The 56,799-nt window shown below is 64.5% G+C and carries 50 protein-coding genes and 1 pseudogene (1 of these 51 only partly in view); 14 read left to right on the forward strand and 37 right to left on the reverse strand.

Annotated features, from left to right (window positions below; genetic code table 11):
- Positions 1-242: RHS repeat domain-containing protein (locus P3T42_RS23735; RefSeq protein ID WP_429307418.1), on the reverse strand; the 242-nt coding region annotated here is incomplete at its 3' end.
- Between the two features lie 286 nt (positions 243-528).
- On the opposite strand from P3T42_RS23735, the gene glyQ reads away from it, so the two are divergent.
- Genes glyQ through P3T42_RS23760 form a run of 5 tightly spaced genes read left to right on the forward strand, consistent with a single transcriptional unit; the run spans position 529 to position 5,992 of the window.
- The gene (gene glyQ / locus P3T42_RS23740) at positions 529-1,536 is read left to right on the forward strand and encodes a glycine--tRNA ligase subunit alpha (RefSeq protein ID WP_074300756.1); all 1,008 of its coding nucleotides are present in this window, start codon (positions 529-531) and stop codon (positions 1,534-1,536) included.
- Between the two features lie 15 nt (positions 1,537-1,551).
- Positions 1,552-3,657 (forward strand): glycine--tRNA ligase subunit beta, encoded by a 2,106-nt coding sequence (glyS, locus tag P3T42_RS23745; RefSeq protein WP_429307419.1) that lies wholly within the window; start codon positions 1,552-1,554, stop codon positions 3,655-3,657.
- 51 nt (positions 3,658-3,708) lie between these two features.
- Positions 3,709-4,269: a D-glycero-beta-D-manno-heptose 1,7-bisphosphate 7-phosphatase gene (gene gmhB, locus P3T42_RS23750; RefSeq protein ID WP_074300758.1), complete on the forward strand. Its 561-nt coding sequence runs from the start codon at positions 3,709-3,711 to the stop codon at positions 4,267-4,269.
- 40 nt (positions 4,270-4,309) lie between these two features.
- Positions 4,310-5,068: a lysophospholipid acyltransferase family protein gene (locus P3T42_RS23755; protein ID WP_074300759.1), complete on the forward strand. Its 759-nt coding sequence runs from the start codon at positions 4,310-4,312 to the stop codon at positions 5,066-5,068.
- Positions 5,069-5,128: 60 nt separating this feature from the next.
- Complete coding sequence (locus P3T42_RS23760; protein ID WP_074300760.1) at positions 5,129-5,992, forward strand: M48 family metallopeptidase; 864 nt, start codon at positions 5,129-5,131, stop codon at positions 5,990-5,992.
- A gap of 65 nt (positions 5,993-6,057) precedes the next feature.
- Here P3T42_RS23760 and P3T42_RS23765 read toward each other — a convergent pair whose 3' ends face one another.
- From P3T42_RS23765 to P3T42_RS23790, 6 genes are all read right to left on the reverse strand, one after another.
- A complete protein-coding gene (locus tag P3T42_RS23765; RefSeq protein ID WP_074300761.1) occupies positions 6,058-6,456 on the reverse strand; it encodes a DUF4440 domain-containing protein in 399 nt (132 codons plus the stop codon).
- Between the two features lie 61 nt (positions 6,457-6,517).
- Positions 6,518-6,904, reverse strand: a complete 387-nt coding sequence (gene gloA / locus P3T42_RS23770; protein WP_074300762.1) for a lactoylglutathione lyase — start codon at positions 6,902-6,904, stop codon at positions 6,518-6,520.
- A gap of 112 nt (positions 6,905-7,016) precedes the next feature.
- Positions 7,017-8,693 (reverse strand): long-chain-fatty-acid--CoA ligase, encoded by a 1,677-nt coding sequence (locus P3T42_RS23775; protein WP_429307420.1) that lies wholly within the window; start codon positions 8,691-8,693, stop codon positions 7,017-7,019.
- Between the two features lie 34 nt (positions 8,694-8,727).
- Positions 8,728-10,548, reverse strand: a complete 1,821-nt coding sequence (locus P3T42_RS23780; RefSeq protein WP_429307421.1) for an alkyl sulfatase dimerization domain-containing protein — start codon at positions 10,546-10,548, stop codon at positions 8,728-8,730.
- A gap of 95 nt (positions 10,549-10,643) precedes the next feature.
- Complete coding sequence (locus tag P3T42_RS23785; RefSeq protein WP_429307422.1) at positions 10,644-11,324, reverse strand: TetR/AcrR family transcriptional regulator; 681 nt, start codon at positions 11,322-11,324, stop codon at positions 10,644-10,646.
- A gap of 195 nt (positions 11,325-11,519) precedes the next feature.
- Positions 11,520-12,485, reverse strand: a complete 966-nt coding sequence (locus P3T42_RS23790; RefSeq protein WP_429307423.1) for a LysR family transcriptional regulator — start codon at positions 12,483-12,485, stop codon at positions 11,520-11,522.
- Between the two features lie 206 nt (positions 12,486-12,691).
- On the opposite strand from P3T42_RS23790, the gene P3T42_RS23795 reads away from it, so the two are divergent.
- From P3T42_RS23795 to P3T42_RS23805, 3 genes are all read left to right on the forward strand, one after another.
- Complete coding sequence (locus P3T42_RS23795; protein ID WP_429307424.1) at positions 12,692-14,014, forward strand: MFS transporter; 1,323 nt, start codon at positions 12,692-12,694, stop codon at positions 14,012-14,014.
- Between the two features lie 275 nt (positions 14,015-14,289).
- Positions 14,290-17,226, forward strand: a complete 2,937-nt coding sequence (locus P3T42_RS23800) for an autotransporter outer membrane beta-barrel domain-containing protein (RefSeq protein WP_429307425.1) — start codon at positions 14,290-14,292, stop codon at positions 17,224-17,226.
- A 129-nt stretch (positions 17,227-17,355) separates the two neighbouring features.
- Positions 17,356-18,297, forward strand: coding sequence for a DMT family transporter (locus P3T42_RS23805; protein ID WP_074300766.1), 942 nt, complete (start codon positions 17,356-17,358; stop codon positions 18,295-18,297).
- 24 nt (positions 18,298-18,321) lie between these two features.
- Here the strand turns inward: P3T42_RS23805 and rsmA are convergent, their stop codons facing one another.
- From rsmA to P3T42_RS23825, 4 genes are all read right to left on the reverse strand, one after another.
- Positions 18,322-19,191: a 16S rRNA (adenine(1518)-N(6)/adenine(1519)-N(6))-dimethyltransferase RsmA gene (rsmA, locus tag P3T42_RS23810; protein WP_074300767.1), complete on the reverse strand. Its 870-nt coding sequence runs from the start codon at positions 19,189-19,191 to the stop codon at positions 18,322-18,324.
- A gap of 32 nt (positions 19,192-19,223) precedes the next feature.
- Positions 19,224-20,237: a 4-hydroxythreonine-4-phosphate dehydrogenase PdxA gene (pdxA, locus tag P3T42_RS23815; RefSeq protein WP_074300768.1), complete on the reverse strand. Its 1,014-nt coding sequence runs from the start codon at positions 20,235-20,237 to the stop codon at positions 19,224-19,226.
- Between the two features lie 5 nt (positions 20,238-20,242).
- Positions 20,243-21,640 (reverse strand): peptidylprolyl isomerase, encoded by a 1,398-nt coding sequence (locus P3T42_RS23820; RefSeq protein ID WP_074300769.1) that lies wholly within the window; start codon positions 21,638-21,640, stop codon positions 20,243-20,245.
- Positions 21,641-21,707: 67 nt separating this feature from the next.
- A complete protein-coding gene (locus P3T42_RS23825; protein WP_429307426.1) occupies positions 21,708-24,074 on the reverse strand; it encodes an LPS-assembly protein LptD in 2,367 nt (788 codons plus the stop codon).
- A 228-nt stretch (positions 24,075-24,302) separates the two neighbouring features.
- Here P3T42_RS23825 and P3T42_RS23830 point away from each other — a divergent pair, with 228 nt between their 5' ends.
- Together P3T42_RS23830 and murU are read left to right on the forward strand one after the other, a co-directional pair.
- Positions 24,303-25,361, forward strand: coding sequence for an aminoglycoside phosphotransferase family protein (locus P3T42_RS23830; protein ID WP_429307427.1), 1,059 nt, complete (start codon positions 24,303-24,305; stop codon positions 25,359-25,361).
- Between the two features lie 12 nt (positions 25,362-25,373).
- Positions 25,374-26,105, forward strand: coding sequence for an N-acetylmuramate alpha-1-phosphate uridylyltransferase MurU (gene murU / locus P3T42_RS23835; RefSeq protein WP_074300772.1), 732 nt, complete (start codon positions 25,374-25,376; stop codon positions 26,103-26,105).
- A gap of 9 nt (positions 26,106-26,114) precedes the next feature.
- On the opposite strand, the gene P3T42_RS23840 is transcribed toward murU, so the two are convergent.
- Complete coding sequence (locus P3T42_RS23840) at positions 26,115-28,007, reverse strand: ABCB family ABC transporter ATP-binding protein/permease (RefSeq protein WP_429307428.1); 1,893 nt, start codon at positions 28,005-28,007, stop codon at positions 26,115-26,117.
- Positions 28,008-28,269: 262 nt separating this feature from the next.
- Between P3T42_RS23840 and P3T42_RS23845 the strand changes: the two genes are divergently transcribed.
- Positions 28,270-28,665, forward strand: coding sequence for an acyl-CoA thioesterase (locus tag P3T42_RS23845; RefSeq protein WP_074301766.1), 396 nt, complete (start codon positions 28,270-28,272; stop codon positions 28,663-28,665).
- A gap of 5 nt (positions 28,666-28,670) precedes the next feature.
- Here P3T42_RS23845 and P3T42_RS23850 read toward each other — a convergent pair whose 3' ends face one another.
- Positions 28,671-29,222, reverse strand: a complete 552-nt coding sequence (locus P3T42_RS23850) for a GNAT family N-acetyltransferase (protein WP_429307429.1) — start codon at positions 29,220-29,222, stop codon at positions 28,671-28,673.
- 186 nt (positions 29,223-29,408) lie between these two features.
- On the opposite strand from P3T42_RS23850, the gene P3T42_RS23855 reads away from it, so the two are divergent.
- On the forward strand, positions 29,409-29,915 hold the full coding sequence (locus P3T42_RS23855; RefSeq protein ID WP_074301767.1) for a cupin domain-containing protein: 507 nt from the start codon (positions 29,409-29,411) through the stop codon (positions 29,913-29,915).
- Between the two features lie 34 nt (positions 29,916-29,949).
- On the opposite strand, the gene P3T42_RS23860 is transcribed toward P3T42_RS23855, so the two are convergent.
- The 3 genes from P3T42_RS23860 to P3T42_RS23870 form a co-directional block, all read right to left on the reverse strand.
- A complete protein-coding gene (locus P3T42_RS23860) occupies positions 29,950-30,516 on the reverse strand; it encodes a GNAT family N-acetyltransferase (RefSeq protein WP_429307430.1) in 567 nt (188 codons plus the stop codon).
- Entirely contained in the window at positions 30,513-31,067 is a 555-nt protein-coding gene (locus P3T42_RS23865; RefSeq protein ID WP_429307431.1) for a GNAT family N-acetyltransferase, read from the reverse strand. Before P3T42_RS23865 ends, P3T42_RS23860 begins: the two co-directional genes overlap by 4 nt.
- A gap of 65 nt (positions 31,068-31,132) precedes the next feature.
- Positions 31,133-31,357 carry a hypothetical protein gene (locus tag P3T42_RS23870; protein ID WP_429307432.1) on the reverse strand — a complete coding sequence of 75 codons (225 nt, stop codon included), beginning with the start codon at positions 31,355-31,357 and terminating at the stop codon, positions 31,133-31,135.
- A gap of 350 nt (positions 31,358-31,707) precedes the next feature.
- On the opposite strand from P3T42_RS23870, the gene P3T42_RS23875 reads away from it, so the two are divergent.
- Entirely contained in the window at positions 31,708-32,607 is a 900-nt protein-coding gene (locus P3T42_RS23875; protein WP_429307433.1) for a class I SAM-dependent methyltransferase, read from the forward strand.
- Between the two features lie 73 nt (positions 32,608-32,680).
- Here P3T42_RS23875 and P3T42_RS23880 read toward each other — a convergent pair whose 3' ends face one another.
- The 4 genes from P3T42_RS23880 to P3T42_RS23895 form a co-directional block, all read right to left on the reverse strand.
- Positions 32,681-33,208: an N-acetyltransferase family protein gene (locus tag P3T42_RS23880; protein WP_429307434.1), complete on the reverse strand. Its 528-nt coding sequence runs from the start codon at positions 33,206-33,208 to the stop codon at positions 32,681-32,683.
- Positions 33,205-33,795: a helix-turn-helix domain-containing protein gene (locus tag P3T42_RS23885; RefSeq protein WP_429307435.1), complete on the reverse strand. Its 591-nt coding sequence runs from the start codon at positions 33,793-33,795 to the stop codon at positions 33,205-33,207. The genes P3T42_RS23880 and P3T42_RS23885 overlap by 4 nt, the downstream gene beginning before the upstream one ends.
- Positions 33,796-33,899: 104 nt before the next feature.
- Positions 33,900-37,010 (reverse strand): sensor domain-containing protein, encoded by a 3,111-nt coding sequence (locus tag P3T42_RS23890; RefSeq protein WP_074300781.1) that lies wholly within the window; start codon positions 37,008-37,010, stop codon positions 33,900-33,902.
- 185 nt (positions 37,011-37,195) lie between these two features.
- Entirely contained in the window at positions 37,196-37,672 is a 477-nt protein-coding gene (locus P3T42_RS23895) for a nitrate reductase associated protein (RefSeq protein ID WP_074300782.1), read from the reverse strand.
- A gap of 155 nt (positions 37,673-37,827) precedes the next feature.
- Here P3T42_RS23895 and fdhD point away from each other — a divergent pair, with 155 nt between their 5' ends.
- Positions 37,828-38,649: a formate dehydrogenase accessory sulfurtransferase FdhD gene (gene fdhD / locus P3T42_RS23900; protein WP_074300783.1), complete on the forward strand. Its 822-nt coding sequence runs from the start codon at positions 37,828-37,830 to the stop codon at positions 38,647-38,649.
- A gap of 15 nt (positions 38,650-38,664) precedes the next feature.
- On the opposite strand, the gene P3T42_RS23905 is transcribed toward fdhD, so the two are convergent.
- The 17 genes and pseudogenes from P3T42_RS23905 to P3T42_RS23985 all read right to left on the reverse strand — a co-directional run.
- On the reverse strand, positions 38,665-39,435 hold the full coding sequence (locus tag P3T42_RS23905; protein WP_074301768.1) for an enoyl-CoA hydratase: 771 nt from the start codon (positions 39,433-39,435) through the stop codon (positions 38,665-38,667).
- A gap of 137 nt (positions 39,436-39,572) precedes the next feature.
- Positions 39,573-40,772, reverse strand: a complete 1,200-nt coding sequence (locus P3T42_RS23910; RefSeq protein ID WP_074300784.1) for an acetyl-CoA C-acyltransferase — start codon at positions 40,770-40,772, stop codon at positions 39,573-39,575.
- Positions 40,773-40,801: 29 nt separating this feature from the next.
- The gene (locus tag P3T42_RS23915; protein WP_429307436.1) at positions 40,802-43,237 is read right to left on the reverse strand and encodes a 3-hydroxyacyl-CoA dehydrogenase/enoyl-CoA hydratase family protein; all 2,436 of its coding nucleotides are present in this window, start codon (positions 43,235-43,237) and stop codon (positions 40,802-40,804) included.
- 143 nt (positions 43,238-43,380) lie between these two features.
- The gene (locus P3T42_RS23920; RefSeq protein ID WP_074300786.1) at positions 43,381-45,168 is read right to left on the reverse strand and encodes an acyl-CoA dehydrogenase C-terminal domain-containing protein; all 1,788 of its coding nucleotides are present in this window, start codon (positions 45,166-45,168) and stop codon (positions 43,381-43,383) included.
- 98 nt (positions 45,169-45,266) lie between these two features.
- Complete coding sequence (locus P3T42_RS23925) at positions 45,267-45,866, reverse strand: TetR/AcrR family transcriptional regulator (RefSeq protein ID WP_074300787.1); 600 nt, start codon at positions 45,864-45,866, stop codon at positions 45,267-45,269.
- A 257-nt stretch (positions 45,867-46,123) separates the two neighbouring features.
- Positions 46,124-47,308: pseudogene (gene clsB / locus P3T42_RS23930) on the reverse strand (cardiolipin synthase ClsB); the annotation flags it as partial.
- Between the two features lie 68 nt (positions 47,309-47,376).
- On the reverse strand, positions 47,377-47,853 hold the full coding sequence (nudB, locus tag P3T42_RS23935; RefSeq protein ID WP_074300789.1) for a dihydroneopterin triphosphate diphosphatase: 477 nt from the start codon (positions 47,851-47,853) through the stop codon (positions 47,377-47,379).
- Between the two features lie 203 nt (positions 47,854-48,056).
- A complete protein-coding gene (aspS, locus tag P3T42_RS23940) occupies positions 48,057-49,856 on the reverse strand; it encodes an aspartate--tRNA ligase (protein ID WP_074300790.1) in 1,800 nt (599 codons plus the stop codon).
- 71 nt (positions 49,857-49,927) lie between these two features.
- The gene (locus P3T42_RS23945; protein WP_074300791.1) at positions 49,928-50,581 is read right to left on the reverse strand and encodes a DUF502 domain-containing protein; all 654 of its coding nucleotides are present in this window, start codon (positions 50,579-50,581) and stop codon (positions 49,928-49,930) included.
- 73 nt (positions 50,582-50,654) lie between these two features.
- On the reverse strand, positions 50,655-51,020 hold the full coding sequence (locus P3T42_RS23950) for an FmdB family zinc ribbon protein (protein ID WP_074300792.1): 366 nt from the start codon (positions 51,018-51,020) through the stop codon (positions 50,655-50,657).
- Positions 51,021-51,157: 137 nt separating this feature from the next.
- Entirely contained in the window at positions 51,158-51,808 is a 651-nt protein-coding gene (locus P3T42_RS23955; protein WP_074300793.1) for a methyltransferase domain-containing protein, read from the reverse strand.
- A gap of 12 nt (positions 51,809-51,820) precedes the next feature.
- On the reverse strand, positions 51,821-53,398 hold the full coding sequence (gene ubiB, locus P3T42_RS23960; protein WP_074300794.1) for a ubiquinone biosynthesis regulatory protein kinase UbiB: 1,578 nt from the start codon (positions 53,396-53,398) through the stop codon (positions 51,821-51,823).
- Positions 53,399-53,413: 15 nt separating this feature from the next.
- Positions 53,414-54,058, reverse strand: coding sequence for a ubiquinone biosynthesis accessory factor UbiJ (locus P3T42_RS23965; RefSeq protein WP_429307437.1), 645 nt, complete (start codon positions 54,056-54,058; stop codon positions 53,414-53,416).
- A 113-nt stretch (positions 54,059-54,171) separates the two neighbouring features.
- Positions 54,172-55,197 carry a Tim44 domain-containing protein gene (locus tag P3T42_RS23970; RefSeq protein ID WP_429307438.1) on the reverse strand — a complete coding sequence of 342 codons (1,026 nt, stop codon included), beginning with the start codon at positions 55,195-55,197 and terminating at the stop codon, positions 54,172-54,174.
- Positions 55,198-55,234: 37 nt separating this feature from the next.
- Entirely contained in the window at positions 55,235-55,966 is a 732-nt protein-coding gene (ubiE, locus tag P3T42_RS23975) for a bifunctional demethylmenaquinone methyltransferase/2-methoxy-6-polyprenyl-1,4-benzoquinol methylase UbiE (protein ID WP_074300797.1), read from the reverse strand.
- Positions 55,967-56,033: 67 nt separating this feature from the next.
- Positions 56,034-56,447 carry a gamma-butyrobetaine hydroxylase-like domain-containing protein gene (locus P3T42_RS23980; RefSeq protein ID WP_429307439.1) on the reverse strand — a complete coding sequence of 138 codons (414 nt, stop codon included), beginning with the start codon at positions 56,445-56,447 and terminating at the stop codon, positions 56,034-56,036.
- A 4-nt stretch (positions 56,448-56,451) separates the two neighbouring features.
- Positions 56,452-56,799, reverse strand: partial view of an HIT family protein gene (locus P3T42_RS23985; RefSeq protein WP_074300799.1) — the 3' portion only. The gene runs 87 nt beyond the window's last position; 348 of the gene's 435 nt are visible here — the last part of the coding sequence; the start codon falls outside the window, past its right edge; its stop codon occupies positions 56,452-56,454.

Here is a 56,799-nt window from a genome sequence, read left to right on the forward strand (position 1 = left end):
CGAATCGCGGTGATATTGCCGGCCGCGTCGTAGTCGTAATACGCGGTGTTGCCCGACACCGTCACCAAGGTCAGACGCCCCACGGCGTCGTAGCCGTAAGTGATGTCGTCAGCATGGGAGAGCGAAGAAAACAGCAGCACGCACACCGCAGCGAATCCACCGGCCACGCGCCCGATAACGGCCACAGGCTCACCGAGCGACCCAGCAACATCAACCCGCTTCCGGGCGTAAAGAACGGCCATCGACATCATCCCCAACAAAAAACAGTAAGGTTTACTGAATGTTTTAGAAAGATATCGACTATCGAAACGGGGCGCTATCGGTCTGCGCTGAGATTGCGTAGGAGATTCCCGACCGCCGCCAGAAGGCCGCAAGCCCAACAAGCCAAGCCGTCCCCAACCCACCCGGCCCCCAAAAATCCTCCTCTCGCCCCCTTTCCGTTAAAATCCAAGGTTTAGCACTTTGCTCCACGGCCACCTCGCGCGCCCCGGCGCCCGCGGCGCGGCCTCCATGCCCGAAAGGCACTTCATGCTCACGTTTCAGCAAATCATCCTGACGCTGCAATCCTATTGGGACAAGCAGGGTTGCGCGCTGCTCCAGCCTATCGATATGGAAGTCGGCGCAGGGACCTCCCACGTCCACACGTTCCTGCGCGCGATCGGCCCCGAGCCGTGGCGCGCCGCCTACGTGCAGCCGTCGCGCCGCCCCAAGGACGGCCGCTACGGCGAGAACCCGAACCGTCTGCAGCACTACTACCAGTACCAGGTGGTGTTGAAGCCGGCGCCGGAAAACATCCTCGACCTGTACCTCGGCTCGCTCGAAGCGCTCGGTTTCGACCTGAAGCAGAACGACGTGCGCTTCGTGGAAGACGACTGGGAAAACCCCACGCTCGGCGCCTGGGGTCTCGGCTGGGAAGTCTGGCTGAACGGCATGGAAGTCACCCAGTTCACCTACTTCCAGCAAGTGGGCGGTCTGGACTGCAAGCCCGTGCTCGGCGAAATCACCTACGGGCTCGAGCGTCTCGCCATGTACCTGCAGAAGGTCGAGAACGTCTACGACCTGGTCTGGACGGAGTGGGAAGAGCAAGGCCCGAACGGTCCTGAACTGCGCCGCCTGTCGTACGGCGACGTGTATCACCAGAACGAAGTCGAGCAGTCCACCTACAACTTCGAGTACGCCAACACCGAACTGCTGTTCTCAATGTTCAACAGCTACGAAGCCGAAGCGAAGCGCATGATGGAAGTGCCGCTCGCGCTGCCGGCCTACGAACTGGTGCTGAAGGCCGGCCACACGTTCAACCTGCTGGACGCGCGCGGCGCGATCTCGGTGACGGAACGTGCGGCGTATATCGGCCGCATTCGTAACCTGTCGCGCCAGGTGGCGCAGGCTTACTACGAATCGCGCGAGAAGCTCGGCTTCCCGATGCTCGGCAATCCGGTCCACGGTGTGCCCGGCCTCACGACCGACGAACAGGACGCCGCGATGCCCGCCTGGGCTCCGCCGCTCAAAGTCGAACGCAAGATCGACCCGGACTGACGAGAACACGAACAGATGACTCATCCCCAACACGCCACCCTCCTCGTCGAACTGCTGACCGAGGAATTGCCGCCCAAGGCGCTCGCGCGTCTCGGCGACGCTTTCGCCGAAGGTATCGCCCAGCACCTCGCGGCGCGCGACCTGATCGAAGGCGAGCTGTCGTTCGAACGCTACGCCACGCCACGCCGTCTCGCGGTCACCATCAAGAATGTGCGCAGCGTCGCGCCGGAAAAGCACGTGCGCGAAAAAGTGCTGCCGGTTTCGGTCGCGCTGGACAAAGACGGCCAGCCCACCGCGCCGCTCGCCAAGAAACTCGCCGCGCTCGGCTTTCCTGACTTCCAGGTGAGCGATCTCGAACGTGCCTCCGACGGCAAGGCCGACGCCTTCTTCCTGCGCTACGCCGCACCGGGCGCGACGCTCGTCGAAGGCCTGCAAGCCGCGCTCGACGAAACGCTGAAAGTCGCGAAGCTGCCCATTCCGAAGGTCATGACGTACCAGCGTCCGGACGGCACCAACATCCAGTTCGTGCGTCCGGCGCAGCGCCTGACCGCCTTGCACGGCGAACAGATCGTGCCGGTCTCCGCGCTCGGCATCGACGCGGACGACACCACGCTCGGCCATCGCTTCCTCTCCGAAGGCTTCGTGCAGATCCAGCACGCCGACAGCTACGCTGAGACGCTGCGTCACAAGGGCCGTGTGGTGGCGAGCTTCGCGGACCGCAAGGAAACCATTCGCTCGCATCTGCTCGCGCAGGCTGAGGGCGACCAGGTGGTGATGCCTGAAGCGCTGCTCGACGAGGTGACTTCGCTGGTCGAATGGCCGGTGGTCTACACCTGCCGCTTCGAGGACGAGTTCCTGCAGGTACCGCAGGAATGTCTGATCCTGACGATGCAGACCAACCAGAAATACTTCGCGCTGACCGACGCCGCCGGCAAGCTGCGCTCGCGCTTCCTGATCGTCTCGAACATCGAGACGGCAACGCCGGGCGATATCGTCGAAGGCAACGAGCGTGTGGTGCGCCCACGTCTGGCCGACGCAAAGTTCTTCTTCGAGCAGGACAAGAAGAAGCCGCTCGCCGAACGCGTGCCGCTGCTCGCGAACGTCGTGTATCACAACAAGCTCGGCTCGGCGCTGCAACGCGTCGAACGTGTCGAAGCGCTGGCCGGGGCGATTGCCGCGCTGCTGGGCGCAGATGCCGCGCTCGCCAGGCGCGCCGCGCTGCTGGCCAAGGCCGACCTGATCACCGACATGGTCGGCGAATTCCCCGAGCTGCAAGGCACGATGGGCACGTACTACGCGCGCCACGACGGCGAGCCGGAAGAAGTTGCGCTGGCGTGCACGGAACACTATCAGCCGCGCTTCTCCGGCGATGCCTTGCCGGTCACGGCAACCGGCACCGTCGTCGCACTGGCCGACAAGCTCGAAACGCTGGTCGGCATCTGGGGCATCGGTCTGCAACCAACCGGCGAGAAAGATCCGTTCGCACTGCGGCGTCATGCGCTCGGCGTGCTGCGGATCCTCGTGGAAAAGCAGTTGCCGGTCGACCTCGTCGAACTGCTGCGCACCGCTTACGCGCAATTCGCTGCGGTACCGAACGTCGCCGATTCAACCCAGGCCATCTACGAATTCTGCATGGACCGCCTGCGCGGTCTGCTGCGCGAGCGCGGCTATTCCGCAGGTGAAATCGACGCCGTGCTGGCGCTGAATCCCACGCGCCTGAACGACATCGTCGCGCGTCTCGATGCCGTGCGCGAATTCTCGGCGCTCAGCGAAGCGGCCTCGCTCGCCGCGGCGAACAAGCGCATTTCGAACATCCTGAAGAAATCGGATGGCGCACCGGTGGGCGGCGTGCAACCCGCCTTGCTGATCGAAGCGGCAGAAAAAGCGCTTTACGCGCAGCTCGAACAGGTGGCGCCGCGCGTCCAGTCGCAACTGTCCGCGCACGACTACACAGGCGCGCTGACCGCGCTGGCTGCGTTGCGCGAACCGGTCGACACGTTCTTCAACGACGTGATGGTCAACGCCGAAGATCCGGCGTTGCGCGCGAACCGTCTGGCCTTGCTCGGCGCACTGCATCAGCAGATGAACTGCGTCGCGGACATCTCCAGACTAGCCGCGTAAGCTCATCCAGAATCAGCGACTCAAACAAGCGCCCCACCAAACCGACGAACCATGCCGACACCTCCCAAAAAAGTCGTTGTCCTCGACCGCGACGGCGTGATCAACGTCGACTCCGACGCGTTCATCAAGTCGCCGGACGAGTGGGTCGCGCTGCCCGGCAGTCTCGAGGCGATCGCGCGGCTGAATCAGGCCGGCTATCGCGTCGCGATCGCGACGAACCAGTCGGGCATCGGGCGTGGTCTGTTCGACATGAACGCGCTCAACGCGATGCATCTGAAGATGCACCGCATGGTCGCGGCAGTCGGCGGCCGCATCGACGCCGTGTTCTTCTGCCCGCACACGGCCGAAGATCACTGCGAGTGTCGCAAGCCGAAGCCCGGCATGCTGAAAATGATCGTCGAGCGTTTCGAAGCGGATCCGTACAAGACACCGCTGGTGGGCGACTCGCTGCGCGACCTGCAGGCAGGAGCGGCGCTCGGCTTCCCGGCGCATCTGGTGTTGACCGGCAAGGGCCGCAAGACGCTCGCCGCGGGCGGCCTGCCTGAAGGCACCAAGGTCCACGACGACCTGCGCGCCTTCGCGCTCGACTTTCTCTCCACAGAACAAGATTGACGCGGCCCGCGCGCGTCCTTAACCCTGACCTCCCCCGCCGATGCGCTTCCTCCGTTCGCTGTTGCTGCTGATCTACCTGGTGGTCTACACGATCCCCTACGCGATCGCCTGCTTCCTCGCCTTCCCCTTCATGCGCGCCGAACGCCGCTACTGGATGGCGGCCGGCTGGTGTTCATCGACACTCGCGGTGGTGCGCCGGCTCAACGGCATCGACTACCGCATCGAAGGTTTCGAGAATCTGCCTGACGGCCCGGCCGTGCTGCTCTCCAAACACCAGTCGGCCTGGGAGACGCTCGCGTTCCCCGCCCTGATGCCGCGGCCGCTGTGCTACGTGTTCAAGCGCGAACTGCTGTACGTGCCGTTTTTCGGCTGGGCGCTCGGCTTGCTGAAGATGGTCCACATCAACCGCAAGGACGGCAAGTACGCGTTCGAATCCGTCATCAAGCAAGGCAAGGCGCGCATGGAAGAAGGCGCCTGGGTCATCATGTTTCCGGAAGGTACCCGCACACGCACCGGCACGCAGGGCAAGTACAAAACCGGCGGCGCGCGCTTCGCCGTGGCCACCGGTGCGCCCGTGGTGCCGATCGCGCACAACGCAGGGCGCGTATGGCCGCGCAACTCGTTTCTCAAATATGCGGGTATAGTCACAGTGTCGATCGGCAAGCCGATCGACACGAAGGGGCTCACACCCGATGAAGTGAACACGCGCGTCGAAACGTGGATCGAAGCCGAGATGCGTCGCATTGATCCTGCCGCCTATCGTGCTGCGGATAGCACGCCCGCCGCCGCCCGAATCTGACGCGCCCACGACCTCGCTGGCGTTGTTACGCCAGCGCGTATTGCGCGAAGCCGAAAACCGATGCAGAAGTCTCCTACGCCGCAGCCCGCTGCGGCGCTCGATAGCCGGCAACTCGATCTGCCGCTCTTCGCCGAGCCGGCAATCCCGCCGTCCACGCCGCCTTCATCGCAGAAGCCGGACGCGGCCCGCGCGCCCGACGGCTCGAAATTGCGCAGCCTGACGCTCGGCACGCAAACCCTTCATTACCAGCTCAAACGTTCTTCACGCCGCTCGATCGGTTTTGCGATCGACAGCAGCGGGCTGATGATCACCGCACCACGTTGGGTCACGCTGGCGGACATCGAGACCGCCATCAGCGAGAAGCAGCGCTGGATCTTCACGAAGCTGATCGAATGGCAAACCCGTGTCGAGCAGCGCGCGCTGCCGCGCGTCGACTGGAAGGACGGCGCCCAGGTGCCGTATCTCGGCCAGCCGGTCCGCGTCACACTGGGTGCGCCGCGCGGCACGCTCGCGTTCGATGCCGCACAAGCCGCGCTCGCCCTGCCGTTGCCGCTGCAAGCCGATCCGCAGCAGATCAAGGATCGCGTGCAGGGTTGGCTGCAAGGCGAAGCCAAGCGCCTGTTCGGTGAGCGCCTCGCGATTTACGCGGAGAAGCTGGGGGTGAATTATCGCGCCTATGCGCTGTCGTCAGCGGCCACGCGTTGGGGCAGTTGTTCGAGCGACGGCAAGATCCGCCTCAACTGGCGGCTGATTCACTTCCCGCTGTCGATCATCGATTACGTCGTCGCGCACGAACTCGCACATCTGCGCGAGATGAATCACAGCCCGCGTTTCTGGCAGACGGTCGAATCGATCTTTCCGGAATTCCGCGAAGCGCGGCAGACGCTCAAGCATCATCCGCCCGAGTTGTTGCCGACCTTGTGAGGCCAAAGCGGTGCATGAAGCAAAAAAAGCGTCTTGTGAAAAGACGCTTTTTTTCGCCATGCCGCTCACTCCGTGCAGAAGGTTTCCTGCAGATGCCGCCACTGCACCTTGCCGTGCGCGTCCATTTCCAGCACCGCAGTGGAGCGCCGCAGATTGCGACGCGCCTCACCGTCCGACTGCCGTTCGTGATACGTCACGACCGCGCCGCCCGGATACTGCGTAACGATTGTGCTGTCGGTGATCTGGATGGCGAAGTCCGGCCGCTGCCCGCCATGCTGCGCGAAAATCTCGCGCAGCGTCGGCCAGTCCAGCGTTCCACCGTTCGGCAGGATCATCGAGAAATGCGGCGCAAAATGCGCCATCAAACGATCGAGCGCACCCGCTTGCGCCGCGCCGCTGTACCACGCCTCAACCTCGGCGTTGACGGCCTGGATTTCTTCGAAGTAGGGATTTGCGTCACTCATCGCTCATGTCCGTGATTGCCGCCGGCGAAAACCATCGCAGCGCGCACCGCGCTCGCGAAGGTTATTTTTTCTTCTGGATGAATTCGATCTTGTAGCCGTCCGGATCGGTCACGAACGCGATCACGGTGGTGCCGTGCTTCATCGGACCTGCCTCGCGTACAACCGTACCGCCTTGCGCCTTGATCTTGTCGCAGGCGGCGTAGGCGTCTTCGACCTCCACGGCAAGGTGGCCGAAGCCGGTGCCGAGATCGTACGATTCGGTGTCCCAGTTGTGCGTGAGTTCGAGGACGGTGCCGTCGCTCTCGTCCTCATAGCCGACGAAGGCCAGCGTGAACTTGCCTTCCGGATAGTCGTGGCGGCGCAGCAATTTCATGCCGAGCAATTCGGTGTAGAACTTGATGGAACGGTCCAGGTTGCCCACCCGGAGCATGGTGTGTAGAAGGCGCATCGTGTACTCCCCGTTGCTTGATGTCGAGGACGTAAATGTACCCGGAATCGCTCAACATTGCTGGCGGCCCGACGGGTTCACCGGCCCGTCGGGCGCCTGCGCAACCGCGCTGTCAGGTGGGTTTGCGCGCCTCGTCGCGCAACATGCGCCGCAAGATCTTGCCGACGTTGGTCTTCGGCAACTCCGTGCGAAACGCAATGAACCTGGGCCGCTTGTAACCGGTGAGCTGTTCCTTGCAGAAAGCGAAAATGTCCATTTCAGTCAGATCTGGATCGCGCTTGACGATGAAGAGCTTGACCACTTCGCCCGCCAGTTCGTCCGGCACGCCGACCGCAACCACTTCGAACACGCCCGGATGTCTGGCCACCACGTCCTCGATCTCATTCGGGTAGACGTTGAAGCCCGACACCAGAATCATGTCCTTCTTGCGATCGACGATCTTCACGAAGCCGGCTTCGTCCATCACCCCGACGTCGCCCGATTTGAAGAAACCATCCGGCGTCATGGCGCGCGCGGTTTCGTCGGGGCGATTCCAGTAGCCGGCCATCACCTGCGGACCGCGAATGCAGATTTCGCCGGGCTGGCCGAGCGGCAGCTCGTTGCCGGCGTCGTCGCGAATCGATATCTCCGTGGACGGCAGCGGCAAGCCGACCGTGCCGCTGAACGACGTGGCCGTGGGCAGGTTGGTGGTGGCGCATGGCGAGGTCTCCGACAGCCCGTACCCTTCGACAATCGGCACACCCGTCGCCGCTTGCCAGCGTTGCGCGACCGCTTGCTGCACCGCCATGCCACCACCCGTGCTCTGCACCAGCTTCGAGAAGTCGAGGGTGGCAAACGCCGGGTCGTTGAGCAGCGCGTTGTACATCGTGTTCACGCCGGGAAACGAATTGATCGCGTAGCCGCGCAGCGTCTCGATCATGCCGGAGATGTCGCGCGGATTCGGAATCAGGACACCCATGCCACCGCAACGCATCGTCAGCAAGGCACAGACGGTCAAGCCGAAGATGTGGTACAGCGGCAGCGCGACAGCGGTGATGTACTGGCCGATATCGCTGCGATGACGGTAAGCCGGCTCGCGCCACACCTCGGATTGCACGATGTTGGCAACCAGATTGCGATGCAGCAATGTCGCGCCCTTCGATACGCCTGTCGTGCCGCCCGTGTACTGCAGCACGGCGACCTCGTCAGCGGCGATCCGCACCGGCGCGAAGCCCGCTTCTGCGCCGCGAACGAGGGCGTCGGCCAGACTCACGCGAGAGTGCGAGGGCGAGGGCGACGCGCCTTCGCCGACCGCTGGGTCGTCAGCAAGACATAGCGCCGCCCCCATCATCTCGTCAATCGATGTCACCACCACATGCCGCACTGCCGTACGCGCCTGCACGGCTTGCAAGGTGGCCGTGAACGTGTCGAGTATGACAATCGCCTCGGCCCCGCTATCGTTCAACTGATGTTCGAGTTCGCGCGGCGTGTAAAGCGGGTTCACGTTCACCACGACATAACCCGCGCGCAGAATCGCCGCCATCGCCACCGGATACTGCAGCAGGTTCGGCAGCATCACGGCAATCCGCGTGCCGCGCGCGAGACCCTGCGCCTGAAACCAGCCCGCGAGGTAGCGCGACTGGCCGTCGAGTTCCGCGTAGCTCAGTTCACGCCCCATGCAGACGAAAGCGCAGGCCGCCGCGTGCTCGCGAAAGCTGCGCTCGAGCAGATCCGCGACGGAGCCGATTTGCGTCGTATCGATCTCCGTCGGCACGCCAGGCGGATAGGACTTCAACCAGATCTTTTCCATCTCCTCCATCCCTCCTTGTGCAGGTTCGCGGAAACTAGCGGCCAGCTAGCGCCGGCATGCGCCGCGCCGGCCGGTCGAAACTGTCGAAGAATGCGTGCAGTTGCTCGCGCGTGCCGCGTTCCAGCGCAATCGCACCGCTTTCGAGGCCAACCGGCAACTGCGCGGCGATATCGCGCAGCAGTCCATACAAAGTCGTCGTGTCGAGCGCGAGTTGCAGATCCGCTGTCGCCGGCGCCCGCTCATGGACCTGCAACACGCCGCGGCGCAGTTCGAGCGCGTAGGCCTCGTCGCGATCGGCAATGCGGAACACCAGTGTGGCATGCAGATCGGCGCAGCGGGCCGGATCGATGCACACGCTGAAGCGCTGGAACACATTGCGCAACGGCTGGGCGCGCAACACGTCGGTGGACGCCAGGCTCGCGCTGCCCGCAAACGGTAGATCCTCGTAGGCGCGTTCGAGTTCACGCGCCGCGCTCAGGTACCAGTTGCGCCAGTTGGTATTCTCCGTACGATAGCCCAGTTCGCGCAGCGCCTCGGCCTTGATGCTGCGGGCGTCGGCATCGTCGATGTCGAGCCGCACCAGCAACGTCGCCAGTTCGGCGGCCCAGCGCCAGTCGCCATCGCCGAGCGCGACCCGCGCGGCGGCGCGCACCGTGTCCGTGCCGCCCATCATCTCGACCGTGCGGCGCGCGCGTTCGCCGCGCGGCAACGGATCGAGCGAGGCCGGATCGCCGTCGAACCAGCCGAGTTGCCCCGAATACACCTGACGCACCGAATGTTTCACCGTGCCGTAGTACTCGCCGAGCCACGCATGCTGCGCGAGATGCGGCGGCAAGGCGGGAATCGCTTCCGCGAGTTCGTCCGGCGTCATGCCGAAGTTCATGTGGCGAATCGTCTGATCGTGGATGAACTGGATAGCGTCGCGATACACCGTCAGCACCTCCGCGACCGCCGCGGCGCCCGACACCGGCCGGCCGTGCGCCGGCACCATGTGGACGGCGGCGAAGCCGCGCATCATATCGATGGTCTGGTACCAGCGCACCGGATCGCGATAGCGCGTGCCACGCAGCGTATGGACGTTCGCGAGACACTCGCCCTGGATCACTTCCGCCGACAGCAGCACACCGAGATCCGGCAGCCACATCACGATCTCGTCGTCCGCTTCGGACGGCGCGTAGCGGAACTGGAAGCGCACGCCGGCCAATTCGATATCGAGCGCGTCGTCGAACACACGCGTGGGCGCGAAGAAGCTCGCCGGCTCGGCGATCAGCACCGGCCCGATCCCGGCGTTGACCTTGCCGGTCGCGCCGGCGGGCAGCAGCGTACCGAAGCTGTACGCGGAACGGGTGGCGAGAATCGGCGCGACCAGGTTGGCATTGTTGATCACGGTGTCCATCAGCGTGCGGTGGGCGATGATCTCGACCCGCCCCGCTTCGAGCGCGGCTTCGTCGACGAAAGCGCGCACGCCACCGGTGTGATCCGTGTGGTTATGCGTGTAGACCACTGCCTTCACCGGTAATCCGGCGTGACGCGGATCGATCGCACAAAAGTCTTCGTAGATGCGCTTCGCCGCCGACACCGCTTCCGTTGCATCCACCACCACGATGCCGTCGTCGCCGACCACGAAGATGATGTTCGCGATCGCGTAGCCCACCGCGCAATACACCCGTTCGGCCACGCGGTAGATGCGCTGCGCCATCCGGCGCGAGTGTTCCGTGAGACGCGGCGGCACCGTCGGCGCGGCAATCGCGAAGGCGAGATTGACGCCGGCATCGAAGGCGACGTCAAGCGGCTCGCCGACATGCGGCGCATCGAAGGCAGGATTGCGAACAGTCGCGGGGCAACAACGGGTCATGCAGTGTCTCCTCGAAGAAAGCTGGCCGCGTCGATCGGCAGCCGGCCTTTAAAAATCGGAAACGGAATTCTTATTCCGTTTTTTGCTTAAAAAAATCAGCCGCCGGGCAGCCCGAGGCAGCGGCGAAATGCCGTCTGCAGCCACGGACGCAGGCGGCGGCTCGCGAGCGACAACGGCCCCGGATCGTTGAGGATGCTGTTCACCAGCAGGCCATTGATCATCTGGACCGACGCGCGCACTTCGAAGTCGAGCGCCGCCGCTTGCGAAGCGGGCGCACCGCGCGCCGCACGCAGGGCATCGACGAGGCGCGGCGCGAGCAGCGCCAGCACTTCGCGATTGGCCTCCTTGGCGGCGTCCCAGCTCGGCTTGAGCTGCGAGGAGCGCAGCAGCGAGGCGTGATAAAGCCCGCGATTGCGCCGGAACACCAGCACGTAGAAGGCCACCACAGCGTCGGCGAGCGCGCCGGCATCGTTGGAGCGCCACACCGGATCGCGCACGAGAATCTCGCGCACATAGTCGAGCCCTTCGGCCATCACCCGGTCCTGCACCACCTCGAAAAAGGCATCCTTGTTGTCGAAGCGGCGGTAGAACGCACCAATCGAAGTGCCCGCGCGTTCGACGATATCGTTGATGGACAGATCGTCGAGATTGCCGCTCGCCTCGATCAACTCGCGCCCGGCTTGCAGCATGTTCGCGAGGCCGACCTGACTGCGGGTCTGACGCGGTGCCGCGATGGCGGAGGAGGATTCGCGCTTGCGAAGAGGCGTGCTTGTCATGCGGCTTTCAACATCGTGTCAAGGCTGAGGGGCGCGGTGCGCGCTATCCGGGCTGCCGGCTGAGGCAAACGCAGGACAGGCCCGGGCGCAATTCGCAATTCAAGGCTGCGGCAAAGCAAAACCCAAACCCGCGACCTCAAAATCGGAATCTGGATTCCGGATCGTCGTGGATCAGCCTGGCTTTGTCAACCGCACTCAGGGTAAATCCTGAATCGGCGCGTCGGCGTGCAACAGATGCTGTGCTGCGCGATTGGCTTCGGCCATGATCTGCTCGGTCAGCGCCAGCGCCGAACTGGCCGCAGGCGACGGCGTGCGCTCCGCGAGGTACACGAGCGCGAATTCGAGGCTCAGCTTCGGCGGGTTGGTGAGCGGGATGCGCGCCAGCCGCCGCATCTCGAGATCGCGCCGCACCGACGAACCCGTGGCGAACAACACGGCATCCGTCTGCGCCACGACGTCCTTCAGTACGGCGACGTCGTTGCACTCCACCTGCAACGGAATCTGCTCGTGAGCGCGGTATTTCAGCAAGCGATGCAGCGCGTCCTTCATGAACGCGGGCAACGTCACCGACACCAGCGGAAAGTCGCGCAAGGCCGTAAGCGGCACGACTCCGCGTGCCAGCAGCGGGTGTCCGGGGCGTGCAAACCACGCGCCGTCGTGGCGCGGCAAGCGCTGCAGCGTGACATCCGGCGTCACGGGCGGCACCCGGCGGTCCGTCACCAGGAAGTCGATCTGCTCCGCGCGCAACTTGCCGATCAGCGCGTCGCCCTCGCCCAGTTCGATCGAGACTTTGATCTTCGGAAAGCGCCGCGAAAACTCCACCAGCAGATCGGGCAGCAGCACGACCGCCGGATAGGGACCGAGTCCGATGCGCACCTCGCCGAGTTCATGGGCCTTAAGCAGTTCGACGTCGCGAAACAGGCAGCGCGTCTCGAACAGCACACGGCGCGCCCGCTCGACCAGCAGCCGCCCGGCCGCGGTCATCGCCACGCCGCGCGCGGCGCGGTCGAACAGCTTCATGCCCAGTTCGTCTTCCAGCGCCTGAATGCTGCGGCTAAGCGCCGGCTGGCTCAGATGGACACGCTCAGCGGCGCGCGCGAAGCTGCCCTCTTCCGCGAGCGCAATCAGGTGGGTGAGTCGGCGTGAATTGATCTCATGCATGTTTTGCAAGGTTCCAATAACCAGATTGCACTTGAATAATTCCCTTATACCACCTCAAATGGGCGAACATTTGCCTATGCCGGACGGCAGCACGACCGCAAAGGTCGCACAAAACCAATTCAGGAGACAGGGTTTGCTCATCTCGCCGTACCTCGCAGTGCACCCCCGCGGCGCGCCGTCATCCCGGGCACCCTCAGGAGTATTGAATGTTTGAGGCAGAAGGTTCAAGGTTTGCCGGAGCAACCGCGACGCCCCCCGTTTCCACGGTTCCGCTGGAGCGCTCGCGGTCGCGCCGCTGGGTCATCGTCGCCTCGCTGTTCCTGTTCATGCTGATCAACTTCGCGGACAAGGCCGTCCTCGGTCTCGTCGCAGTCCCGATGATGCACGACATGCAACTGACGCACGCCCAGTTCGGCCTCGTCGGCAGCGCGTTCTTCGTGCTGTTTTCGCTGTCGGGCATCGCGGTGGGCCTGTTCGCCGATCGCGTCAGCATGAAATGGCTGCTGGCTGCGCTTGCATTGACGTGGACTTGCGCGCAGTTGCCGCTCGCGTGGCCGAGTAGTTTCGCAGTCCTGCTGCTTTGCCGCATCCTGCTCGGCGCAGGCGAAGGACCGGCCTCGCCGCTTGCGCTGCACGTGGTCTACACCTGGTTCGACGATCGCGAGCGTAACCTGCCCACCACGATTGTTCAGCAAGGTGCAACGGCGGGGGTGATCGTTGCAGGACCGCTGCTCACCTACATCTCGCAACGCTGGCACTGGCACGCTACGTTCCTCACGCTCGGCGTGGTGGGCGCCGCGTGGACCGTGCTGTGGTTGTGCGTCGGCAAAACCGGGCACCGTGCGCGCAGCGTGCCGTCGCTCGCCGCCGCGGCGAATGGGCAAGCACGGCTGCGCTATCGGACCCTGCTCTCCGATCGCACCGTGATCGGCGTGATGCTGCAATGCTTCGTAGGCTATGCGGTGATTGCCGTCGGCTTCACCTGGGTGCCGGCGTATTTCCGGCTCGGTCTCGGCTTTCCCGCCACCCAGGCCGGCTGGCTGTTCGCGGCGCAGGTGGCCACGCAGATTCCGGTCGGCATCGCGCTGGCGCTGTTCTCGCATCGCCAGCTCAAACGCGGCGTGCCGTCGCGGCGCGCGCGCGGCGCCCTCATCAGCACCGCCTGTGTGGCGAGCGGCCTGGCTTATTGCGTGCTGTTTCTCGGCGTGCCGCCGTACGTCAAGGTCGCGTTGATGGGACTCGCCAGCGCACTGGCCATCCAGACTTTCATATTCGGGCCGATGCTGGTGGCGGAAGTCGCGCCCTCGGGGCAGCGCGGCGCATTGCTCGCGATCACCAATTCGATCACCACCACGGCCGGACTGATCGGGCCGTTCGCCATGGGCAAGCTGCTCGGCGCGGCCGGCGACAGCCATGCCTACGAGACCGGCTTCGCGGTGACCGGCGCGCTGCTGCTGGCGGTGGGCGTCGCCGGCTTCGCGCTGCTCGATCCGCAACGCTCACGGCGCAGGCTCGATGCGTTGCAGTAGTGTGCCGGGCCACTGCATAAGCGGGCGGATTAGCGGGTAAGTGTGCGGATGCGCCGGCCGTGTCCACTTGCTTACTGGCACACGCAGAAGACCACTCCACACGCCCCCCTCGGGCGACGCTCCAACGCATTTACGTGTTGCGTCCCGCTCATACGTTGCCTATTCTGATTCTCACCACGCGCGGCATCCTCTCGAATCAGCGCCCCAAGAGGCGTCTCTGCAAATCAGCGAACCCCACGGGCAGTGACCGCCGGCTGCTCCTCACGGAGGAACGTATGCGCCGAGCAAGCTCGCCATGGGTACCGAGACACCTCTTCGAAGCCATTCCTTCCGCAGTGGGTCTCCTGATCCTGCTGCGCGTGCAGCCAGCCGTAGCAGGCTGCGACAACGACACGCCCGCTACCGGTCAGACCGTCACGTGCAGCAGCACGATCCCACCCGATCCCTCCAGCACGCCAATCGCAGCGACAACAGGCAGTACTAACGTTTCAGTAAACGTACTACTCGGAGCCACGCTCACCATTAATGGAAACAATGGCATCCTCGTGTACGACCGCAGCACAGTCACCAACCTCGGTACGCTAACCGTCACCGGCGACAACGTGAACGGCATCTCGGCCCAGGGCAGCGGTGCCGGTCTTGACGTTCTGACCAACCGCGGCTCGATCGTGACGAGCGGCAACGCGTCGGTAGGGATGTTCAACAGCGCCCCGGCGGTCACGATGCTCAACGACACGGGCGGCACCATTCAGACGAGCGGCGCGACGGCCCATGCGATGGCCGATCTGTCGACCACCGGCGGCGGCGCCTTGACGAACAACGGCCAGCTCTCGACGACGGGTGCAGGATCGGCCGGCATGGCGACGTTCGCCAACAACGATACGCTCGTCAACAACGGCACGATCACCACCACGGGCGCCGCAGCACCTGGTGTGCTGGCGCAGGGCAGCGTGGGCAATAACGTGCTGACGAACAACGGCACGATCAATGTGTCGGGTGCCAGTTCGGACGGCATCGTGTCGAATGACGCGTCGCCGGGCGTCATCACGAACACCGGCTCGGTCACATCGAGCGGTGGCCTCGGCGCCTACATCGCAGGCAAGGTGACCCTCAACAACGCGGCAGGCGCACGCATCGTGAGTCAGCAGTCCAACGGCGTCGATGCGAACGGCGGCGGCATCTTCAACAACGCCGGCACGATCTCCGCGCAACTGGTCACGCTTTCGTTCGCCGGCGGAAGCCCGACCATCAACAATAGCGGCACGCTCCAGTCGCTCACCACCGAGGCCATTGCCATGAACGGCCCGTACGACGTGGTGATCAACAACACCGGCACCATCGAGGGCGGCAATGGCCGCGCCATCTACACCGACACCGGCAACGACACGCTCAACTGGAGCGCCGGCACGATCACGGGCTTCGTGCGACTCGGCACGGGCCACGACACCGCAACGCTGACCGGCCTCACCGACACCAACCTCGCCGGCGTGCCGCTCTTCGCGGGCGGCAACGTCTCCAGCGTCCTCAACTTCAACGGCACCCAGGTGAGCGGATTGAGCCGCTTCACGAACTGGTCGACCATCAACGCGACCAACGGCAGCCAGCTCACGCTCGACAACAACGGTCTGACGCTCGGCAATAGCGGCACCCTGACGGGCACGCTGACGCTCGATTCAACCAGCACCCTGTTCGCCGGCGGTCTGGGCGACCCCGCGATCACCCCGGCGGTGAGCGGCCAGCTTGTCACCGTCAGCAACGCGGGCACGATCGACCTCACCAACGGCGGCACCAGCACGACCGATGCGCTGGTGGTGAACGGCAACTACGTGGGGCTCAACGGCAAGCTGCTACTGCAAAGCGTGCTGAACGGCGACGGCTCGGCAAGCGACAAGCTGGTGATCGTACAAGGCACCGGCTCGGGAAAGACAACGCTCGGGATTACTAACGTTGGCGGGACGGGCACGGCGACGCTCACGAACGGCATCATGGTCGTGCAGGCCACCGACGGCGCGACGACGACCCCAGGTGCGTTCACGCTGCCGAAGCCGCTGGTTGCAGGCGCCTACACGTACTACCTGTTCAAAGGCGGAGTAAGCGCCGGGACGGCCGACAACTGGTATTTACGTTCGAGCCTCGCGGCAGCGCCTACGCCTACGCCAACGCCGACTCCAACACCCACGCCAACGCCCGGCCCGCTCGCCGCCGGCGGCACCCCGTCCCTGCCCGCCGCGCCGCCGGCCGGCTCGGCACCCGTGCCGCTCTACCGGATGGAAGTGCCGGTCTACGCGGAAGTCCCTGAGCTCGCCCGGGCTCTCGGTATCGAGCAGATCGGCACGTTCCACGACCGTGAGGGCGCGCAGTCCCTCTTGAACGAGACCGGCGCGCTACCGGCCTCGTGGACACGCGTCTGGGGCGAGCATGCCACGCTGAGCAACGGCGGCGCCGTCGGTCCGGAGTTCAGCGGCACGCTCGGGGGGGTGGAGATCGGCCAGGATCTCTACGCCGATGCGACGCCGGGCGGTCAGCGCAACCACTACGGCTTCATCCTCGGCTTTGCCCGCGCGCAGGGCGATGTGAGCGGCTTCGCGCTCGGCTTTCCGAACCTCGCGGCGGGACACCTGTCGATCGACGCCTACAGCGCCGGCGGCTACTGGACCCACGTCGGCCCCGGCGGCTGGTACACCGACACCGTCCTGATGGGCAGTTCGCTCACCATCAGCCCGATGTCCTACGAGAATATCGGCGCCTCGACGCATGGCTCCGCCGAAACCGCCTCCTTCGAAGCCGGACTGCCGATCCCCCTGCCGGCCAATCTGCGCATCGAGCCGCAAGCGCAACTGATCTGGCAGCACACCTCAATCAACGATCTCGACGACGGCATTTCGAGCGTGTCGTTTCACGCCGCGAACGGTGTAACCGGCCGCCTCGGACTGCGGCTCGAAGGACAGTTCGAAGGCGCGGGCACGGTCTGGGAGCCCTATCTGCGCGCCAATCTGTGGCGCTACTTCAACGGCACCGACGAGGTGAGCTTCGCCGGCACCACCACCCTGCCGACCACGGTCCCCGCGACGGCAGCCGAGTTCGGCCTCGGCATCGCGGCGCGTTTGAGCGTGCACGGCAGCGTGTACGCGTCTGCCGGCTATACGACCAACGTGAACGGTGCGCATCGCAGCGTCGCCGAGGGGAACGCCGGGGTACGCTGGAGCTGGTGACCGCCTGACGCCGACGCGCACGGCGAATCGTGGCGTCCCCTTTGAACACACGCGCACGATGGGGTCATCGAACCCGCCGCGTGCCGGGTTTGTTATCGTACGGCGGAGACAGACACCACCTTCGAGACAATGAGCACCACCGCCGCCCTGCCCGCGCGCCGCGCCCCCGACGGCTTCGCCATCCTGACGATGATCGCGCTATGCGCCATCTGGGGCCTCCAGCAGGTCGCCATCAAAAGCACCAATACCTTTCTGCCGCCGGTGTTCCAGGCCGGACTGCGCTCGGCTATTGCCGCGGTGTTGGTGTGGGGCTGGGCGCGCGCCCGCAGCACACCGCTGTTTCGCGACGACGGCACGCTCGGCGCCGGACTGCTCGCGGGCATGCTGTTCGCCAGTGAGTTCGTGTGCATTTTTCTGGGCCTGACGCTGACCAGTGCATCGCGCATGGCGGTGTTTCTCTACACCGCGCCGTGCTTCACGGCCCTGGGGCTGCACTGGTTCGTCGACGGCGAGCGGATGCGGCGCATCCAGTGGGCCGGCATCATCGTCGCCTTCGCGGGCATGACGCTCGCCTTCGCCGACGGCTTCGCGCGAGCGCGCGGCGATATCCACGGCTCGATGCTCGCCGGCCTGACGGGTGACGCGCTGGGCGTGCTAGGAGGGGTCGCGTGGGCTGCGACGACGGTCGTGGTACGTGCCACCCGCCTCGCCCACTCGAGCGCCAGCAAGACGCTGTTTTACCAGTTGGCGGTGTCGGCGGTGGTGTTGCTCGCGCTTGCGGCGGGGCTGGGTCAGGTCAAGGTAGCAGTGCTGACGCCGATCGCGCTGGTGAGCCTCGCCTACCAGGCGGTGGTCGTCGCGTTCGTCAGCTATCTGATCTGGTTCTGGCTGCTGACGCGCTACATTGCGTCGCGCCTGTCGGTGTTCTCGTTTTTGACGCCGCTGTTCGGCGTCACGTTCGGGGTGTTGCTGCTCGGCGAATCGTTCAGCCTGCGGTTCCTGCTCGCCGCGCTGCTGGTGCTCGTCGGCATTGCGCTCGTCAACGCTCCGGCGCAACGGCGGTCGGCATAACGGTTAGGCTGACGCGGCCGGCGCTCAGTCCTGTGCGGCTTCGGGCCTGGCGCCGCGCGGCGCCGCGCCGGCCACGATCTGCGCGACCTTCACGTATTCGGCCACCGGCACATCCTCGGCGCGGCGTTGCAGGTCGAAGCCCAGCGCCTCGAAATCCACCCGGTCGCGAAACGCCGCCAGCGTATTGCGCAACATCTTGCGCCGCTGCGAGAACGCCGCGGTCACGACCTCGCCGAGCACACGTTCGTCGACCTCGGGCAGTTCGTGCGGCGCAAACGGAATCATCCGCACGATCGCCGAATCGACCTTGGGCGGCGGCTGAAAGGCCTCGGGTGGGACGTCCAGCTGCTTGTCGATGACGTAGCGGTACTGCAGCATCACCGATAACCGGCTGAATGCCTTGCTGCCGGGCTCCGCCACCATCCGCTCCACCACCTCGTTCTGCAGCATGAAGTGCTGGTCGATCACGCAGTGGGCGAACGCAGTGAGATGGAACAGCAGCGGGCTCGAAATGTTGTACGGCAGATTGCCGACAATCCGCAGCGTGGGCTTGCCTTCGGAGGCGCTCGATGCATCGGATGCAGCCAGCGAGGCGAAATCGAAGTCGAGCGCGTCGCCCGAATGCAGCTCCAGCAGGTCGCCGAATTTCTTCTTCAGACGCACGATCAGATCGCGATCCAGCTCGACCGCATGCAGCGGCGACTCAGGCGTAGCGAGGCGCTCGATCAGCGGCTCGGTGAGCGCGCCGAGACCCGGCCCGATCTCGACCATGCGTTCGCCGCGCTGCGGACGAATCACGTTGACGATCGAATCGATCACGCCCATATCGACCAGAAAATTCTGTCCGAAACGCTTGCGCGCGAAATGGCCCTGGTGCTGTCTGCTGGTGGACATCGAAAGACGCTACAAAAAAGGAACGGAAAAAATCAGGCGGCGCGACGGTGGCGCGCCATCGAGACGGCGGTGTCGATCGCGGCAATCAGGCTGCCCGCATCCGCGCGGCCGGTGCCGGCGAGGTCGAGCGCCGTGCCGTGATCGACGGAAGTGCGGATGATCGGCAGCCCGAGCGTGACGTTGATGCCTTCGCCGAAGGTCGCGTATTTCAGAACCGGCAGTCCCTGATCGTGGAACATCGCGAGCACGCAGTCGGCTTCGGTCAGATAACGCGGCTGGAACAGCGTATCGGCCGGATAAGGGCCGCGCGCGTCGATGCCCGCGCCGTTCGCCTGCTGCAAGGCGGGCGCGATCACATCGATTTCCTCGTGCCCCAGATAACCGTTTTCGCCCGCATGCGGGTTCAGGCCGGTCACGAGAATACGCGGCGCCGGCAAGCCGAAATGGTGACGCAGGTCGTGGTCGATGATGCGCAGCGTCTCGACGATGCTCCCGATCGTCAGCGCCGCCGCCACATCCTTCAAAGGCAGGTGCGTGGTGGCCAGCGCGACCCGCAGCGGCCGTTGGCCGGTGCCGGCCAGCATCATCACCACATGCGGCGTGTGGGTGCGCTCGGCGAGATACTCGGTGTGGCCGGTGAACGGCACGCCGGCATCGTTGATGGTGCTCTTTTGCAGCGGTGCGGTGACGATGCCGTCGAACTGGCCGGCCAGCGCGCCGTCGATGGCGCTATCCAGCAGATTCAGCACGTAACGGCCGTTGGCCGCGTCGAGCTTGCCCGCTTGCGAGGGCACGCCGAGCGGCTCATGCTGCACGCGCACCCGGTTGTGGCCCGGCCCCGACAAGGCCGCCCAGTCCACGCCGACCGCCTGGGCGCGCGCGGCGAGTAAGGCCGCATCGCCCAGCACGGTGAACTGCGCATCGGGCCAGTGGGCCGCCGCCCCCGCCAGCGCCTGCACGGTCAGCTCGGGACCGACGCCGGCGGGCTCGCCGGTCGTGATCGCGATCTGCAGCGGGGCGTGGGACGGTTGGGCAGCGCTCGTCATGATGCTTATTGCAGGCTCGGCTTACCGACCTTGACGTCGATATAAGCCGTATCGCGCAACTCGCGCAGCCAGTCCGCGTAGGCCTGCTCCGCCTTGCGTTGGCCGATGGCCTGGCGCGCCAGATCCATCTGCTGCGCCACCGAGCCTTCCGCTTCGCGGCGGCCCAGCACCTGGATCAGGTGGTAGCCGTATTCGCTGCGCACCGGCTCGCTGATCTGGCCGTCCTGCAGGCTGTTCATGGCACGCTCGAATTCCGGCACGGTCTCGCCCGGGCTGATCCAGCCGAGGTCGCCACCTTGCGATGCCGAACCGTCCTGCGAATAGGTGCGGGCAAACTTGGCGAAGTCGCCGCCTTCGGAGATTTCGCGCTTGATTTCAAGCAGCTTCTGACGCGCCGCCGGTTCCGACATGTTGTCGCCGACGCGCAGCAGGATGTGGCGCACGTGGGTTTGCGTGAGGTGGGTCGAATCGCTGCTCGCCGCACCTTGACCGGCGCGACGCTCGACGAGACGCATGATTTCGAAGCCGTCCGCGGTGCGGATCAGATCCGGGTTCACTTCGCCCGGACGCAGCGTCGCCGCTGCCTTGACCAGCTCAGGCGCCAGTTGCGAGGTGGACTGGAAGCCCATGTCGCCGCCCTTCGAAGCGTCGGCCGCCTGCGAATCCGACTTGGCGAGCTTCTCGAACTTCGTGTCGCCGCTCGTCGCCTGCTTGAGGATGCCCTGAGCCTTCTGCTCGGCCGCGACGATGTCGCTCTCCGTGGCATTGGCCGGCACCTTCACGAGAATATGCTCGAGGTGCAGGTCGCTCGTCAGACCGACATTCGGTCCACGCTGGCTGGCAATGTAGTTCGCCACTTCAGCGTCCGACACCGTCACCTTGCTGTCCACTTCCTTCTCGCGCAGACGCGACAGGATCAGTTCCGTGCGGGCGTCGCGCTCGAACGTGGACCAGGGCACGCCCTGAGCCTCGATCTTCGAACGGTACACGTCGAGCGGCAGGTTGTTGGCCGCCGCGAGCCGTTCGAGCGTCTTCTGCACCGCGGCGTCGTCGACGGTGATGTTGTCTTCCTTGGCCCGTTGCAACTGAATGCGTTCCAGCACCATCTGGTTCAGCACCTGCTGGCGCAGCTGGTCGCTGGGCGGAATCGGTGCGTTTTGCTGCTGCAGACGGCGAGAGATCAGGCCGACGCGTTCGTCGAGCTCGCGCTGCGTGATCACGCCGTCATTGACCACCGCGGCGATCGTGTCGACCGTCTGGCCATTGCTGGCGGCCGCCTGGGTCTGCCGCGCAGCCGCGTTGGGAAGATCTTGCGCCTGTGCTGGCGCGACCGACAGGAAAGAGGCCGCAGCGGCGAGACCGGCCGCGAGCGATGCCAAGCGAAGCTTTTTCATGATTCCCACAGATACTCCAATGATGTCGGGCGCGCCCCGCCCGTCTTTGCGCATTTTATAGATGATCGGACAATCGTCAGTCGTAATTGGTAAACCGCGCCTCCGGCGCCGCAGGCGGCGGCAGCGGCGTATACCCCGGCACGCCGGAGCGGAACGCCTGGATCAAGCCGTTGTCGACACTCGACAAGCCCTTGAACGTGATTTGCGCGAGCAAACGCGTGCCCTGGGTCGGCAGTCCGACGTTGTTCACCCCGTCTGCGTAACGCTGCACGCCCACGCCCAGCACCCAGCAGTCGGCGTCGTATTGCAGGCCGATCAGGCTGTCGATGATTGCGTGCCCCTGCAGATCGTAGTTCAGGCGCGCCACACTATACACGTGGTGCGTGAGCGGCCACTGCGCCGAAATCGTGATCTGGTTGACCGGCGTATTGTCCAGCGTCGTATCGGCACGCGTATAGATATAGGCGAGGTTGATCACCTTGCCCGATGCGGGGCTGAAACCGAAGCCGATACTGCTCTGGGTAAGCCGGTTGTTGTCCGCATTATATTGGACCGCGGTTTCCGACGCGAAACCGGCCCCGAGCTTCAGCGACGCCCCGGCGATCAGGTCCGAATGGGTGGCCTGCGCAGGCGTCTGGGTGGGCAGCAGCGTGACCCGTTGATCCTGGAAGTAATACTGCTGCGCCAGCACGAAGCGCGCACGCTCGTCCCCGGTAGCCGGGTTGATGAAGCGCGTGGTGATCGCCGCGGTCAGCCGGTTGGCGTCGGCCACCCGGTCGTCGCCGACGAACGTATTCGGCGTGAAGATTTCCGCGAGCCCGAAGTCCGCGTCCGCCGTGTCGAACAGCGGCGCAAACGTCTGGTTGTGATACGGCGTGTACACGTAGTACAGGCGCGGCTCGAGGGTCTGGATGTAATCCTGGCCGAACAGGCGCACCGAACGCTCGAAGATCAGCCCGGTATCGAACGAGAAGGTCGGGACCGACTCCGTGAAGTCCTTCGGTTGCCCGGCCGGCGAACCCGTGCCGATATTGCTCAGGTTGTACGACGCGAAGTGCCACTGCACCTTCGGCGTGACGAAATAACCGGGGCCGACCACCGAATACGACACGTACGGGTCGAAGGTGAGCCGGTCGCCTTCGGTCGCATCCGCGGTGGTAATGCGGAACCGCGAGAAGTCGCCTGTCGCGCCGAAGTCGAAGCCACCCACGTTGTACTGGGTGTACTTGACGTTCAGTTCAGGTTCACGCCCGTAAGGCGCCGTCGACGGGTAGAGCGTCTGCCAGTTCTGCTCGCGCGCCAGCACCGACCACGGACCGTTGTTGTACGTCAGCCCCGCTTCCTGCTGGTACAGCAGCTGCGTGCCGTTGAGGATCTGGCTGGAAACCGAGCCAAGATCTTCCGGAAAGGTGGCGTCCGAGACCTTGTTGTAATAAACGTAGCCGCCGAAGCCGTTACCGAAGTTCTGGTTGTGCTGAAGGAACAGCGCCCAACGGTTCGTCTTTGTGAGCTGGTCGTCCGGCAGGAACGTACCGCTGATCGAGCCGGAGTAATCCGGCGACAGATAGCGGAACGTCTCGTTCAGCTCCAGACCACGCTTCGAGATGTAATTCGGCGTCAACAACAGGTCGCGGTTCGGCGCGATGTTGAAGTAGTACGGCAGGTTGATCTCGAAGCCGTTGGTCGAGCCGAGCGAGAACGTGGGCGGCAGGAAGCCGCTGCGCCGCTCGCCCGAAAGCGGGAACGACAGCCACGGCGAACCGAAGATCGGCACGCCCTCGAAGAACAGCACGCCGTTGTGCGCGACGCCTTCGTCGGCGCCGGTGTCGAAGTCGAATTCGGTGCCGCGGATGTACCACGCCGGATTGCTCTCGCACTGGCACGCCGTATAGGTACCCTGCGTGAAGACCGAGCGCTCGTTGTCGAGCATGTCGACCCGCGCCGCGCTACCCGAGCCACCCGTCACGTTGAAGCGATACTTCGGCGAGGTCATGAAGCCCTCGCTCGAATCCACCTGCATGTGCGCTTCCGGCCCCTGGAAGGTGGCGCCGTTGTTGATCACGGATACCTTGCCGTAGGCGTCGGCCATGTCGGTATCCTGATCGTAGTGCAGCGCGTCCGCCTTGATCGTGAAGGTGGGACGGCGCACTTCGGCGGAACCCTTGGCGGCCAGGTCCTGATCCGTGGTGCCGTCCGTCTTGTCGCCAAGCACGAAGGTGGCCGACCTCTGGTCCGCCTGCAACGGGTGTTCCTGGAGCTGCGGGGCAAGCCGCATGCCCCAAGGCGCGTCGACGGGCTGCGCCTGCGCGGCGTCGCCCGACAACTGGGCGTGCGCAAGCGCGGGCATCAGGCCCGGCACGGCAATCAACGCCGCGACGAGCCGCCTTCTGCGGGGCACGCCGCCACGAGAGGGGGTTGTATGGGAAAGCTGTCTTGGCGGCATGTATTCGTTTGGCGAATCGGCTCGACCGCCAGCTCCTGCCCTCCCCCTCCTCCGCCTGAGCAGCCCGACCGTGATGGTGAACTACCCATCAATCCATATTGACAACCGGTCGAACGATGAGGCGGGCGGTAAGGCGGGATGAGCGAAAGCCAGCGTGAGTCGCGTCAAAAAAGTCGTGGGGTATTATATGGCAAGACGTTGCCCCCCTGAATTTGCCTTCCGGTTTTCATGACGCTGCCCCCTGCTTCCCACGCCCCCGACACCCGCCTGCAACTGCTCACCGCCTGGCTGCACAGTCACGCGAACCGTTATGCGCTCGACCTTGCGACGCTGGTCCCCGCGTCCAGCGACGCCAGTTTCCGCCGTTATTTCCGGCTGGACGGTAAGGAAGCGGAAGACGCCGCCGGCACGACACTGATCGCCGTCGACGCGCCGCCGCCGGAAAAGTGCCGCGAATTTGTGCAGATCTCGCAGTTGTTGAGCGCGGCCGGGGTGAATGTGCCGCGCGTGCTGGAGGTCGACTACGAGGCCGGCTTCATGCTCGTCACCGACCTGGGCACCACGGTTTACCTCAACGCGCTGAACCCGGACAACGCGCGCGGCTTGATGCGCGACGCGCTCGATGCCCTGATCCGCTGGCAGCTCGCCTCAAAACCGGACGTGCTGCCGCCGTTCGACGAAGCCTTCCTGCGCCGGGAAATGGAGTTGCTGCCGGAGTGGTTCATCGGCCGCCATCTGGGCCGCGAGATGGACGACAAGACCCGCGGACTGCTCGACCGCACGTTTGCGCTGTTGATCGCCAGCGCGCGGGCGCAGCCGCAGGTCTTCATGCTGCGCGATTTCATGCCGCGGAACCTGATGCTGATGGCCGAGCCCAATCCGGCGAACCCGGGCGTGCTCGACTTCCAGGACGCGGTCTATGGACCGATTACGTACGACGTGGCGTCGCTGTTGCGCGACGCGTTCCTGAGCTGGGACGAAGAGTTCGAGCTCGACTGCTTCGTGTACTACTGGGAGCGCGCCAGAAAGGCCGGCCTGCCGGTCGACGCCGATTTCGGCGAGTTCTACCGGCAACTCGAATGGATGGGCCTGCAGCGGCACATCAAGGTGCTGGGCCTGTTCTGCCGGATTAACTACCGGGACCACAAACCGCATTACATGAAAGACCTGCCGCGCTTCATCGGTTATGCGCGCAAGGTCGCCGGGCGTTACCGGCCGCTGGCGCCGTTCGCGAAGCTGCTCGACGAGCTGGAAGGCCGTGCCGCCGAAGTCGGCTATACGTTCTGAGCACCGGCCACGATGACGATGTCTCTGACCAAAGCCATGATTTTTGCCGCCGGGCGCGGCGAGCGCATGCGTCCGCTGACGGACCACACCCCGAAGCCGCTGCTCGAGGCCGGCGGCAAGCCGCTGATCGTGTGGCAGATCGAACGGCTGGCGCTTGCGGGATTCCGAACCATCGTGATCAATCACGCATGGCTCGGCGAGCGCATTGAAGCGGCGCTCGGCGACGGTTCGCGCTGGGGCGTGGAACTCCGCTATTCGCCCGAGCAGGAGGCGCTGGAAACGGCCGGCGGGATTGCGCAAGCGCTCCCGCTGCTGGAAGACGGCGCCAGCAGCGAGATCTTTCTCGGCGTGGCCGGCGACGTATATGCCGATTTCGATTACGCGGTATTGCATGCGCAGGCCGGGCGGCTTGCTGCGCGGCCCGAGCCGGGCATGCATCTGGTGATGGTGCCGAATCCGCCGTTTCATCCGGCGGGCGATTTCGGCCTGGTGGATGGCGTCGTGTCGGGCGACGCACTGCCGCGCCTGACGTTCGGCAGCATTGCGCTCTACGACACCCGCATGTTTCGCGCCTTGCCGCGCGGCACGCGGCGCGCGCTGACGCCTTACTATCGGGACACCATCGCGCGTGGGCTGGCGAGCGGCGAGAGATATGACGGCTTGTGGGAGAACGTCGGCACGCCCGAGCAACTGCAGGTGTTGGATGAGCGTTTAAGGCTCGCGGCTGCCGCGCGGTCGTCGTGACCTTAACGGCTAGTGGCCGTCCTCATGTGCCACTGCCCCCTCCGGCACCTCCTCCGCTTGCGCTGCGCGTTGCTGCTGCAGCGCCCACATCTGCGAGAACAGGCCGCCGGCGCGCAGCAGCTCCGCATGCGTGCCGCGCTCGACGATGCGCCCCTTGTCCATCACGATGATCTGCTGCGCGTGCACCACCGTCGACAGCCGGTGCGCAATGATCAGCGTAGTGCGCTCGCGGGCGATCTGATCGAGTTCATGCTGGATCGCGCGCTCCGAACGTGAGTCGAGAGCGGAGGTCGCTTCGTCGAACAGCAGAATGGGCGGATTTTTCAGGATCGTCCGGGCAATCGCCACGCGCTGTTTCTCGCCGCCCGACAACTTCAGTCCACGCTCGCCGACCGCCGTGTCGTAGCCCTTCGGCAAGCCTTCAATGAAGTCGTGAATGTGCGCGGCGCGCGCCGCCGCTATCACTTCGTCGCGCGTCGCCGACGGGCGGCCATAGGCGATGTTGTAGTAGATCGAGTCGTTGAACAGCACCGTATCCTGCGGCACGATGCCGATCGACGCCCGCAGCGAATCCTGCGTTACGTCGCGGATATCCTGGCCGTCGATCGTGATCGCGCCGCCCGTCTCCCGCTCCAGATCGTAGAAGCGGAACATCAGGCGCGCGAGCGTCGACTTGCCCGAGCCGCTATGGCCGACCACTGCGGTCGTGGTACCGGCGGGTATCGTGAAGCTCACATCGTGCAGGATCTGCCGTGCCGGCTCATAAGAAAAATTGACATGCTCGAAGCGCACTTGCGCCCCGCTCACGACGAGGTCCTGCGCATCGGGCTCGTCCGGTACCTCTTGCGGCGCGCCGAGCAGCGAGAACATGCGGTCCATGTCGGTCAGGCTCTGCTTCAGTTCGCGATACACCACGCCGAGAAAATTCAGCGGAATGTAGAGCTGCAGCATGAAGGTATTGATCAGCACCAGATCGCCGAGCGTGAGCCGCCCCGCCATCACGCCCTGGGTCGCGCGCCACAGGATAAAGACGAGCCCCGTGCCGATGATCGCCTGCTGGCCGAAGTTCAGCACGGACAGCGAGTTCTGCGACTTGATCGCCGCGGCCCGGTAGCGTTTCAGGTTCTCGTCGTAGCGCTGCGCTTCCCATTCCTCGTTGCCGAAATACTTGACCGTCTCGTAGTTGAGCAGCGAATCGATCGCGCGCGAGTTGGCGCGCGAATCGAGGTCGTTCATCGTGCGGCGGAAATGCGTGCGCCACTCGGTCAGTTTCACGGTGAAGACGATATACACGGCGAGCGCCACGAACGTGACGATCGCGTAGTACGCCTCGTACTTGATGACGAAGAAGCCGAGCACGAGGCCCACTTCGACCAGCGTCGGCAGGATGCTGTAGAGCGAATACGAAATGAGCTGCGTAATGCCGCGCGTGCCGCGTTCGATGTCGCGCGACATGCCGCCCGTCTGCCGGTCGAGGTGAAAGCGCAGCGACAGTCCATGCAGATGACGGAACACCTTGAGCGCAAGCTGGCGCACGGCGCTCTGCGTGACCTTCGAGAAGAGGATTTCGCGCAGCTCGGTGAACAGCGACGTGGACAGCCGCACCACCGCATAGGCCACCACCAGCAAGCCGACGCCACCCAGCAGCACGATGCCCGGCGAGTGGTCCGCACGGCCTAGCGCCGTCAGATGCCGCACCGATGCCAAGCCATCGACGATGTGTTTCATCACGATCGGCACGCCGAGATTGGCGACCTTCGCGCCGATCAGGCAAGTGAGCGCGAGCGCGACCCGCCCCTTATAGGTGGCGAGATAGGGCAGCAGCGAGACGATCGTCTGCCAGTCGTTGCGCGGCTGGGTCGAGATCGGCGAGGGTTCGGTGGGGGCGGAATAGCGGCGCATGGGGGTCTGCTGAGGGTGGGGGCGGAAAAGACGGAGGCAGCAGCATGGGGTGCCGCCAACGCTGGTCCGCTGCCGGCCAGGCCGGCGGCAGGCAGAGTGGCGCGCAACCCGGCTGGGCGCTTTCCCGTACAATTCCTGATCTTTCTATTGTCGCAGAAGCCGGCTGGCGCCGCTTTTCATGGGCTGGCCGGTTGCCGGTCGCAATGTTGTCGTGAAGAACCCGCCTGCTCGCCGAGCCAATCCGTTTCCCATGGGTGCCCCGATGACCGATCAACTTCAACTCCCGCAAAAATCGTGTGCGCTGCGCGTCGTGCCGCAACCGTCCGACGCCAATGTCCATGGCGACGTGTTCGGCGGCTGGATCATGGCGCAGGTCGATATCGCCGGGTCGATCCCCGCGAGCCGGCGCGCGAACGGCCGCGTCGCCACCATCGCGGTCAATTCGTTCGTGTTCAAGCAACCGGTGTTCGTCGGCGATCTGCTGAGCTTTTACGCGGACATCGTCAAGACCGGCAATACCTCGGTCACCATCGAAGTCACCGTGTACGCGCAGCGCATGAGCCTCGCGGAAGAAGTGGTGAAGGTCACGGAAGCGACGCTGACCTATGTCGCCACGGATAGCGACCGCCGTCCGCGTGCCCTGCCGGCGCTCGACTGAACCCCTTACGTCCGCGCCCAGTCCCCACGCAGCAAGCCGAACTGCAGCAGGTCGTGACGCTCGCCCTGCCAATAGCCGGCTTCGCGCGCCCGTCCCTCCTGAACGAAGCCGAGTCCGCGCGCCAGTTTGAGTGACGCGGCATTGTCCGGGTGAATCTGCGCGTCGATCCGGTGCAGCTTCATCTCTTCGAAACCCCACGCGAGCGCGGCCGACAAGGCCTCGGCCATCAAACCCGCGCCTCGCGCCGGCCGCGCCAGTTCATAGCCGACGGTACAGGTCTGCCAGCCGCGGTTCCATTTGAACAGCCCGCACGAGCCGATCAGCGACGCGTCGGACTTGCGTTGAATCCCCCAGCGCACACCCGGGTTCGGCGACTGGCGCCATCCGGCAAAAATTTCGATCAGCTTCTGCGCTTGCCGGACGTCGATCATCGGATCGGCGCCGTACCAGCGCATAGCCGGCGCGTCGCCGTGAATCGCAAACAGCGCGGGCGCGTCGTCGGCGACGAGTTCGCGCAGCAACAGCCGGTCGGTTTCGAGCGTGGGGAAGTCGCTCATCGGGCACCTGGTGGAGTGGGAAATGCGAGCGGCAATTCTACATGGGCGTCCGCGCAACGAGTCGGCGCGACCGCCGTCCGGCACGAATCGCGCGAATGCGAGAGAATCGTCGCCATCGCGCAAGCGGGCAAGTTTGCCAACCGGTTTTGCGCGTTCAACCTGTCCATCCGGAATGGGAGTGTGGCGTTGAATCAAAAATCCTCTTCAGCCAATGCGGACGGCGTATTCGAACCGTTCGCCATCAGCGAAGTGCCGCTCGAAGTGTTCGAGCACGGCGAGCGCTTCGGCATGAGTTTCCAGCATCTCAGTTCGTTCGGCGGCGGCTCGCAGGTGAGCGTGTCGATGGAAGTGTTGCCGCCGGGCAAGCAGGCCAACCAGCTCCACTATCACATGCTCGAAGAGGAGCACGTGTTGATCCTCGAAGGCAGTCTCACGCTGCGGCTCGGCGCGCAATCGCATGTGATGTCCGCGGGGCAGTACGTCTGCTTTCCCGCCGGCCAGGCCGTGGGGCATGCCTTGCACAATCACACGTCGCAGCCGTGCCGCTATCTGGTGTTCGGCAATCCGCAAGCGCACGACGTGGTGGTGTTCCCCGACTCGGGACGCGTCAGCGTCAGGCTGATGGGCGAGAGCTACAGGAAGTCCGCGCGGATGGAGTACTGGGACAACGTCGATACAACCGGGCCGACCTGAGGCAAGCAGCAGGCGGCCGTTGCGGTCCGCCCATTCAGTCTCGCGGATTGATGCGGGACGTCAGCACGTGATCGGCCCACTCGCCGTTGATCTTCAGATAGGCCCGCGCGAGGCCTTCGCGCTCGAAGCCGAGCTTCGTCAGCAGCTTGCCGCTGCGCAGATTCTCCGGACGGTGATTGGCCATGATCCGATGCAAGCGGTACTGGCTGAACACGTGATCGATTGCGGCGCTAAGCGCCTCGTGCATCAAGCCGCGCCCTTCGTAGCGGCCGCCGATCGAAAACCCCAGAAAACAGGCCTGAAAGGGTCCACGCACGATGTTCGTAAAGTTGCATTCGCCCAGCACCGTGCCGGTGAGACGACCCCGCAGCAGCAGATGCAGCGCCGAGCCGTGAGTCATCTGCTGCTCCATCACGGCAAGACGTTGCTCAGCCGCCGGCAAGGTGAAGAACTCGTCGGCGCGCAACGGCTCCCAGGGCTGCAAATGGGCGCGGTTCTCGATCTGGAACGCGAGCAACGCTTCGGCGTCCGCACGGCTCGCGGTGGAGAGCCGCACGCGCTCGGTGACGATGCCGTCGGCGGGAAAATCGGGAGGGGTCAATTGGCTGAGGCTCCTGTGCCTTCGTTCACGCGAGCATACATCCTGAAGTTGCCGGGGGTGCCGCGCACCATCCGGTAGGCGCGCAGCAGGCCTTCATAGCCGTAACCGCATGTCTTCAGGACGGCGTCGGAGCGCAGGTTCGTTTCAAGCACGGTGGCCTGCACACGCACCCAGCCTTCGTGCGAGAACGCCCATGCCGTGACCGCGGCGCACACCGCGCTCGCGATGCCGCGTCCCCAGTAAGCCGGCGCGAGATCATAGGCGATCTCGGCGCTGCGGTTCACGTCCGACACCGTATGAAAACCGATCGTGCCGATCAGATCGCCGCGCGCCTGATCGACGATCGCCATGCGGCGCATCGACGTGGGCGCGCTCGATTCGAGCGCGTCGAACATCGGCACCAGGTCCGCGGCGCAATGCAGATTCCAACTGGTGTGTTCAACCACGTCGGGGATCGAGAGGTAGTCGAACCATGCCGGCCCATCCGTCCGCTCGAGTTGCCGCAGCACGATACCGGGATAGCCGGAGTCCGGCGGAAAATCGATTCTCATGAGAAATGCTCGTTGACGGCTTTACTAAAGCTCGGTGTCGGTACGGTGCATGCGGCATGCATGCGTCACAAGCTTCGTTCCACGGTCGCGAGGAAGGTTGCGCGCTCATCGGCTTCGGATACGCGAAAGCGCTCCCATTCCGCGCTCACCCGCATGTCGGCGAAGAGGCCGGCTGCATCCTCGTGGAAATGCAGAAACGCCTTGCCCTTGCGATAAAAAACACCTGGGCGCGTCTCCTTGAGCTCGCTGCGCTCGCGTATCGAGGCGATCAGATCGGCGAGCGTGTCCAAGGCTGCGGGTCCAGCATGCTTCATCGATCAGACTCCTTTGCGACGGCGAGACGGTGCTTATAGATAGCCGATCTTTGACGCGAAGGCAACGGTCGCAAAGACTCGGCCATCGGGCAAGACTAGAAGCTCCCGCGCCTTGTCCAAAGTTTATCGTCGATATACAGTCGCGCGAGTCGCCTGAGGAAACCATGATCCGACCTTGATCCGAGCGTTCGCTCCCGCATAGGAAGCCACGCACCGCAATCCGCGGTGCGCTTGTGCACGCTCGGATTTTCTTCGTCCATTTTCATTTCGCACGTCAACGCTGACGTTGCGTAGGAGTGGGCGTATGTCTTCAAGGATTACGGATCATGAACGAAGCAGGACACTCGGAAGCCCATTTCGGCGCTTACCGCGACTTCTGGTGGAATAGCGATTTCCTGTCGCTCTGCGCAGCGCGGCTCGATTTTCAGTCGCGCCGCCGCGTACTCGATGTAGGTTGCGGCGTCGGTCACTGGAGCCGCGCCATCGCCCCTTTTCTCACGCCCGGCACCCAACTCACTGCGGTCGACCCAGACCCAAAGTGGTCGCAGGCGAATCCTCCGTGGTTAGCGCAGTTGCGGGACCGCGATATCGATGCACGCGTCCTGCCCGGCGATGCCATGGCGCTGCCGTTCGCCGACGCCAGCTTCGATTTCGTCACCTGTCAGACCGTGCTGATCCATGTGCCCGACGCAGCCCAGGCGTTAGGCGAAATGGTGCGCGTGCTCGCGCCCGGTGGCTTGCTGCTGTGTGTCGAGCCTGACAACCTGGGTGCATGCACGAGCCGAAGCTCGTGCAGCGACGAGCAGACCCTCGAGCAGGCCATGGCGAGCTTCGGCTTTCAGCTTGCAGTGGAGCGCGGACGCCGGGCATTGCGGCAAGGCGATCATTCGGTGGGCGGATTGCTGCCCGGCCTGTTTGCCGGTGAAGCACTTCGGGATATTGACGTCAGGCTTTCGGACAATGCCATGCCGCTCTACCCGCCGTACGAGCAACCCGGACAACGCGCGCTTCTGGAGGCCATGCAGGACTGGAGCGCCACTGATTCCACTGCACGCGCGGAGACCTTCGAACTGTTCTGCAAGGGCGGCGGCGACCCCGCACGCTTCGACGAAGTCTGGCTGCAACTGGAACGCGACCAGGCACAGTTGCCAGAGCTAATAGAAAGTCGCCGTTTGACGTTCGCGGGTGGCGCGCTGATGTACATGGTCAGCGGGTACAAGGTCTAATCAGCACGCCTCACGTTGCAAACCATCAGGCCCGGCGTCCGCAAAAACGCCGGGCCTGATTCCGCTTTCCGCGTCACAGATGCTTGTAGTAAAACGTCGTGGCGCAGAACTCGCCATCGGGCATCAGCGCATATTTCGGGACCGTCCCGGCACGCTGCCAACCGGCGCGCTCGTACAGGCGCTCGGCGTCGCCGCCCGTCACTGTATCCAGCACCAGCACGGTCTTGCCTTCCGCACGCGCCACCGCGTCCACAGCCACCATCAACTGCTGCGCAATACCGCGCCGCCGCGCCTTGCGCGACACCAGCATCTTGGCGATATCCGCCCGGTGCGGCTGATTGTCCGGCTGCGCGGTGATCAACTGCACGGTGCCGAGAATCTCGCCTTCGCGCGTTTCCGCGATCAGCAGCACCCGCTCGTTGCGCACCACGCCCTCGGCGACGCCGCGCCAGAACGCCAGCGCTTTGTCACGCGGCAGCGGCAACATGAAGCTCACCGAGGCGCCGCCTTCGACGCAATCGATCAGCACATCCGCCAATGCCTCCACGCAGGCGACGGCTTCATTTGCGCCGATCCGCCGTACGCTGACTTCTTCACTCATCCGTTTCTCCTTGTCTGCGGCAGCGGTACGGTGACCAGCGCCACCAGATAGCGCGCCGACTCGCGAGTGGGGTTGCGAAACACAATGGGACAGTCGAGGCGCATGGTGAGGCAGTCGCCCGTTTGCAGCCGCCAGTGCACCTCGCCCACCGTCATCTCCATCACGCCTTCGATCATCCAGACCTGCTGGTGAATCTCGGCGTCACGGGCGCTCGTGTCGTAAGCGACCTGCTGGCCGGGCGGGAATCTGACCTCCACCAACTGGATAGGCGAGCGTGCCGCAGGCGACAGATTGCGACGCACGTACCCGGAGGTCGGATCGGTCCATACCGGCTGCTCGGCGGCGCGCGCCATCGGCGAAGAAACGGCGGCCGGCGTGGCACTGTCTTCGAACAGCGACGCAAGCGTGACGGCCAGCGCGGTGGCGAGCTTGTCGAGCACGGTAGCCGTCGGGCTGCTCTGGCCGCGTTCGATCAGCGAAATGGTGGACCGGCTCACGCCGCTGCGTTCGGCCAGCGTGTCGAGGGAGAAGCCCTGGGCGTCGCGAAGCTCGCGCACCCGGCTGGCAATTCGGTTGTTGATGTCCATGAAATCCAGTTTACTAGAACAAAAATCCAGTAAACTAGAATTTTACGGCGACCGGGAAAGAAACCCGCGGCGCGCCTTCCGCAAAGCGAAATGAAGCGCCCGCGCTATGCCACCACCATCGCCGCCGCCCCGCCCTGCAGCAAACCCGGAATGGCGTCGCGCGGCATCGGTCTGGAAAAGAAGAAGCCCTGCATTTCGTCGCAGGCGCGCTCCTTGAGAAAATCGAGCTGCGCGGAGGTCTCCACGCCTTCGGCAATCACCTGCAATTTCAGCGAATGCGCGAGCGCGATGATCGCCGAAGTGATGGTCTCGTCGTCGCCCGAGACGCCGATATCCGACACAAACGAGCGGTCGATCTTCAGGCGGTCCACCGGGAAGCGCTTCAGGTAGCTGAGGCTCGAATAGCCGGTGCCGAAATCGTCGATGGCAAGGCCAATCCCCAGTGCGTGCAGCGCGTTGAGCATCAGCACCGCTTCCTCGGCGTTGCGCATGATGGTGCTTTCGGTGAGCTCAAGTTCGAGATACTGCGGCTCGAGCCCGGTCTCCTCGAGCACCTGGGTCACCAGCTTGGCAATATCGTGCTGCTGGAACTGCCGCGCCGACAGGTTCACCGACACCCGCGCCGGCGGCAAGCCCTCATCCTGCCAGGCCTTGTTTTGCCGGCACGCCTCGCGCAGCACCCACTCGGAGAGCGGCCCGATCAACCCGCACTCCTCCGCCACCGGAATGAACGACGACGGCGGGATCAGTCCCACTTCCGGATCGCGCCAGCGCACCAGCGCCTCCATGCCGACGATCTGTCCGGTCACGATATCCACCTGGGGCTGGTAGTGCAGCAGGAACTCGTTGTCGCGCAAGGCGCGCCGCAGACGGCGTTCGAGATTCAGCCGCGCGCCGGCGCTCGCATTCATCTCCGGCTGGTAGAACTGGAAGTTGTTGCGGCCCATGTCCTTCGCGCGGTACATCGCGAGATCGGCCTTCTTCATCAGCGTTTCGGCATCCTCGCCATCCTGTGGGAACAGGCTCGCGCCCATGCTGCAGCCCACGTACAGCTCCGTGCCGTCGAGCCACACCGGCTCCGAGATCGACGCCCTGACGCGCTCCATCCACGCAATCAGCGACTGCTCGTCGACGATATCGGTCATCACGACCACGAACTCGTCGCCGCCATGACGCGCCACCGTGTCGCTCGCCCGCGCGCAGCGCGCGAGCCGCTCGGCGACGACGCTCAGCAAGCGGTCGCCGACGCTGTGCCCGAGGCTGTCGTTGACGTTCTTGAAGCCGTCCAGATCCATGAACACGACCGCGACGCCCTTCTGATGGCGCTTCGCCACGATCAACGCATGCTGCAGACGGTCGCGCAGCAGATTGCGGTTCGGCAGGCGGGTGAGGCTGTCGTAGTTCGCCTGATACTCGAGCTGCTCCTGATAGCGGATCAAGTCAGTGACGTCGTTGATGACGCCGATGTGATGCGTCGTCGCGCCGTCCGGATTCGGCACCGGCGCAATGAAGAGCTGGTTCCAGAACAGCGCGCCGTCTTTACGGTAGTTGCGCAGCACCGCGCTCACTTCGCGATTGGCGGCCAGCGACTGGCGGATCAAGGCGATCCCTTCCTGATCGCGGTCGTCGCGTTGCAACAGCCGGCAGTCCTGACCGATCACCTCGGCCGCGTCGTAGCCCGTGATGCGCTTGAACGCCGGATTGACGTATTCGATCAGATTGCCGGCCGCGGTCGGCCCGGTGATCAAAATGGCGTTGACGCTCGCGTCGAGCGCGCGGCTTTGCAGGCGCAGCGCGAGGTCGGCGCGCTTGCGCTCGGTGATGTCCGTATAGGAGCCGAGCACGCCGATCACCCGGCCGTCGCTATCGGTAAACGGCAGCTTGCTCGTCACGGTGGTGCGATGCACGCCGTCGATCATCAGATCGACCTCGAAGTTCATCTTCGGCACGCCGGTGCTGACCACCTCGACGTCGTGCGCCCGGACCTCGTCGGCGAGCGCGCGCCAGGGCAGATCGTGATCGGTCTTGCCCACTACCTGCTCGGGATAAGCCAGCCCCGCATCGCGCGCGAACGCCATGTTGCAGCCCAGATAGCGCGAGTCCTGATCCTTCCAGAAAATGCGCTGCGGGATATTGTCGATCACCGTCTCAAGCATCTGGTTCGAGCGCTGCGCCTCGGCTTCGGCATTGATCTGCTCGGTGACGTCGTCGGCCAGCACGAACGTCGCCGGACGGCCCAGGTAGGTCAGGTAATGGTACGAAATGTCGGCGCTGATGGTCGAGCCGTCCTTGCGCCGGTGATGCCACACGCCCGCCATGATGCGGCCTTGCATGGGGCCGCCTTCGCTGCGCGAGAGATGCGATTCGAGGCGGCCGATCTCGCCGCTCGGCCGGATCGCGCGGATCGTCATGGCGAGGAACTCGCTCTCCGAATAGCCGTATTGCTGGGTAGCGGCGGTATTGACCGCGAGAAAGCGCAGCGTTTCGCGATCGAAGATGTACATCGGCACCGGGTGGGTGTCGAACAGGCCGCGAAAGCGCTCGTCGTGGCGCCGCAAGGCCTTGGCGACCCGCAGCCGTTCGCGTGCCGCGCTCTCGCGGGCGCCGAAGGTGTAGATCAGCAGCGAACTGCCCGCCAGCATGGTGACGATCAGCAGCAGCATGGCGCGCTGGGTCTGGCGGGTCGACTCCACCAGCGACACCTGCAGCGCGTGATTCTCCTGCTGCCGCAAGGTCGTCAGCGCGGCTTCCACCCGGCCCAGTTGCATCCCCAGCCGCGTATAGGCCGACGCCGCCCAGGCGCGCGATTCGTCGGGCGCGCTGGCCTGCGCCCGCACCAGCGCGGCCTCGATGTCATCTTGCAGACCGCGGCTCTCACGGCTCAGGTTGCCCAGCGAGGCGGCCATCGACGGCTGGTCGGCGAGCTCGGCGGCCAGTGTGCGCTCCAGTCCGGCGAGCGACGCCGTCATCGTCGAGGCGGCGTCGGCCGGCTCCGGGCGGCCCGTCGCCTCGAAGCGCCCCAGCGCCGCCAGGCCGTCGTCGAGCGTGGCGCGATAGGCGTCGAGATTCTGGCGGATGTCGGTCGAGCGCAGGGTGCGCACGTCGGCGTCGCGCTGGCCGCGGATCTGCGTGTAGGCGACGAACGCGTTCGCGCCGACCGCTGCGGCGACGACTGCCAGATTGATCAGCAGCCGCCTCGATAGGAAAGGAGTCATGGGTTCCGAACGTCAGTCGTTCTGCGGGCGGGAGCGCGCTCTGGGTCGTCCGCTTTCGATGCGTCGTGTTGCACGTGCATCTTCCTGCATCCGCCCGGTCTTTGGGTCTTTTACGCGCCAACCCATGGTTAACGGCAGCGGTCGGAACAGCTTGAGGGCCAAGGGCGAAAATAGTTGCGCCAGATCTACCCGGCCAGCCCGAATTCCCTCATGGCGGGCACAAAGTCGTGATTCGCTTCCGGCTTACGCGACAGCTTGGCAAGCACATAGCGTTTGAACGGGGCGAGTTGCGACCATTGGTCCGCGCTGGGAGCGTGCAGGCCAGCGAGACGCGACTGCTGCAGCACCCCGTCCGGCACCGCATCCGCGCGACGCCACGCCGGCGCGTCTTCGGGGGTGAACCAGTCCGGTTCCACATTGGCATGGGTGCGCAGCATTTCGAACAGCGCGTGATCGAAATTCGGCTCGATGGCAGCGTCTTCCTCGACCGGAAAACGCGCCAGCAGCTTGCGGTCTTCGTGCGGCAGCATCTGCCATTGGGCTAGCGAGATGCGCAGGCCGAAGCGGTCGAGATTGAAACGTACGGCCATCGGGATATAGGTGAGATCCTCCGACGACTCGACTTCGAAGTCGAACAGGAGGGGTGCTTCGTTCAGTCCCATGACAGTGTCCTCGTCGATGCTTCTTGCTGCGCTTGAATGCCAGGCAACACGCAATGCCGGCTTGAGGTATTTTAGAACCTTATTCGCGCGACGGCGGCCCGGCCTGGCCTAGCTTGGGACGCACGCGCGCAGTGCAAGGTTAAAGGAGTCAGAGTGTGAACGAACTGGAAACGGCCGGACAGCCGGGTACTGTCGAGCGTCAGGTGCGCCGGCATCGCGGCGCCGCGGTGGAAACCGTGACCGATCATGTCGGTCAGGAATGGCCCGTGGCGCTCGTCTTCAACGGTATTTCGCATGCGGTGATGATGTGCACCCCGCGCGATCTGGAGGCGTTCGCGGTGGGATTCGCGATTTCGGAAGGGATTGTCGAGCGCAGCAGCGACATTCAGGACATCGAGGTCGTGTTGCATGGCGGCGAATTGCCGCATGCTGAAGTGCAATTGCAGGTCGTGCAACAGGCGTTTGTCGCACTGAAGGAAAAGCGTCGGGCGCTCGCCGGCCGGACCGGCTGCGGCGTGTGCGGCATCGAAAGCATCGATTTGCTGGACCTGAAACCGGAGCGCGTGCCGGATACCGGTTTTCTCGAGCGGCTAGCACCGGATGCGATCGCCCACGCCGCGCGCGCGTTGCCGGAACACCAGGCGCTGACCCGGCTGACCGGTGGCCTGCACGCGGCGGCATGGTGCGATGCGACAGGCGCGATCCGGCTCGCGTACGAGGACGTCGGCCGTCATAACGCGCTGGACAAGCTGATCGGCCAACTGGTGCTCGACCGTGCCGATACGCGCGACGGCTTCGTGTTCCTGTCGAGCCGCGCGAGCTATGAACTGGTGCGCAAGGCCGCGCGCGTCGGCGTGCCGATGCTGGCGACCATCTCGGCGCCGTCGTCGCTGGCGATTTCGATTGCGCGGCAGGCCGGCGTGCGGCTGGTGAGCTTCTGCCGCGAAGCGGGTTACGTCGACTACGAGACGGTGTGAACCGCCCCGCCAACCTCAATCGAATTGCCGGAAATCCGGCTTGCGCTTCTCGAAGAACGCCTTGAACGCCTCGCGCGCTTCCGGCGCGAGCAGCATCTTGCCGAAGTGCAGCGCTTCCTCGGTCATCTGCGTTTGCAGTTCATGGTGGCTCGCACGCTTCATCAGCGACTTGGTGACGCGCAGCGACGATGCCGGCAACGCCGCCAGTTTCGAAGCCTGCGCCAGCGCAAAGGCATCCACTTCCGCAACCGGCAGCAGGCGGTTCACGAAGCCCATCCGCTGCGCCTCACGCGCGTCGAAAGCCTCGCCCAGCAGCAGCTTTTCAGCAGCGGCCTGATAGCCCGCCACACGCTGCAACAGCAGGCTCGACGCCGCTTCCGGGCACAGCCCAAGCTGCGAGAACGGCAGCGAGAAGGTCGCCGTGTCGGCGGCGTAGACCAGATCGCAATGCAGCAACAGCGTGGTGCCGATGCCCACCGCCGCGCCCGCCACCGACGCCACCACCGGCTTTTCCGCCGCGCTGATGGCGCGCAGGAACTGGAACACCGGCGCGTTCTCGCCCATCGGCGGGCTCTTCATGAAGTCTTCCAGATCGTTGCCGGCGCTGAAAATCCCCACGCTGCCGCGAATCAGGATGGCGCGGACCGTCGCATCGCCCTGGGCTTCGACCAGCGCATCGGCCATCGTCTGGTACATGGCGGCCGTAATCGCGTTCTTCTTGTCGGGCCGGTTGAAGGCAATCGTCAGCACGCCGTTGGCGCGCTCGACCAGAATATCCATTGTCATCTCCTCGTTGTGCTGCTCGATGCTGCGTACTTCGCTGAATGGAAAAACGGTTCGCAAGCCTCGCGGCCGGCGAACCGTTCTGCGCTCCTCACGGGTGTCCTTTCGGGCGTCCAGAGCGGACCACGGCGGCCACGCGCTTACAGACGCTCGATGATGCCCGCTGCGCCCATGCCCGTACCGACGCACATGGTGATCATGCCGTACTTGTAGTTACGGCGACGCAGGCCGTGCACCACCGTCGATGCACGAATCGCGCCCGTCGCACCGAGCGGGTGACCCAGCGCGATCGCGCCGCCGAGCGGGTTGATCTTCGACGGATCCAGACCGAGGTCCTGAATCACCGCCAGCGACTGGGCGGCAAAAGCTTCGTTCAGTTCGATCCAGTCGAGGTCTTCCTGCTTCAGACCCGCGGCCTTCAACGCAGCCGGAATCGCTTCCTTCGGACCGATGCCCATGATTTCCGGCGGCACGCCGCGCACGGCGAAGCTGACGAAACGCGCGAGCGGCGTCAGGTTGAATTCCTTGAGCATCTTTTCCGACACGACGATCAGCGCGCCCGCGCCGTCCGAGGTCTGCGAGCTGTTGCCGGCCGTCACCGAACCCTTGTTGGCGAACACGGTACGCAGCTTGGCGAGACCTTCGAGCGACGTATCCGCGCGCGGACCTTCGTCGAGCGCGATCTCGCGCGTCTTAACCTTGACTTCGCCGGTGGCGAGATCGGGGAAGCGCTCGGTGATCGTGTAGGCGGCGATTTCGTCGTTGAACTCGCCGGCCTGCTGCGCGGCGATCGCGCGGCGGTGCGATTCGACCGAGAACGCGTCTTGCGCTTCGCGGCTGATCTTCCAGCGCTCGGCGACCTTCTCCGCCGTCAGGCCCATGCCGTAGGCGATGCCGAAGTCTTCGCTGCGATCGAAGATGTGCGGCGACATCGACGGCTTGTTGCCCATCATCGGCACCATGCTCATCGATTCGCAGCCGCCGGCGATCATTGCGTCCGATTCGCCGACGCGAATGCGGTCGGCGGCCATCGCCAGCGCCGTCAGGCCCGACGCGCAGAAACGGTTCACCGTGACGCCGCCCACCGTATTCGGCAGACCGGCGAGCAGCGCGCCCATGCGCGCCACGTTGAGGCCCTGTTCCGCTTCCGGAATCGCGCAGCCGATGATGGCGTCTTCGATCACCTTGGTGTCGAGACCCGGCACTTGCGCCACGGCCGACTTGATCGCGTGCACCAGCAGTTCGTCGGGGCGCGTGTTCTTGAACATGCCGCGCGGCGCCTTGCCGATCGGCGTGCGGCTCGCGGCGACGATGTATGCGTCTTGCAATTGCTTTGTCATTTGAGGCTCCTCAATTTGCTCGTCGCGCGTTAGTTACGCACCGGCTTGCCGGTTTGCAGCATGCCCATGATCCGTTCCTGCGTCTTTTGCGTGCCGAGCAGGTCGACAAACGCACGGCGCTCGAGTTTCAGCAGCCACTCTTCATCCACCAGGCTGCCGGCTTCGACATCGCCACCGCACACCGCTTCAGCAATGCGACTCGCGATCAGGAAATCGTGCTCGCTGATGAAACGGCCATCGCGCATGTTGACGAGCGAAGCCTTGATCGTCGCAATCGCCGAACGGCCCGCCACCGGCACCTGCGTCACACGCAGCGGCGGACGATACCCCGCAGCGGACAGCGCACGCGCTTCCTTCTTCGCGACGTCGAGCAGTTCGAACACGTTGAAGACGATTGTGTCGGACGGCTTCAGATAGCCCATGGCGCGAGCGTCGAGTGCGGAGGCCGACACCTTCGCCATCGCCGCGTTTTCGAACGACTTCTGCACGAACTTCAGCAGGTCGTTGGTCGCACCGGCCGCGGTGGCCGCTTCTGCCGCACGCAGTGCCGCTTCCTTCAGACCGCCGCCCGCGGGCACCAGACCCACGCCCACTTCCACCAGGCCCAGGTAGCTCTCGATGTGCGCCACGCGCTTCGCGCTATGCAGCGCCAGCTCGCAACCGCCGCCGAGCGCGATGCCCGACACGGCCGCGATCACCGGCACGTTGGCGTACTTCACGCGCAGCATGCCCTGCTGGAATTTCTGCACGAACGGCTCGATGCCCTTCGCGCCGCCCATCATGAAGGCGGGCATCGCTTCTTCGAGGTTTGCGCCGGCCGAGAACGGCCCGCCCGGCGTGCCGAGCTTCAGCGACGTGGGTTGCCACACCACCAGGCCCTTGTAGTCCTTCTCGGCGAGTTCGATCGCCTGCGTCAGGCCGTCGATCACCGACGGTCCGATCGTATTCATCTTGCTCTTGAACGAGACGATCAGGACGTCGTTCTCGCCGGCACGGTCGTCGACCCATGCGCGCACCGCATCCGTTTCGAACAGCGTCTTGCCGTAGGTCTTCGGATCGGCGCCCGTTTCGCCGACCAGCGGCGCACGGAACACCTGCTTCTCGTACACGGACAGCGACGAGCGCGGCACGAAGCGCTGCGAAGCCGGCGACCACGAACCTTCGTTCGTATGCACGCCGCCCTTCTCGGCAACCGGACCTTCGAGTACCCACGAAGGCAGCGGCGCGTTCGACAGCGCCTTGCCGGCCGCGATGTCTTCCTGCACCCACTCGGCGATCTGCTTCCAGCCCGCCGTCTGCCAGCCTTCGAACGGACCTTCGTTCCAGCCGAAGCCCCAACGGATAGCCAGATCGACGTCGCGCGCGTTGTCGGCGATCGATTCAAGATGCACGCCGATGTAGTGATACACGTCGCGGAAAATCGACCACAGGAACTGCGCCTGCGGATGCTCCGATTCGCGCAACAGCTTCAGACGCTCTGCCGGCGGGCGCTTGAGGATGCGGCCCACCAGTTCGTCGGCCTTGGCGCCACCGTCGACGTACTCGCCCGTCTTCGGATCGAGCACCTTGATCGCCTTGCCTTCCTTCTTGTAGAAACCGCCGCCGGTCTTCTGGCCGAGCGCGCCCTTCTTCACCAGTTCGGCCAGCACGGCCGGCGTTTCGTAGACCGGGAAGAACGGATCGTCCTTCAGCGTGTCCTGCATCGTCTTGATGACGTGCGCCATCGTGTCGAGACCGACTACGTCAGCAGTACGGAACGTCGCGGACTTCGCGCGGCCCAGACGCGAGCCGGTCAGGTCGTCCACTTCGTCGAAACGCAGACCGAACTTTGCGGCTTCGGTGATGACGGCGAGGATCGAGAAAATCCCGACGCGGTTGGCGATGAAGTTCGGCGTATCTTTCGCGCGCACGACACCCTTGCCGACCACGCTCGTCAGGAACGACTCGAGCTGATCGAGAATTTCCGGGCGCGTCGTGGCGGTGGGAATCAGTTCGACCAGATGCATGTAGCGCGGCGGATTGAAGAAGTGCACGCCGCAAAAGCGCGCCTTCAGTTCGTCCGAAAAACCTTGCGACAGCTCGGTGATCGACAGACCCGACGTGTTGGTCGCGAAGATCGCGTTCGGCGCGATATGCGGCGAGACCTTCTTGTACAGGTCGTGCTTCCAGTCCATCCGTTCGGCGATCGCTTCGATCACGAGGTCGCATTCGGCGAGCTTCTCGATGTCGTCGTCGTAATTGGCGGGCTGGATGTACTGCGCGTCGTCCTTCACGCCGAACGGCGCCGGCGACAGCTTCTTCAGATTCTCGATCGCCTTCAGCGCGATCGCATTCTTCGGGCCTTCCTTGGCGGGCAGGTCGAACAGCAGCACGGGCACCTTGGCGTTGATCAGGTGCGCGGCGATCTGCGCGCCCATCACGCCGGCGCCGAGTACGGCTACCTTGCGAATGATCAGATTGCTCACGTCGTTCCTCCGGGGGAGTTATGCGGGTGTCGCGTTATGTTTGCGGGGGTTTCGCGTGGGATACACGCGGGCTTCGCAATGTATGTGAGGCTGGCGGCGGCGCCACGCGTGTCGAACATGCGTGGCGCCGCCGTGAGGTGGCTTTAGAACAGCGACTCTTCGACGTCCATCAGCGACTTCGAGCCGGCGCGTGCCTGGCGAATCGTCATGGCCGTTTCCGGCAGCAGCTTGGCGAAGTAGAAGCGCGCGGTGGCGAGCTTGGCCTTGTAGAACGGATCGCCGGACGCTTCCTTGTCCAGTGCGATACGTGCCATGCGGGCCCAGAAGTACGAGAACACCAGGTGACCGACGGTACGCAGATACGGCACAGCGGCTGCGCCGACTTCGTCCGGATTCTGCATGGCCTTCATGCCGAGTTCCATGGTCAGCTTCTGCACCTTGTCGCCGATGTCCGCGAGCGGGTTGATGAACTCCTGCATTTCCGGCTTGATGCCTTCGGCTTCGACGAAATCCGTCACCAGCTTGCCGAACTTCTTCATCTTCGCGCCCATGTCGCCGAGGATCTTGCGGCCCAGCAGGTCGAGCGCCTGAATGGCGTTGGTGCCTTCGTAGATCATGTTGATGCGGGCGTCGCGCACGTACTGCTCCATGCCCCACTCGGCGATGAAGCCGTGGCCGCCGTAGATCTGCATGGCGTGGTTGGTGCTTTCGAACGCGTTGTCCGAGAGGAACGCCTTCAGGATCGGCGTGAGCAGCGCGACGAGGTCAGCCGCATCCTTGCGCACCGACTCTTCCTCATGCGACAGCTCTTTGTCGATGTGCAGCGCGGACCAGTACGAGAACGCACGTGCGGCCTCGGCGTAGGCCTTCTGCGTGAGCAGCATGCGGCGCACGTCCGGATGCACGATGATCGGGTCAGCCGCTTTCTCCGGCGCCTTCGGGCCGGTCAGCGAACGCATCTGCAGACGCTCTTTCGCGTACGTGAGCGAGTTCTGATAAGCGACTTCGGTCAGGCCCAGGCTCTGCATGCCGACGCCCAGACGCGCGGCGTTCATCATCACGAACATGGCGTTCAAGCCCTTGTTCGGCTCGCCGACCAGCCAGCCCTTCGCGTTGTCGAGATTGATCACGGCAGTGGCGTTGCCGTGAATGCCCATCTTGTGTTCAATGGAGCCGCACTTGACCGTGTTGCGCTCGCCCGGCTCGCCGGCTTCGTTCGGCACGAACTTCGGCACGATGAAGAGCGAGATGCCCTTGGTGCCCATCGGCGCATCCGGCAGACGCGCGAGCACCAGGTGAACGATGTTCTCCGCGAGATCGTGTTCGCCGCTGGAGATGAAAATCTTCGTGCCGCTGATCGAGTAGGAGCCGTCGCTGTTCGGTTCGGCCTTGGTGCGCAGGATGCCGAGGTCCGTGCCGCAGTGCGGCTCGGTCAGACACATCGTGCCGGTCCACACGCCCGCGACCAGCTTCGGCAGGTAGCGCTGCTGCAATTCCGGCGTGCCGTGCGCATGCAGGCATTCATACGCGCCGTGCGACAGGCCCGGATACATCGTCCACGCCTGGTTAGCCGAATTAAGCATTTCGTACAGAGCATTGTTGACGAATGCAGGCAGGCCTTGACCGCCGTATTCCGGATCGCAGCCAAGCGCGGGCCAGCCGGCTTCGACGTATTGCCTGTAGGCTTCCTTGAAGCCCTTTGGCGTGGTCACGACGCCGTCGCCGACGTACGTGCAGCCTTCCTGGTCGCCGCTTTGATTCAGCGGGAACAGCACTTCGGAGCAGAACTTGCCGGCCTCTTCGAGGACCGCATTGATCGTGTCGGCGTCGAGATCCGCGTGCTTCGGCATCTGCTTGATTTCGGCTTCGACGTTAAGCAGCTCGTGCAACACGAATTGCATGTCGCGCAGTGGCGCGGCGTACTGTCCCATGACTCTCTCCAAAGTTTGACAAGAAGCCAGGCCGTCAGCTTTCGGCCCCGGGTTCGGACCTTTTAGCGCCGCTGGATCCGCCGGATCCGGCCGCCTTGCTAACGGCTTTCGCTCTGATACGAAACAATCAATTTTTCGAGCGCGGCCCACGTCAGCGGCACGGCATCCGGTAAGTGCAGGAAGCGTGCGTCGTGATGCAGGCCGAGCGTGAAGCTGTACAGTTCGAACAGCATCAGTTGCGGGTTCGTGTCCGCACGCAGATGCCCCTCTTCCATCGACTGCGAAATGGCCCGGGTGAGCGCAGCACGCCAGATCGTCACGCTCGACACCAGTTGCTCGCGCACCGGGTTGTCCGCACGGTCGTCGTACTCGACCGCACCGCTGATGTAGATGCATCCGGTGGTGACTTCCTGGATGCGCTTCTCAATCCAGCGGGAGATCATTGCGCGCAAACGCGGCAAGCCGCGCGGCTCACGCAGACTCGGGAAAAACACCTCGTCTTCGAAACGACGGTGATATTCGCGCACCACTTCAACCTGCAAGTCCTCGCGCGACCCGAAGTGCGCAAACACGCCGCTCTTGCTCATCTGCATGCGCTCGGCCAGCAGCCCAATCGTCAGACCTTCCAGTCCGTCGCGGCTTGCCAGATCAAGTGCTGCTTCGAGAATCGCGGCTCGCGTTTGTTCGCCTTTTCGCATAGCTGTTTTACCGTTCTTATGTGACCGAAAGAAAAATCGAACGGCCGTACTATTATTGAGTGCTGCCGTCCGCGAAACAAGGACTTTATTAGAAACCGGTTTCTAACCGGAGCATCAATTTTGCGTCATACGTCAATCGGACGAGGGAGATTTTTTAGAGGCGTTTGCCTTCCCGGTTTGATCTGGCTCATCTGGTGACGCCGGGATTCGATGCAAGACCGGGTTTATCCGGACGGCGGGGAGCGGCGCTTCGCAGCTTAGTCGTAGCCGCCCACGGTGAGCAGTTTCATCACGACGCGGTAGGTGTTGTAGGCCAGCCAGTTCAGCAGGCGCTCGCCCGCCGGACGCGCTTCGTAGTGCGCCAGATCGATCCGGCGCGACTCGTCGAACGCCGTAAGAATCGCCTCGCGCAACGCGTCGATCTGCGGGTCCATCACCAGCACGACGTTGGCCTCGTTGTTGAGCATCAGGCTCAGCGCGTCGAGGTTCGACGAGCCCACCGTCCCCCAGTTCGAATCGACCACCGCGACCTTGCCGTGCAGCATGGTCTTTTCGTACTCGGCGATCTTCACGCCGGCTTTCAGCAGCGAGCGGTAGAGGAACGGCACGGCGTAGTCGAGCGCCGCGAACTCCTTGCGTCCAATGATGAGCTTCACGTCGACCCCGCGTCGCGCCGCAAACGTCAGCGCGCGGCGCAGCTTGCGGCCCGGCATGAAGTAGGGATTGGCGAGCAGCACCTCGGCACGCGCCTGGCCAATCGCGGTGAGGTAGGCCTTCTCGATGGCGCGGCGGTTGATCAGGTTGTCGCGCGCGACGAAGGCCACCGCCGGTTCGCCCGCGCCACGCAGGTCGGTGCTGCGGTTGCGGCCACGGGCCGGCGCGCTGGGGCTCGTATCGTCCTTGAGGGCGAAATCGGGTTGCAGCGATTCCACCGGACGATGCCCGAAGCGGATGCGATGCCACTGCACCTCGAACGCCTCGCGCACGTCGGCAACCACCGGCCCCTGCAATTCGACCGCGAAGTCCCAGCGGCGATACGGCAGGCGCACGCCGTCGTTCTCGTAATCGTCGACGATATTGATGCCGCCGCACCAGGCCACCTGGTCGTCGACTACCGCCAGCTTGCGATGCGTGCGCGAGAAGCCGAAGCGGCCGAACAGATGCGGGTTGTAGATCCGGTGCTCGACGCCGCGCGTCGGCCAGTCGTTGAAGAGCGCGAGACGCGCAGTGCCGATGCCGTCGGTAATCACGCGCACGCGTACGCCCCGATCGGCCGCGCGCAGCAAGGCGGCGCTGACGGCCTGGCCGGCGCTGTCGTTGCAGAAGATGTAGGTTTCGAGAACGACGTCTTTCCCGGCCGCGTCGATGCGCTCGATCAGCGAGGCAAAGAACCCCTCGCCGGAGCGAAACAGTCGGACTTCGTTACCGGCGGTAAAGCGGTATTTCGACCAGTAACGGCGACCGAACAGGGTTTGCCGGAGCCGCTCGAAACGCCGCGTGCCGCCGCCCGTCACCGGACCCGCCCCTTCAGGCGTCGCGGCAACTGCAGGATCGCGTCGGCGTTCGACGACGAGAAGCAGCGCTCGGCCGCTTCTTCATAGGGCAGCCAGAGGTGCGCCGTATGCTCGAGCGGCGCGAGCGTCACCTCGCAGCGCGCCGGCACTTCGAGGCTGAACCAGTGTTCCGTGTTCTGTGTGACGCCCTCGGCATAGCGATGCCGCCAGACCGGATAGATCTCATACTCGATCTGATACTGCCAGTCGAACAGCGCGTCGCGCGGCACGCTGGGACTGCCGATCACAATGCCCGTTTCCTCGGCCACTTCGCGTGCGGCGGTCTCGGCGAGCGGCTCGTCGAGCGTGTCTTTAGAGCCGGTCACCGACTGCCAGAAACCCGCGCGGTCGGCGCGCTCAATCAGCAGCACATCGAGCCCCGGCGTATGGATCACAACAAGAACGGATTCGGGAATCTTCGGCGGTTTCGGCATGGCGATAAGACTAGGCGCGGATTAAGCGCGGTACATGTCGGTCGACGGTATGGCTTCGCGTAGGACGTGGCGTGTTGCATCGACTGTAACGCAAAAAAAGGAAAAGGCGCATGACGCGCCTTTTCGTTTGCCTGAGCCTGACGGCGCGGCTCAATGAACGATTGAATCAACCGCCCAATGAGCCGCTGAAGCAGCCTGCAGTCTTATGCCTTCGCTTCCGGCTGACGCAGACGAATGTGCAACTCGCGCAACTGGCGCTCGTCCACTTCGCTCGGCGCCTGCGTGAGCAGACACTGCGCGCGTTGCGTCTTCGGGAACGCGATCACGTCGCGGATCGAATCGGCGCCGGCCATCATCGTGATGATGCGGTCGAGACCGAAGGCGATACCGCCATGCGGCGGCGCGCCGTATTGCAGCGCGTCGAGCAGGAAGCCGAACTTGGCGCGGGCTTCTTCCGCGTTGATCTTGAGCGCGCGGAACACCTTGCTCTGCACTTCTTCACGGTGAATCCGCACCGAACCGCCGCCGATTTCCCAACCGTTCAGCACCATGTCGTAGGCCTTCGCGAGGCAGCGGCCCGGATCCGTTTCCAGATACTCGAGGTGCTCGTCCTTCGGACTCGTGAACGGGTGATGCGCGGCGACGTAGCGGTTTTCTTCTTCGTCGTATTCGAACATCGGGAAGTCCACCACCCACAGCGGCTTCCAGCCGGTTTCGACGAGACCATTGGCCTTGCCGAATTCCGAATGGCCGATCTTCAGACGCAGTGCACCGAGGCTGTCGTTGACGACCTTCGCGCGATCCGCCGCGAAGAAAATGATGTCGCCGTCTTGCGCGCCGGTGCGCTCGATGATGGCCTTGACCGCTTCGTCGTGCAGGTTCTTGACGATCGGGCTTTGCAGACCGTCACGACCCTTCGCGACTTCGTTGACCTTGATCCAGGCCAGACCCTTCGCGCCGTAGATGCGCACGAATTCCGTGTAGCTGTCGATATCGCCACGCGACAGCTCGCTACCCTTCGGCACGCGCAGTGCGGCAACGCGACCGTCTTTGGTGTTGGCGGGCGTGCTGAACACCTTGAAGTCGACGTCCTTGACCGCGTCGGTCAGGTCGGTGAATTCGAGCTTGACGCGCAGGTCCGGCTTGTCCGAACCGAAACGGCGCATCGCTTCCGAATACTCCATGACCGGGAATTTCTCGTCCAGTTCGACGCCGATCGTCAGTTTGAACACGTGACGGATCATCGCTTCGAACAGGTCGCGAATTTCCTGCTCCGAGAGGAACGAGGTTTCGCAGTCGATCTGCGTGAATTCCGGCTGACGGTCGGCGCGCAGGTCTTCGTCGCGGAAGCACTTGACGATCTGGTAGTAGCGGTCGAAGTTGGCGACCATCAGCAGCTGCTTGAAGAGCTGCGGCGACTGCGGCAGCGCGAAGAACTGGCCGGCGTTGGTACGCGACGGCACGAGGTAATCGCGCGCGCCTTCCGGCGTGCTCTTGGTGAGCATCGGCGTTTCGATGTCGATGAAGCCTTGCGCGTCGAGATACTTGCGCACTTCCATGGCGACGCGATAACGCAGACGCAGGTTGTGCTGCATCTGCGGACGGCGCAGGTCGAGCACGCGATGCGTGAGACGCGTGGTTTCCGACAGGTTGTCGTCGTCGAGCTGGAACGGCGGCGTGACCGACGCGTTCAACACGGTCAGTTCGTGACACAGCACTTCGATCTTGCCGCTCTTCAGACCGGCATTGGTCGTGCCTTCCGGACGACCGCGCACGACACCCTTGATCTGCACGCAGAACTCGTTGCGCACGCCTTCGGCCGTCTTGAACATCTCCGCGCGATCCGGGTCGCACACGACCTGAACGAGGCCTTCACGGTCGCGCAGGTCGATGAAGATAACGCCGCCGTGGTCACGGCGACGGCTCACCCAGCCGCACAGCGACACGGTTTGGCCCAACAGTTCTTCGGTCACCAGACCGCAGTATTCAGATCGCATCGACATGATGTTTGTCTTTCGTTTTGCATTGGTTGAACGGCGCGCGGCTCATGAAACTGAAACAATGCGCGCCGGCATTACATCGGCGGCTCGATGGTGGAGCGGCGCACCTGCGCCGGTGGCGCGGACGGCGCCACCACGCCCATCGAGACAATGTACTTGAGCGCAGCGTCGACCGTCATATCGAGTTCGACCACTTCGCTCTTCGGCACCATCAGGAAGAAGCCGGACGTCGGGTTCGGCGTAGTCGGCACGTACACGCTGACGTGATCTTCCTTCAGGTGGTTGACCACGTCGCCGCCCGGGATCCCGGTCAGAAACGCGATCGTATAGGACCCTTTGCGCGGATACTCGATCAGGAGCGCCTTGCGAAACGCATTGCCGCTGCTCGAGAGCAAGGTATCCGAGACCTGCTTGACGCTCGTGTAGATCGGCCCCACCACCGGGATATGGCCGACCAGCAGTTCCCACCACTTCACGAGCTTCTGCCCGATGAAGTTCTGCGTCAACAGCCCGACGATGAAGATGAACGCCAGCGTCAGCACCGCGCCGAGGCCGGGCAGACGGAAGCCGAGCGCCCGCTCCGGCTGCCAGGACTCCGGCAGCAGCAGCAGCGTCTGATCCATCGTGCCGATGATCAGACCGAGCACCCACAACGTGATGGCCAACGGCACCAGCACCAGCAGGCCAGTCAGAAACACCGATTTGAGCGTCGCTTTTTTCGTCGTCATGTGTATCGCCAGAAAGCCACCCCGGCGAAGCCGGGCGCGGCGAGTGTGCCGCCTCGAAAGGCGGCGACGCTAACTAGGCGTTGCCGGAGCCGCTGCTGGCGGCGGGTGCCGCTGCCGGCGCCGCCGGCGCTGCGGCTGCGCTCGTGGAACTGGTGGTAGCGCCTTCCGACGCCGCGGGGGCCGCGTTACCGCCTTCGGTCTTGGCGGGCGCTGCCTCGGCACCGCCGCTCGGCGCCGCTGCGCTCTTCGCGCTATTGCCGCCGCGGAAGTCGGTCACATACCAGCCCGAACCCTTCAACTGGAACCCGGCCGCAGTCACCTGCTTGCGAAAGGTGTCTTTTCCGCACTCAGGGCAGTGAGTCAGAGGGGCGTCGCTCATCTTCCGAAGCACGTCCTTCCCGAAGCCGCATGACTCGCAGCGATAAGCGTAGATCGGCATGATCTTTTCCCTACAGTAATCTGATAAACGCTTGCAAAGCCTTGAATTATAGCCGCAAACAATTCCCGCCCCCCGATTTTGGGGACGCGCGGCCGACGCAGGCACCGTTGGCGTAGATGGGGGCGCTCGTCGCGGGATCAAGTCCCGGGCGCGGCCCGACGGCGCCAGGTCAGCCAGCGTTCGCGACCGGCGAACACCGGCATCGAGTCGCTCACCGGCTCGTCCTCGATTAGATCGAAGTACGGTGTCAGCAAGACGTCGAGTTCGGCGCGTTCGATTCCGAAGGGCGGCCCTTTCGGCGTCGCGCCCAGAAAAAAGAAACCGGCCAGCAGCGCGCCCGGCGGCAAAAGTTCAGCCATGCGCTGCGCATAATCGGCGCGGCGGTCTCCCGGCAACGCGCACAGAAACGCGCGTTCGTACATCCAGTCCGGCGCGAACGGCGGTTGCCAGGCGAAGAAATCGGCCTGTTCGACCACCTCTGCGTACGTGCCTAACTGCGTGCGCGCCGCCGCGACCGCAGCGGGCGAGAAATCGATCGCCTGCACGCGGCGTCCCTGACGGGCCAGCCACAGCGCCTCCCAGGCGCTGCCGCAACCGGGGATCAAGACAGCCGCCTCAGTGTGCCGCGCAGCGAAGGCCTGAAACGCCGCGGGTACGCCAGCCTGATCCCATGGGATGAAACCGCGCTCGAAGCGCTCGTCCCAGAACGCCGGGGAGTTCGGATCGCGCGTGGCGAAGTCGGCGCTTGTGGGGTTAGAGGGGTCTGCCGGCCGGGTTGGATCGCTCATCGGTGCATCTCCTTACCCACCATACGCCAGCGCCAGCCATGCGCGCGCCACCACCGCCCCGATTCCCACCGCAATCCCGAACAGCAGCAGGCCCTGCAGCAACCGGTTAGTGCGCTTCTGCTCGAGCAAAATCTGGCGAATCATCTCGTCGCTCGTACCGCGCGAGTTGTCGTGGCGCTCCGCCAGCACGTGATGGATCAGCCGCGGCAATTGCGGCAAGGTCTTGCTCCACTGCGGCGCCTCGATCTTGAGTCGCTCATACCAGCCGCGCAGGCCGATCTGCTCGTTCATCCAGCGTTCGAGGTAAGGCTTGGCGGTTTTCCAAAGGTCGAGTTCGGGATCGAGCGAACGCCCCAGGCCTTCGACGTTCAGCATGGTCTTCTGCAGCAACACGAGCTGCGGCTGGATCTCGACATTGAAGCGGCGCGACGTGGAGAACAGGCGCATCAGCACCTGGCCGAGCGAAATGTCTTTCAGCGCGCGGTCGAAGTACGGCTCGCAGACCGCCCGAATCGCGCTCTCCAGTTCCTCGACACGCGTGGTGGGCGGCACCCAGCCCGATTCCAGATGCAGCGTGGCGACGCGATGGTAGTCGCGCTTGAAGAAGGCGAGGAAGTTCTGCGCGAGGTAGTTCTTATCGAAGTCCGACAGCGCGCCGATGATGCCGAAATCGAGCGCGATATAGCGCCCGAAGTGCGCCGGATCGAGACTGACCTGGATATTGCCCGGATGCATGTCGGCGTGGAAAAAGCCGTCGCGGAACACCTGGGTGAAGAAAATCTCGACGCCTTCGCGAGCCAGCTTCGGAATGTCCACGCCCGCGGCGCGCAGCGTCTCCACCTGGCTGATCGGCACGCCGACCATACGCTCCATCACCAGCACGGTGGGCGTGCAGAACTCCCAATACATCTCGGGAACGAGCAGCAGATCGAGGCCCGCAAAATTGCGGCGCAACTGACTGCCGTTGGCCGCTTCGCGCATCAGGTCGAGTTCGTCGTGCAGGTACTTGTCGAACTCGGCGACCACCTCGCGCGGCTTCAGGCGCTTGCCGTCGGCCCACAGACGCTCGGCCCAGACGGCGATGTCGCGCAGCAGCGCGAGGTCGGAGTCGATCACGGGCAGCATGTTCGGCCGCAACACCTTCACCGCGACGGCCTTGCCCGCATGCTGGCCGGCCTTCACCTTGGCGAAGTGCACCTGTGCGATCGATGCGCTCGCCACCGGCACCCGCTCGAAATCGTCGAACAGCACGTCGACCGGCGCACCCAGCGACTTCTCCACGAGGCCGATCGCCACATCCGAGGGGAACGGCGGCACCTGGTCCTGCAGCTTGGCGAGTTCGTTGGCGATGTCGACAGGCAGCAGGTCGCGCCGGGTGGACAGCACCTGACCGAACTTCACGAAGATCGGGCCGAGGCTTTCGAGCGCGAGGCGCAGCCGCACCGCCGGCGGCTGGTCGAACTTGCGGCCGATGGTGGTGATACGCAGCAACAGACGCACGCGGCGGTCGTTGATGCGGCTCAGCATCATCTCATCGAGACCGAAGCGGATGACAGTGAAGAAAATCTTGAGGAAACGCAGAAAACGCATGGTTGAGCCCGGTGACTAGCGCGTGCCGCGCGACGTGGCGGCGCCGCCCGACGCATCGGCGCCGCGGGCTTCGACCTTCTGTTCAAGGCGCTCGATGCGCTTTTCGACGCGCGCCAGCGCATCGCGGGCGCGAGCGAGTTCGGCATTGAACTCGTCGAGCGCGGCGCGGCGCACCAGTTGCGGATTTTCATCGAGCAGGTACTCGGCGACCGAGTCGAGCAGATTGCGCCCGGTGCGGCGCGCATGCTCGCTGACCGAGCGCGCCACCGAGGCCACCCGCCAGGCCGGACCGTCGCCGATCAGCCGCGCCAGGTCTTCCTCCGGCTCCCAGCGCAGATGCTCGGCCAGCTTGGCGATGACCGTGGCGAACTCCGCGTCGCCCTCGATCTTCACATGCTTCATCACCGCCGCCTGACCACCCTGGACAAAGGCCGGCAGCGCCTCCGACGGCACGGCGATGGTGACGTCGAACTGCTGCGCCTGCGTTTCATCGACCGCGGTCAGATAGCCGTCCGGCTGGACCAGCAGGATCAACACGACCGGCGAGCAGGATAGCCGGGCAGTCTTGCCGGCGTAGGGGGCGAGGCGCTCACGAGCCCACGATTCGCGGGCGAGCAGATGATTGACGGCAGCAGCGAAGGGCTTGGCGGCGAGGGTCATTGAAAGTGGCAAGAAAAAACCCGCGCGGGCGATGTGCCCGCGCGGGTTCCTATTGTAACGTCCGTTCGCTTTCCGGCTTGCTCAGCCGAACGGCCAATATGCAAGGCGCGACGTTAATGCGCAGACGTGGCCGCGCCGACCTGCTGAATGCCTGCGAGCAACCAGCCTTCGCCGGCGCGGGTCGACTTCGACAGGTTCCAGATCTCCACAAACGGCTCGGCCGGCGCGCCCGAGCTCTCGCGCATCAGGCCGGAGAAGCGCACGCTGGCGACGAACTCGCTGCCGAGGTCTTCGACACCCAGCAACTCGGCGTTCAACTGCACGACATCGGTCAGGTTCGATTCCGGGCCGCGCGCGTCCAGGTCGACCTTCACTTCGGCGAACATCTCCGGCGTCGTGAATTCGCGGATGTCCGCGATGTTCCCCACGTCCCACGCGGCCTGCAGGCGCACGAAGTAGACCTTGGCATTGCGGACGAAGGCTTCCGTGTCAAAGCCGGCCGGCACGACAGGCGCCGCCTGCATCACCGGCGCAGCCAGCGCGCCGCTGCCGCGCGGATCGAGGTACGAACCGGAAGCCGACGACGCCCCCGGCGTGAAGCTGGGCTCCTGCGCGTAGTGATCGCGGCCGGTGTTCAGGCTCGGTGCGCTGCCCGCGTATGCCGGCGTCGCCGCGTCGCGCTTGCGGCCCATGAAACGGCGGATCAGCCAGATCGCCAGCATGGCGATCGCGGCGATCACAAGCATGTTGGCCATGGCACCGGCAAACGCCTCGCCCAGCCCCAGGTGCGAAAGCAACGCGGCAATGCCGAGGCCCGCGGCCAGGCCGGCGATCGGCCCGAGCCAGCGCGAGCGGTTAGGCACGGCGGCCGGCGTCGGCGCCGCTTGCGCGCGCTGTGCCTGGGCGGCTTGCGCCGATTGCTGGGTGGATTGGCCGGGTTGCGCCGGCGGCGTCGTCTGACGCTGCATGGTGGTGGACTGTTGACGGCCGATGCTGCGGCCGCCGCCCATGCGCCTTGCCTCGGCGTCGAGCGAGGCAACGGTGGCGAGCGCGATCAGACCGACCATCGCTGCCAGTCCGATTCTCCTCGCCAACGACCCCTTAGCCTTACGGGAAGATAACAAACGCGAATCGGACATGATGAACTTTTCCTTTAAAAACGATGGGTTAGGGACCCTAGTATTTGGTCCCCACGTGTAAAGCTACCACACCAGCTGACAAATTGTAATATTTGACGCCGTCGAGGCCAGCTTGTTCCATCATCGTCTTTAAAGTTTCCTGGTCCGGGTGCATGCGGATCGATTCCGCCAGGTAACGGTAGCTCTCGGCGTCTTTCGCGAAGCGGTCGCCGAGCCACGGCAGCACCTTGAACGAATAGACGTCGTAGACTTTTTTCAGCGGATCCCACACCTTGGAGAACTCCAGCACCAGCAGGCGCCCGGCCGGCTTCAGCACGCGGCGCATTTCCGCCAGCGCGACGTCCTTGTGGGTCATGTTGCGCAGCCCGAACGCCACGGTCACCACGTCGAAGTAGTTGTCTGGAAAGGGAATCTTCTCCGCATCGCACAGCAGCGCCGGCGTGATGATGCCCTTGTCGAGCAGCCGGTCGCGGCCCACGCGCAGCATCGATTCATTGATGTCCGTATGCCAGACCTCGCCGGTCGGCCCCGCTTTTTTGGCGAATTCCTTGGAGAGATCGCCCGTGCCGCCCGCGATATCGAGCACTTTGTAGCCCGGCCGCACGTTGGCCTGGGCGATCGTGAAGATCTTCCACGCCCGGTGCAACCCGCCCGACATCAGGTCGTTCATCAGGTCGTAGTTGGCGGCAACGGAGTGGAACACGCCTGCCACCTTCTGCGCTTTTTCCTGTTCGTCGACCGTCTGAAAGCCGAAGTGGGTTTTGCTCATCGCGTTCGTCCTTTCGCGTATTCTGGATTGTTGCGCCGCATCACTGCGGCAGTCAGGCCGAATCGTATCAGTGACAATGACCGTGCGGGGCGCCGGATGCCGCCATGGGGGCGTCGCGGTCGACGCCCGCCACTGCCAGTTTGTCGAGATACTCGCGCCAGAGTTCATCCTGGCGGGTGGCGATGTCGTACAGCAGGTCCCACGAATACAGCCCGGTGGAGTGGCCGTCCGAGAAGGTCGGCTGGAGCGCGTAGTTGCCCACGCCCTCGATCGCGGTGATCGTCACCTCGCGCTTGCCGGTCTGCAGCGTTTCCTGCCCCGGCCCATGCCCGCGCACTTCCGCCGAAGGCGAATACACGCGCAGCAACTCGAACGGCACACGGAAAGATTCGCCGTTTGCGTACTGCAGTTCGAGCACGTGCGATTTGGCATGTACCACCACGCCGGTCGGCACCGGCGTGTCGGGAGTCAGTCCACTCATATCGTTAGCCTCGGGCCAGAACGTGTTCGATTTCCTGCCGCACCGCGTCGCGCAGCAAGGTTGCCTGCGCGCGGCGCGAAGACAGTAGCGCCTCCGACACCGTGCGCTGGCGCGGCGCCCAGATCGGCAGCGGAAAATGGGCGTCGTTCGAGAAACGCGGAATCACATGCCAGTGCACGTGCGGCACCTGGTTGCCGAGGCTCGCCAGGTTCACCTTGACCGGTTGCAGGATGCGCCGCATGGCACGCTCGACCGCGTACACCGCGCGCATCACGCGGTCGCGGTCGGCCTCGGCGAGATCCGAGAACTCGGCAACGTGCTTGTTCCAGATGACCCGGCAGAAGCCCGGGTA

This window comes from Paraburkholderia sp. GAS38 (assembly GCF_050434965.1).
Taxonomy (GTDB): Bacteria; Pseudomonadota; Gammaproteobacteria; order Burkholderiales; family Burkholderiaceae; genus Paraburkholderia; species Paraburkholderia phenazinium_A.

What these genes read in the sequence shown, in the direction of transcription:
- glyQ (WP_074300756.1), top strand. Translation starts at nt 529, where the DNA reads ATGCTCACGTTTCAGCAAATCATCCTGACGCTGCAATCCTATTGGGAC.
- glyS (WP_429307419.1), top strand. Translation starts at nt 1,552, where the DNA reads ATGACTCATCCCCAACACGCCACCCTCCTCGTCGAACTGCTGACCGAG.
- gmhB (WP_074300758.1), top strand. Translation starts at nt 3,709, where the DNA reads ATGCCGACACCTCCCAAAAAAGTCGTTGTCCTCGACCGCGACGGCGTG.
- P3T42_RS23755 (WP_074300759.1), top strand. Translation starts at nt 4,310, where the DNA reads ATGCGCTTCCTCCGTTCGCTGTTGCTGCTGATCTACCTGGTGGTCTAC.
- P3T42_RS23760 (WP_074300760.1), top strand. Translation starts at nt 5,129, where the DNA reads ATGCAGAAGTCTCCTACGCCGCAGCCCGCTGCGGCGCTCGATAGCCGG.
- P3T42_RS23765 (WP_074300761.1), bottom strand. Translation starts at nt 6,456, where the DNA reads ATGAGTGACGCAAATCCCTACTTCGAAGAAATCCAGGCCGTCAACGCC.
- gloA (WP_074300762.1), bottom strand. Translation starts at nt 6,904, where the DNA reads ATGCGCCTTCTACACACCATGCTCCGGGTGGGCAACCTGGACCGTTCC.
- P3T42_RS23775 (WP_429307420.1), bottom strand. Translation starts at nt 8,693, where the DNA reads ATGGAAAAGATCTGGTTGAAGTCCTATCCGCCTGGCGTGCCGACGGAG.
- P3T42_RS23780 (WP_429307421.1), bottom strand. Translation starts at nt 10,548, where the DNA reads ATGACCCGTTGTTGCCCCGCGACTGTTCGCAATCCTGCCTTCGATGCG.
- P3T42_RS23785 (WP_429307422.1), bottom strand. Translation starts at nt 11,324, where the DNA reads ATGACAAGCACGCCTCTTCGCAAGCGCGAATCCTCCTCCGCCATCGCG.
- P3T42_RS23790 (WP_429307423.1), bottom strand. Translation starts at nt 12,485, where the DNA reads ATGCATGAGATCAATTCACGCCGACTCACCCACCTGATTGCGCTCGCG.
- P3T42_RS23795 (WP_429307424.1), top strand. Translation starts at nt 12,692, where the DNA reads ATGTTTGAGGCAGAAGGTTCAAGGTTTGCCGGAGCAACCGCGACGCCC.
- P3T42_RS23800 (WP_429307425.1), top strand. Translation starts at nt 14,290, where the DNA reads ATGCGCCGAGCAAGCTCGCCATGGGTACCGAGACACCTCTTCGAAGCC.
- P3T42_RS23805 (WP_074300766.1), top strand. Translation starts at nt 17,356, where the DNA reads ATGAGCACCACCGCCGCCCTGCCCGCGCGCCGCGCCCCCGACGGCTTC.
- rsmA (WP_074300767.1), bottom strand. Translation starts at nt 19,191, where the DNA reads ATGTCCACCAGCAGACAGCACCAGGGCCATTTCGCGCGCAAGCGTTTC.
- pdxA (WP_074300768.1), bottom strand. Translation starts at nt 20,237, where the DNA reads ATGACGAGCGCTGCCCAACCGTCCCACGCCCCGCTGCAGATCGCGATC.
- P3T42_RS23825 (WP_429307426.1), bottom strand. Translation starts at nt 24,074, where the DNA reads ATGCCGCCAAGACAGCTTTCCCATACAACCCCCTCTCGTGGCGGCGTG.
- P3T42_RS23830 (WP_429307427.1), top strand. Translation starts at nt 24,303, where the DNA reads ATGACGCTGCCCCCTGCTTCCCACGCCCCCGACACCCGCCTGCAACTG.
- murU (WP_074300772.1), top strand. Translation starts at nt 25,374, where the DNA reads ATGACGATGTCTCTGACCAAAGCCATGATTTTTGCCGCCGGGCGCGGC.
- P3T42_RS23840 (WP_429307428.1), bottom strand. Translation starts at nt 28,007, where the DNA reads ATGCGCCGCTATTCCGCCCCCACCGAACCCTCGCCGATCTCGACCCAG.
- P3T42_RS23845 (WP_074301766.1), top strand. Translation starts at nt 28,270, where the DNA reads ATGACCGATCAACTTCAACTCCCGCAAAAATCGTGTGCGCTGCGCGTC.
- P3T42_RS23850 (WP_429307429.1), bottom strand. Translation starts at nt 29,222, where the DNA reads ATGAGCGACTTCCCCACGCTCGAAACCGACCGGCTGTTGCTGCGCGAA.
- P3T42_RS23865 (WP_429307431.1), bottom strand. Translation starts at nt 31,067, where the DNA reads ATGAGAATCGATTTTCCGCCGGACTCCGGCTATCCCGGTATCGTGCTG.
- P3T42_RS23875 (WP_429307433.1), top strand. Translation starts at nt 31,708, where the DNA reads ATGAACGAAGCAGGACACTCGGAAGCCCATTTCGGCGCTTACCGCGAC.
- P3T42_RS23880 (WP_429307434.1), bottom strand. Translation starts at nt 33,208, where the DNA reads ATGAGTGAAGAAGTCAGCGTACGGCGGATCGGCGCAAATGAAGCCGTC.
- P3T42_RS23885 (WP_429307435.1), bottom strand. Translation starts at nt 33,795, where the DNA reads ATGGACATCAACAACCGAATTGCCAGCCGGGTGCGCGAGCTTCGCGAC.
- P3T42_RS23890 (WP_074300781.1), bottom strand. Translation starts at nt 37,010, where the DNA reads ATGACTCCTTTCCTATCGAGGCGGCTGCTGATCAATCTGGCAGTCGTC.
- P3T42_RS23895 (WP_074300782.1), bottom strand. Translation starts at nt 37,672, where the DNA reads ATGGGACTGAACGAAGCACCCCTCCTGTTCGACTTCGAAGTCGAGTCG.
- P3T42_RS23905 (WP_074301768.1), bottom strand. Translation starts at nt 39,435, where the DNA reads ATGACAATGGATATTCTGGTCGAGCGCGCCAACGGCGTGCTGACGATT.
- P3T42_RS23910 (WP_074300784.1), bottom strand. Translation starts at nt 40,772, where the DNA reads ATGACAAAGCAATTGCAAGACGCATACATCGTCGCCGCGAGCCGCACG.
- P3T42_RS23920 (WP_074300786.1), bottom strand. Translation starts at nt 45,168, where the DNA reads ATGGGACAGTACGCCGCGCCACTGCGCGACATGCAATTCGTGTTGCAC.
- P3T42_RS23925 (WP_074300787.1), bottom strand. Translation starts at nt 45,866, where the DNA reads ATGCGAAAAGGCGAACAAACGCGAGCCGCGATTCTCGAAGCAGCACTT.
- nudB (WP_074300789.1), bottom strand. Translation starts at nt 47,853, where the DNA reads ATGCCGAAACCGCCGAAGATTCCCGAATCCGTTCTTGTTGTGATCCAT.
- aspS (WP_074300790.1), bottom strand. Translation starts at nt 49,856, where the DNA reads ATGTCGATGCGATCTGAATACTGCGGTCTGGTGACCGAAGAACTGTTG.
- P3T42_RS23945 (WP_074300791.1), bottom strand. Translation starts at nt 50,581, where the DNA reads ATGACGACGAAAAAAGCGACGCTCAAATCGGTGTTTCTGACTGGCCTG.
- P3T42_RS23950 (WP_074300792.1), bottom strand. Translation starts at nt 51,020, where the DNA reads ATGCCGATCTACGCTTATCGCTGCGAGTCATGCGGCTTCGGGAAGGAC.
- P3T42_RS23955 (WP_074300793.1), bottom strand. Translation starts at nt 51,808, where the DNA reads ATGAGCGATCCAACCCGGCCGGCAGACCCCTCTAACCCCACAAGCGCC.
- ubiB (WP_074300794.1), bottom strand. Translation starts at nt 53,398, where the DNA reads ATGCGTTTTCTGCGTTTCCTCAAGATTTTCTTCACTGTCATCCGCTTC.
- P3T42_RS23965 (WP_429307437.1), bottom strand. Translation starts at nt 54,058, where the DNA reads ATGACCCTCGCCGCCAAGCCCTTCGCTGCTGCCGTCAATCATCTGCTC.
- P3T42_RS23970 (WP_429307438.1), bottom strand. Translation starts at nt 55,197, where the DNA reads ATGTCCGATTCGCGTTTGTTATCTTCCCGTAAGGCTAAGGGGTCGTTG.
- ubiE (WP_074300797.1), bottom strand. Translation starts at nt 55,966, where the DNA reads ATGAGCAAAACCCACTTCGGCTTTCAGACGGTCGACGAACAGGAAAAA.
- P3T42_RS23980 (WP_429307439.1), bottom strand. Translation starts at nt 56,447, where the DNA reads ATGAGTGGACTGACTCCCGACACGCCGGTGCCGACCGGCGTGGTGGTA.